This window comes from Flavobacteriales bacterium (assembly GCA_016779995.1).
GTDB lineage: Bacteria > Bacteroidota > Bacteroidia > Flavobacteriales > UBA7312 > UBA8444.
In genome coordinates this window covers 1-57671 of sequence record JADHMO010000010.1, presented here as the reverse complement: position 1 = coordinate 57671, position 57671 = coordinate 1, and the positions used below count along the sequence as shown (strand labels likewise).

General features: G+C 37.5%; 47 protein-coding genes, 2 tRNA genes and 2 riboswitches (1 of these 51 running past the window's edge). Of the genes, 23 read left to right on the top strand and 26 right to left on the bottom strand.

The window, feature by feature from the left end; genetic code table 11:
* On the bottom strand, window positions 1–3225 hold part of the coding region annotated (locus ISP71_06985) for a hypothetical protein (protein MBL6663829.1) (this coding region is incomplete at its 3' end). Its footprint begins 169 nt before the window's first position; 3225 of 3394 annotated nt are visible.
* Window positions 3226–3393: 168 nt separating this feature from the next.
* Window positions 3394–3475, bottom strand: a tRNA-Leu gene (locus ISP71_06980).
* Window positions 3476–3596: 121 nt separating this feature from the next.
* On the opposite strand from ISP71_06980, the gene ISP71_06975 reads away from it, so the two are divergent.
* Genes ISP71_06975 through ISP71_06965 form a run of 3 tightly spaced genes read left to right on the top strand, consistent with a single transcriptional unit; the run spans window position 3597 to window position 6193 of the window.
* Complete coding sequence (locus ISP71_06975) at window positions 3597–4502, top strand: flavin reductase family protein (GenBank protein ID MBL6663828.1); 906 nt, start codon at window positions 3597–3599, stop codon at window positions 4500–4502.
* Window positions 4499–4858, top strand: coding sequence for a DUF3127 domain-containing protein (locus ISP71_06970; GenBank protein ID MBL6663827.1), 360 nt, complete (start codon window positions 4499–4501; stop codon window positions 4856–4858). Before ISP71_06975 ends, ISP71_06970 begins: the two co-directional genes overlap by 4 nt.
* Before the next feature lie 3 nt (window positions 4859–4861).
* Entirely contained in the window at window positions 4862–6193 is a 1332-nt protein-coding gene (locus tag ISP71_06965) for a short-chain fatty acid transporter (protein MBL6663826.1), read from the top strand.
* Here the strand turns inward: ISP71_06965 and ISP71_06960 are convergent.
* From ISP71_06960 to ISP71_06950, 3 genes are read right to left on the bottom strand one after another with little or no spacing between them, the layout of a single operon-like run.
* The gene (locus ISP71_06960) at window positions 6190–7263 is read right to left on the bottom strand and encodes an ABC transporter permease (protein MBL6663825.1); all 1074 of its coding nucleotides are present in this window, start codon (window positions 7261–7263) and stop codon (window positions 6190–6192) included. The genes ISP71_06965 and ISP71_06960 overlap by 4 nt on opposite strands.
* Window positions 7236–8300, bottom strand: coding sequence for a glycosyltransferase (locus tag ISP71_06955; protein MBL6663824.1), 1065 nt, complete (start codon window positions 8298–8300; stop codon window positions 7236–7238). Before ISP71_06955 ends, ISP71_06960 begins: the two co-directional genes overlap by 28 nt.
* Complete coding sequence (locus ISP71_06950) at window positions 8297–9268, bottom strand: flippase-like domain-containing protein (protein ID MBL6663823.1); 972 nt, start codon at window positions 9266–9268, stop codon at window positions 8297–8299. The genes ISP71_06955 and ISP71_06950 overlap by 4 nt, the downstream gene beginning before the upstream one ends.
* A gap of 73 nt (window positions 9269–9341) precedes the next feature.
* Between ISP71_06950 and ruvC the strand changes: the two genes are divergently transcribed.
* Window positions 9342–9845, top strand: a complete 504-nt coding sequence (gene ruvC / locus ISP71_06945) for a crossover junction endodeoxyribonuclease RuvC (protein ID MBL6663822.1) — start codon at window positions 9342–9344, stop codon at window positions 9843–9845.
* Here the strand turns inward: ruvC and ISP71_06940 are convergent.
* From ISP71_06940 to ISP71_06920, 5 genes are all read right to left on the bottom strand, one after another.
* A complete protein-coding gene (locus tag ISP71_06940) occupies window positions 9842–10234 on the bottom strand; it encodes an HIT domain-containing protein (protein MBL6663821.1) in 393 nt (130 codons plus the stop codon). The genes ruvC and ISP71_06940 overlap by 4 nt on opposite strands.
* Window positions 10234–10707 carry a transcription elongation factor GreA gene (greA, locus tag ISP71_06935; GenBank protein MBL6663820.1) on the bottom strand — a complete coding sequence of 158 codons (474 nt, stop codon included), beginning with the start codon at window positions 10705–10707 and terminating at the stop codon, window positions 10234–10236. Before greA ends, ISP71_06940 begins: the two co-directional genes overlap by 1 nt.
* Before the next feature lie 79 nt (window positions 10708–10786).
* Entirely contained in the window at window positions 10787–11818 is a 1032-nt protein-coding gene (locus ISP71_06930; protein ID MBL6663819.1) for a PorV/PorQ family protein, read from the bottom strand.
* Between the two features lie 19 nt (window positions 11819–11837).
* Window positions 11838–15959 (bottom strand): hypothetical protein, encoded by a 4122-nt coding sequence (locus tag ISP71_06925; protein ID MBL6663818.1) that lies wholly within the window; start codon window positions 15957–15959, stop codon window positions 11838–11840.
* Window positions 15960–15980: 21 nt separating this feature from the next.
* On the bottom strand, window positions 15981–19643 hold the full coding sequence (locus ISP71_06920) for a carboxypeptidase-like regulatory domain-containing protein (GenBank protein ID MBL6663817.1): 3663 nt from the start codon (window positions 19641–19643) through the stop codon (window positions 15981–15983).
* 126 nt (window positions 19644–19769) lie between these two features.
* On the opposite strand from ISP71_06920, the gene ISP71_06915 reads away from it, so the two are divergent.
* Window positions 19770–20180, top strand: a complete 411-nt coding sequence (locus ISP71_06915) for a hypothetical protein (protein MBL6663816.1) — start codon at window positions 19770–19772, stop codon at window positions 20178–20180.
* Here ISP71_06915 and ISP71_06910 read toward each other — a convergent pair.
* Window positions 20177–21934 carry a T9SS type A sorting domain-containing protein gene (locus tag ISP71_06910; GenBank protein ID MBL6663815.1) on the bottom strand — a complete coding sequence of 586 codons (1758 nt, stop codon included), beginning with the start codon at window positions 21932–21934 and terminating at the stop codon, window positions 20177–20179. The genes ISP71_06915 and ISP71_06910 overlap by 4 nt on opposite strands.
* Window positions 21935–21989: 55 nt before the next feature.
* Window positions 21990–23303: an adenosylhomocysteinase gene (locus tag ISP71_06905; protein ID MBL6663814.1), complete on the bottom strand. Its 1314-nt coding sequence runs from the start codon at window positions 23301–23303 to the stop codon at window positions 21990–21992.
* A gap of 64 nt (window positions 23304–23367) precedes the next feature.
* Here ISP71_06905 and ISP71_06900 point away from each other — a divergent pair, with 64 nt between their 5' ends.
* From ISP71_06900 to ISP71_06885, 4 genes are read left to right on the top strand one after another with little or no spacing between them, the layout of a single operon-like run.
* Window positions 23368–23931 carry a 4'-phosphopantetheinyl transferase superfamily protein gene (locus tag ISP71_06900; protein ID MBL6663813.1) on the top strand — a complete coding sequence of 188 codons (564 nt, stop codon included), beginning with the start codon at window positions 23368–23370 and terminating at the stop codon, window positions 23929–23931.
* 14 nt (window positions 23932–23945) lie between these two features.
* Window positions 23946–24719, top strand: coding sequence for a geranylgeranylglyceryl/heptaprenylglyceryl phosphate synthase (locus ISP71_06895; protein ID MBL6663812.1), 774 nt, complete (start codon window positions 23946–23948; stop codon window positions 24717–24719).
* The gene (locus ISP71_06890) at window positions 24697–24957 is read left to right on the top strand and encodes a hypothetical protein (GenBank protein MBL6663811.1); all 261 of its coding nucleotides are present in this window, start codon (window positions 24697–24699) and stop codon (window positions 24955–24957) included. The genes ISP71_06895 and ISP71_06890 overlap by 23 nt, the downstream gene beginning before the upstream one ends.
* Window positions 24958–24959: 2 nt before the next feature.
* Window positions 24960–25484 carry an ATP-binding protein gene (locus ISP71_06885; protein MBL6663810.1) on the top strand — a complete coding sequence of 175 codons (525 nt, stop codon included), beginning with the start codon at window positions 24960–24962 and terminating at the stop codon, window positions 25482–25484.
* A gap of 60 nt (window positions 25485–25544) precedes the next feature.
* On the opposite strand, the gene ISP71_06880 is transcribed toward ISP71_06885, so the two are convergent.
* Both ISP71_06880 and ISP71_06875 read right to left on the bottom strand, forming a co-directional pair.
* Complete coding sequence (locus ISP71_06880) at window positions 25545–26207, bottom strand: hypothetical protein (protein MBL6663809.1); 663 nt, start codon at window positions 26205–26207, stop codon at window positions 25545–25547.
* A 4-nt stretch (window positions 26208–26211) separates the two neighbouring features.
* Entirely contained in the window at window positions 26212–26940 is a 729-nt protein-coding gene (locus ISP71_06875) for a hypothetical protein (protein ID MBL6663808.1), read from the bottom strand.
* Between the two features lie 56 nt (window positions 26941–26996).
* Window positions 26997–27087, top strand: a riboswitch (TPP riboswitch).
* Window positions 27088–27140: 53 nt separating this feature from the next.
* On the opposite strand from ISP71_06875, the gene ISP71_06870 reads away from it, so the two are divergent.
* Window positions 27141–29345 carry a TonB-dependent receptor gene (locus ISP71_06870; GenBank protein MBL6663807.1) on the top strand — a complete coding sequence of 735 codons (2205 nt, stop codon included), beginning with the start codon at window positions 27141–27143 and terminating at the stop codon, window positions 29343–29345.
* A 51-nt stretch (window positions 29346–29396) separates the two neighbouring features.
* Here the strand turns inward: ISP71_06870 and ISP71_06865 are convergent, their stop codons facing one another.
* Both ISP71_06865 and ISP71_06860 read right to left on the bottom strand, forming a co-directional pair.
* Entirely contained in the window at window positions 29397–30416 is a 1020-nt protein-coding gene (locus ISP71_06865) for a hypothetical protein (GenBank protein ID MBL6663806.1), read from the bottom strand.
* 43 nt (window positions 30417–30459) lie between these two features.
* The gene (locus tag ISP71_06860) at window positions 30460–31386 is read right to left on the bottom strand and encodes a bifunctional riboflavin kinase/FAD synthetase (GenBank protein ID MBL6663805.1); all 927 of its coding nucleotides are present in this window, start codon (window positions 31384–31386) and stop codon (window positions 30460–30462) included.
* Between the two features lie 154 nt (window positions 31387–31540).
* On the opposite strand from ISP71_06860, the gene ISP71_06855 reads away from it, so the two are divergent.
* The 8 genes from ISP71_06855 to bioB all read left to right on the top strand — a co-directional run bounded on the left by ISP71_06855 (window position 31541) and on the right by bioB (window position 39888).
* The gene (locus ISP71_06855; GenBank protein ID MBL6663804.1) at window positions 31541–33049 is read left to right on the top strand and encodes a F0F1 ATP synthase subunit beta; all 1509 of its coding nucleotides are present in this window, start codon (window positions 31541–31543) and stop codon (window positions 33047–33049) included.
* Window positions 33050–33055: 6 nt separating this feature from the next.
* Entirely contained in the window at window positions 33056–33292 is a 237-nt protein-coding gene (gene atpC / locus ISP71_06850; GenBank protein ID MBL6663803.1) for an ATP synthase F1 subunit epsilon, read from the top strand.
* Window positions 33293–33379: 87 nt separating this feature from the next.
* Window positions 33380–34567, top strand: coding sequence for a tail fiber domain-containing protein (locus ISP71_06845; GenBank protein ID MBL6663802.1), 1188 nt, complete (start codon window positions 33380–33382; stop codon window positions 34565–34567).
* Window positions 34568–34640: 73 nt separating this feature from the next.
* A complete protein-coding gene (locus ISP71_06840; GenBank protein ID MBL6663801.1) occupies window positions 34641–35702 on the top strand; it encodes an 8-amino-7-oxononanoate synthase in 1062 nt (353 codons plus the stop codon).
* Window positions 35702–36316, top strand: coding sequence for a dethiobiotin synthase (gene bioD, locus ISP71_06835; GenBank protein ID MBL6663800.1), 615 nt, complete (start codon window positions 35702–35704; stop codon window positions 36314–36316). Before ISP71_06840 ends, bioD begins: the two co-directional genes overlap by 1 nt.
* Entirely contained in the window at window positions 36313–37575 is a 1263-nt protein-coding gene (bioA, locus tag ISP71_06830) for an adenosylmethionine--8-amino-7-oxononanoate transaminase (GenBank protein ID MBL6663799.1), read from the top strand. Before bioD ends, bioA begins: the two co-directional genes overlap by 4 nt.
* Before the next feature lie 18 nt (window positions 37576–37593).
* The gene (locus ISP71_06825) at window positions 37594–38763 is read left to right on the top strand and encodes a beta-ketoacyl synthase (GenBank protein MBL6663798.1); all 1170 of its coding nucleotides are present in this window, start codon (window positions 37594–37596) and stop codon (window positions 38761–38763) included.
* A gap of 30 nt (window positions 38764–38793) precedes the next feature.
* A complete protein-coding gene (gene bioB / locus ISP71_06820) occupies window positions 38794–39888 on the top strand; it encodes a biotin synthase BioB (protein MBL6663797.1) in 1095 nt (364 codons plus the stop codon).
* Here the strand turns inward: bioB and ISP71_06815 are convergent.
* The 5 genes from ISP71_06815 to rsgA form a co-directional block, all read right to left on the bottom strand.
* A complete protein-coding gene (locus ISP71_06815) occupies window positions 39878–40291 on the bottom strand; it encodes a hypothetical protein (protein MBL6663796.1) in 414 nt (137 codons plus the stop codon). The two genes, bioB and ISP71_06815, sit on opposite strands and share 11 nt — an antisense overlap.
* A gap of 1 nt (window position 40292) precedes the next feature.
* A complete protein-coding gene (locus ISP71_06810; protein MBL6663795.1) occupies window positions 40293–40544 on the bottom strand; it encodes a hypothetical protein in 252 nt (83 codons plus the stop codon).
* A gap of 302 nt (window positions 40545–40846) precedes the next feature.
* A complete protein-coding gene (locus tag ISP71_06805; protein ID MBL6663794.1) occupies window positions 40847–41170 on the bottom strand; it encodes a nucleotide pyrophosphohydrolase in 324 nt (107 codons plus the stop codon).
* Complete coding sequence (locus tag ISP71_06800; protein ID MBL6663793.1) at window positions 41170–41622, bottom strand: D-tyrosyl-tRNA(Tyr) deacylase; 453 nt, start codon at window positions 41620–41622, stop codon at window positions 41170–41172. Before ISP71_06800 ends, ISP71_06805 begins: the two co-directional genes overlap by 1 nt.
* Window positions 41619–42551, bottom strand: coding sequence for a ribosome small subunit-dependent GTPase A (rsgA, locus tag ISP71_06795; protein ID MBL6663792.1), 933 nt, complete (start codon window positions 42549–42551; stop codon window positions 41619–41621). The genes ISP71_06800 and rsgA overlap by 4 nt, the downstream gene beginning before the upstream one ends.
* A gap of 66 nt (window positions 42552–42617) precedes the next feature.
* Here rsgA and ISP71_06790 point away from each other — a divergent pair, with 66 nt between their 5' ends.
* Together ISP71_06790 and ISP71_06785 are read left to right on the top strand one after the other, a co-directional pair.
* Window positions 42618–43193, top strand: coding sequence for a hypothetical protein (locus ISP71_06790; GenBank protein ID MBL6663791.1), 576 nt, complete (start codon window positions 42618–42620; stop codon window positions 43191–43193).
* Between the two features lie 23 nt (window positions 43194–43216).
* Window positions 43217–43912: an ATP-binding cassette domain-containing protein gene (locus ISP71_06785; GenBank protein ID MBL6663790.1), complete on the top strand. Its 696-nt coding sequence runs from the start codon at window positions 43217–43219 to the stop codon at window positions 43910–43912.
* Here the strand turns inward: ISP71_06785 and metF are convergent.
* Together metF and metH are read right to left on the bottom strand one after the other, a co-directional pair.
* Window positions 43909–44862 (bottom strand): methylenetetrahydrofolate reductase [NAD(P)H], encoded by a 954-nt coding sequence (gene metF, locus ISP71_06780; protein MBL6663789.1) that lies wholly within the window; start codon window positions 44860–44862, stop codon window positions 43909–43911. The genes ISP71_06785 and metF overlap by 4 nt on opposite strands.
* Window positions 44863–44878: 16 nt before the next feature.
* Complete coding sequence (gene metH / locus ISP71_06775; protein MBL6663788.1) at window positions 44879–48529, bottom strand: methionine synthase; 3651 nt, start codon at window positions 48527–48529, stop codon at window positions 44879–44881.
* A 56-nt stretch (window positions 48530–48585) separates the two neighbouring features.
* Window positions 48586–48688, bottom strand: a riboswitch (SAM riboswitch).
* Between the two features lie 201 nt (window positions 48689–48889).
* On the opposite strand from metH, the gene ISP71_06770 reads away from it, so the two are divergent.
* Complete coding sequence (locus ISP71_06770) at window positions 48890–50179, top strand: methionine adenosyltransferase (protein MBL6663787.1); 1290 nt, start codon at window positions 48890–48892, stop codon at window positions 50177–50179.
* 152 nt (window positions 50180–50331) lie between these two features.
* Window positions 50332–52959: a hypothetical protein gene (locus tag ISP71_06765; GenBank protein MBL6663786.1), complete on the top strand. Its 2628-nt coding sequence runs from the start codon at window positions 50332–50334 to the stop codon at window positions 52957–52959.
* Window positions 52960–53237: 278 nt separating this feature from the next.
* Here ISP71_06765 and der read toward each other — a convergent pair whose 3' ends face one another.
* Genes der through ISP71_06750 form a run of 3 tightly spaced genes read right to left on the bottom strand, consistent with a single transcriptional unit; the run spans window position 53238 to window position 57386 of the window.
* Complete coding sequence (gene der, locus ISP71_06760) at window positions 53238–54542, bottom strand: ribosome biogenesis GTPase Der (GenBank protein ID MBL6663785.1); 1305 nt, start codon at window positions 54540–54542, stop codon at window positions 53238–53240.
* Between the two features lie 2 nt (window positions 54543–54544).
* A complete protein-coding gene (gene era, locus ISP71_06755) occupies window positions 54545–55429 on the bottom strand; it encodes a GTPase Era (protein MBL6663784.1) in 885 nt (294 codons plus the stop codon).
* Between the two features lies 1 nt (window position 55430).
* Window positions 55431–57386 (bottom strand): ABC-F family ATP-binding cassette domain-containing protein, encoded by a 1956-nt coding sequence (locus tag ISP71_06750; GenBank protein ID MBL6663783.1) that lies wholly within the window; start codon window positions 57384–57386, stop codon window positions 55431–55433.
* An 89-nt stretch (window positions 57387–57475) separates the two neighbouring features.
* Here ISP71_06750 and ISP71_06745 point away from each other — a divergent pair.
* Window positions 57476–57548, top strand: a tRNA-Met gene (locus ISP71_06745).
* Window positions 57549–57671: the final 123 nt, after the last annotated feature.

The following is a 57671-nucleotide window of genomic DNA, read 5'->3' as shown; positions in this document are numbered from 1 at the left end:
TGACCACTCGTAAGTAGTCCCTGGCTCCATAAAGTAACGTGTTCTAGACGTTCCATTAAAGGGGTTGGTATTGACAGGTCCTGCCGTCATTACTGTCCACGAAGAAGTCCCCACTTCACGGTAACGAATCATATAATGTGATGGTGCAGCATTAGGCTCAGACCAATTGAACACTACCCTATTATGAATGATATCATCGACCAATAAGCCTGTTGGCGTAATGTCACAAGGGTTTTCAGCATATTGGCAAGAACCGTCATCAAAAGCAGCCTCAGGATTGTAATTTGTAGCGTTTTCATCGGTACAACCAGCTATATCAATGATCAATACATAAATTGAAAATTCAGCTTCAACAGTACAGTCTAATGTCATGTCCGTTACAGCTACAATATAATCACCAGCAGACAAGGCAAATGGATTTTGTTGAATACCATTTAAATCAAATACATTGATATCGTAATTGTTAGTTCCATTAATTCCTGTTGCAATAATATTTCCATCAGAAGCACCATAAGAGCTGACGTCCTGAGTGCTCAAGATAGAAACTTGAAGTTCACCACAATAGTTACAACTGCCATCATCTTCGATAGCTCCTGGGTTGTAATTATCTGCTAAAGGGTCAGTACAGCCCGAAGTTATTGTGGTATAGCAATCGTTACATTCGCCAAAACAAACGACAGGCAAATCAATTATTTGCCCACATTCGGCAGTAAAATAAAAATTAGGAGAATCATCGCCAGTTTCAGGATTTGTTCCTAAAGCACAATCATCTGGAGCATAACCGATTAGTCCCCAACCAGACCAAGCGTCAGCAGCTCCAGATAAAGCATGTACATATTCATATAATCCCGGCTCAGATAATTCTAATGAGCCCGAATAAATACCGTCCATATCATCGTCAGTAAGTGTTACCCCCCAAGAGCCCCAATATTGACTAGAATCTCCGAAAGTATCCCAACTACCATTTATCATTACATTATCATAATCCTCGCTAACTACACCACTTGCATCAACATTGAAGTTAATCACTGCTGGTTCTTCACAAAGCACACACGAGCCATCATCAATGGTAGCAAAAGGGTCATAATTACCTGCAGCCTCATCGGTACAGCCTAAGCCACCACCAATACACTCTGAACATTCACCAAAACAAATGGTTGGCAAATCAATGACTTGACCACATTGAGCGTCAAAATAATAATTGGGCGCATCATCACCATTTTCAGGGTTTATTCCTAAAGCACAATCATCAGGGGCAAAACCAATAATTCCCCATCCAGAATAACCATCTGCAGGGCCACTTAAGGCATGCACATATTCATAAAAGCCTGGCTCTAAGGTTAAAGAACCGGTATAAACACCGTCCATATTGTCATCTGCAAGAGTAACACCCCATGCTCCCCAATACTGATTAGAGTCGCCAAAAGCATCCCAACTTCCATTGATTAAAACATTATCATAGCCTGCAGAAATAAGGTAACTAGCATCAACACTAAAATTAATTGTAGCAAGTTCTTGACAAGCAACACATGAACCGTCATCAATTATGGCGTCAGGATTGTAATTAGAGGCTGTTTCATCTGTACAACCAAATACATTGAGAGAAGAACATTCGCCAGCAAACCAATTGACAACACCACTATTTTCAGCATAACAAGAATTGGAATAAGTCACATTATTACACCCACAAACAGGCTCGTAAATCTCAAAACAAAACGCATTGGGGTCAATGAGGTTAGGGTCTATACAAAACTCGCAAGAACCATCATCCAAGTTAGCCTCCGGATTATAATTGACCGCCGTAGCATCGGTACAACCTGAAATATTTGGAGTAATAGAAATATCGCAAGTATCGTTTGCATTTATTGTCATATTATTTTGACTCAACTGCCAATTTCCACCAAAAGACTGCTTACTCCATAACACATTAATATCTACGGTATTGACATCAGAATTCCATGTCATTGTATTACTAAATACGCCATTATTTGAAGATAATTCTCCAAGAGCATATCCAGCAGTAGAACTGTAAATAATCAAATCATCTATAGGGTCAGCATCGGCCGATTCAACTTGGATAATAATTGAGTTTGGACCATTATTGCCAATAGACAAAAATACCGATGATGCTACTTCAATATTATTCGCAAAGTGATAAATTTGAGTATCACAATATGGTGAAGCTTGAGCTTCATACTCGCAACTACCATCTTCTGTAGTCGCTTCTGCATTATAGTTAGAAGCAACAGGGTCAGTACAACCTAAAACAACTGTTGAAGTAGTAATATCGCAAGTATCGTTTACATTTATTGCAACGTTACTTTGAGACCACATCCAATTACCTCCAAAAGATTGCTTACTCCATAATATATTAATATCTACTAAACTGACATCAGAATTCCATGTCATGGTGTTAGTTAATACACCATTACTTGAACTCATTACTCCTAGTGTGTATCCACCAGTTGCACTATTGATGACTAAATCATCTACAGGATCAGCATCAGCAGATTCCACTTGAATAATAATTGAGTTTGCACCGTTGTTACCTACAGAAATAAATATAGAAGATGCGACTTCAACAGGATTCATAAAGTGATAGATTTGAGTATCACAGTAAGGAGATTCTCCATCAACTAAAAACTCACAACTACCATCATCTTCTGAAGCTGCTGGATTGTAGTTCATAGCTGATTCATCAGTACAACCTGAAATAATTGGACATGTGCCATCGGTCTCGCAAGTTTCGAAACAATGTAATAAAGTCGTGTCTGAATTGATAGCAGGTAAAATTCTATCGTTCCAGTTAGCCGCATCAGCACAAGGAAGACCAGCTATATTTTCTTTAGCGCCCCAGTCGCCGCCATTATTTGGGCTATTTAGCAAGGTGTAGTTGCCAGTTGCGCCATTGCTAATGTAAGTTACGCCTGTCCAAATGCCATCGCCATCATCATCAGATAATGGTAATGCCATAGCGTCACCAAACATACCACCGCCTATATACATACCGTTAGGGCCTACTATTATGTTAGCAGTATTTACAGAAAATGTGACATTAAAGCCTTCTGGCTCTGGATTATTAAGAGAAGGATCTATGTAGTCTAGCGAATTAATCTCATTTACAACAACAGATGCAGAAATTGGCTCAGAAAAAGTGTTAGATTCTGATTTAGATAAACCAACAAATGGCATCAAAACAATCAACAAAGTATATAGTGGTTTCATAATACAATAATTAGTAAAGTGTCAAATCTACACTTTTTAATATTAAATCAAAATTACATATGTTAATTTCTAATAAAATCAACCTTATTTTTAGAGTATTTACATAAAATAAAACTTTGGAAAGCTGGGACTAAAAAAAAAGCAACTCCAGTTGGAGTTGCTTTAGTGTGCGGATGAAGGGAGTCGAACCCCCACGCCTCGCGGCACTAGATCCTAAGTCTAGCGTGTCTACCAATTCCACCACATCCGCAGCAAAATGGATTGCAAATATATAGTTTTTAGTCAATTTTACTTAAAAAATATTTATTCTATATCCTGCCTTAATTTTACAGTCAAAATATTACTTTTGTTAAGAATCATTTTTAACCTTTATGTTACACATACAACCTAAAGATATTCCTGTTGGCGAATTACACCAATACCTTTTGGGTGCAGTTGGTCCTCGCCCTATTGCACTAGCAAGTACGCTGGATCAGTATGGTAATCCTAACCTTAGCCCCTTTAGTTTTTTCAATGTGTTTAGTGCTAACCCTCCTATTGCTATTTTTTCTCCAGCACGACGAGTACGCAACAACACGACTAAGCATACTTTGGAAAATGTGTTAGATAATAAAGAAGTCGTTATCAATGTAGTGTCTTATGACATTGTGCAACAGACTTCACTTTCAAGTACAGAATATGAATCTGGTGTCAACGAATTTATTAAATCTGGTCTGACACCACTTGCTTCTGAATTAGTAAAGCCATTTAGAGTGAAAGAATCACCTGTTCAAATGGAATGTGTCGTTAATGAGGTTATCTCATTAGGACAAGAAGGAGGAGCTGGAAATTTGGTCATTTGTGAAATCAAGATGTTGCACATCAACGATAACATACTAAACGATATGGGTGCTATTGACCCTAATAAAATTGATTTAGTAGGTCGAATGGGTGGCAATTGGTATTGCCGTTCATCACAAGATGCACTGTTTGAAGTAGAGAAGCCTATACGTAACTTAGGAATTGGTATTGATAAAATTCCATCTCGAATTAGAAACAGCTATATTCTTACAGGAAACGACTTAGGTATGTTGGGTAATATGGAATCTATACCAAGTTTAGAAGAAGTAGAAAAATATAAAGAAGAAAATTATACTATAAAAGAAATACTAAATTTTAGTGCTAAAGATGAAGAAGCCAGAGAAGCTTTGCATTATCGTGCTAAAGAATTATTAAAAAAAGGCCGCATAAGTGAGGCTTGGAAAACATTATTGATAGATAAATTAAATAGAACATGAGTTTAGCAATTACAGGAAAATTAGTCAAAGCATTAGATGTAGAAAGTGGCACAAGTAAAGCAGGAAAAGAATGGAAAAAACAATCTTTTGTTATTGATACTGGCGCACAATACAATCCAGAAGTATGTTTCAGTCTTTTTGGCGAGGATAAAATCGCTATGATAGATGGCATTCAGCCTGGTACTGAAATAGAAGTTTCTTTCAATCTTTCTTCTAGAGAGTACAATGGTAAATATTATCACAATATCGATGCTTGGAGAATCAACAGAGCAGCAGCGGCCGTTGTAGAAGACGTCGCTATGCCTCAAGCACCATTAGAAGCTTCTGACGCTGAAGAAGACGACCTACCATTCTAAAAGATGTCTGCTCGGCTAATCCGTGTATTTAAGGCTTTACTACCTGCACCGTTTACAATAGCAGTAGTACTTACTTTAGTCACTTTTGTTTTAGCCTATTTTCTAAGTCCAAATCAAGAAACACCTTTATCACTACTCAATTATTGGGAAAAAGGATTGTGGAACTCTCCCCTTTTAGTTTTTGCAGTGCAAATGATGCTGATGCTCGTGCTGGGTCATGTTTTAGCACTTACTAAAACAATAAGTCATTGGATAGATAAAGCCACACTATTTTGTAGTAATACGGCTCAGGCTGCAGCTTGGGTTACTTTACTGACTTTATTAGTTAGCTTTTTCAATTGGGGATTGGGCTTGGTGTTTGGTGCTATCTTTGCTCGAAAAGTAGGAGAACATGCCACTAAAAATAATATCCCACTGAACTATCCACTTATTGGTGCGGCTGGATATTCTGGCTTAATGGTTTGGCATGGTGGTATATCTGGTTCTGCACCTATCAAAATTGCTGAGAAAGGTCATTTTTTGGAAGAAAAGATGGGCGTTATTTCTCAATCCGAAACTATTTTTTCTAGTATGAATATTAGCATTAGTCTAGTGTTACTGATAGTCTTACCGTGTCTAATGTATCTGCTCGGTAAAAAAAGCGAGTCTAAAATCATCCAATTAAGCTCAGTACCTATTGAAGATGAACATCAAGAAATACAAGGTGCTGAACGCCTAGACCATTCTAACATTCTAGCCTATGTCTTTGGAGGTATTATAATCTTGTACTGCCTATACAAAGCCCTAATTTTACCACATCAACTGTCCCTTTCTTTTATTACTCCAAACTTCATCAATCTGTTTTTGTTGGGCTTAGGCATACTGTTGCACAAGAATTTTAATCACTTTCTAAAAGGTGTTAATCAAGCTATTGGTGGAGCGAGTGGAATCCTCATACAGTTTCCTTTATATTTTGGTATTATGAGCATTATGAATAGTTCAGGTTTAGTTGGTGTATTTTCCGATTTCTTTGTCAGTATATCCAACGCTACCACCTTCCCGATCTTTGCCTTTATAAGCGCAGGAATAGTTAATGTTTTTGTTCCTAGCGGAGGTGGTCAGTGGGGAGTGCAAGGACCCATTATTATTGAAGCCGCTAGTCAGCTCAATGTACCCTATTGGAAAGCCGTAATGGCACTAGCTTATGGCGACCAACTCACTAATATGTTACAACCGTTTTGGGCATTGCCATTGCTAGGGATTACAGGCTTAAAAGCAAAAGATATTTTACCTTACAGTTTACTTTTATTATTGGTTGGGGGCTTAATATTTGTACTTGGTCTTTTACTGTTCTAATGACGAACATCAAGAGCATCTCTTAGGGCATTACCCACCAAAACAAAAGACAACACCAAATACATAATAGCTAAACCTGGAAAAATAGCTAAGTATGATTTTCCCATTACGATATAGGCATAATGGTCTTTTATCATTGTTCCCCAAGATGGCATAGGGGGCTGTGCACCAATACCTAAAAAGCTGAGTCCCGATTCTATGAGTATAGCAGAAGCAAAATTAGCAGCCGAGATGACAATTACTGCGCCCATCACATTGGGCAATATGTGCTTAAAGATTATCCTAAAATGTCCAAAGCCTAAGGATTGAGCCGCTTCTACGTATTCTTTCTCTCTGATACTCAAGACCTCACCCCTAACTATACGAGCTACCTCCACCCACATAGTCAGTCCGACAGCTACAAAGACTTGCCAAAAGCCTTTGCCTAAGGCTAAAGAAATAGCTATAACCATCAATAAAGTAGGAATGGACCAGACAACATTGACTAACCACATTATAACGGCATCTACCTTGCCTCTAAAATAAGCCGCCATAGCTCCTAAGGTTATGCCAATCACTAAAGAGATTAAAACTGCAATAAAACCTACCGACAGACTTACTCGAGTACCACATAAAATACGACTTAGCAAATCTCTACCAAAAGAATCTGTACCAAGGATATAGTTGCGTTTTATTAGGCTATAATCCTCACTCTCTAATACTTGTTCATAATTGGTTCCAAAAGCAGTATAGTACAATATACCATTCACTTCCTTAAATTCAGAAATAGGAATTTCCTTGTAAGGATTTTCTTGACCAAAAATCATTTTTTCAAAAAAACCAATTTGCTCTACATCATCTTTAGCTAATAAAATAATATCAACTTCAAAGCCAGGTGATTGCTTGGAAAGTTCCAAGTGCATTTGGTTGGCATAAGGTGTAGAATCAGGAAAAATATGATACCCAAAAATACTTACCACAACTGCTAAAATAATAGCACACAAAGCCGTAACTCCCAAAAGGTCTTTTTTAAATTTAGACCAAGCTATTTGAGATAAACTATTCATCGTTGGTGTTTTCTTTCTTTCCATTCAAAGGAACTAAACTGTGAGCTGACTGCTACCCAAACAATATAAAAAGGATACAAAAAAGCCATAAACCAATAGTAAGATAAGTATTTTTCATAAAAGAAAAATCGAGACAAGGACTTGACAAAAAGATAGTCAACAATGAGTTTAGTGAAGAATACAACTAAAAACAAATTAAATTTAGCCGAAAACAAAAGCAATATCAGTGCTAAATTGATTAGAAAAACCACAGCACTTATCCACTGGGCAGTAGCATCTGTATAAGACGAGCTTTTGGCTGCCCAACGTTTTCTCTGGTTGAAAAAGGCTTTTAGACTTGCCTTGGGGCTTGTAAACACTATAGCTGATTGCTCCTTAACAAAGACAATTTTAGCTCTAGATTTTTTTACGTGATGCAATAGAAAAACATCATCACCAGAGGCTATGTGTCCTTTAGTATCTGCAAAAATGGATTTACGAAAAGCCATGTTAGCCCCATTGCACATAAAGGCTTTGTTTGCGCCAATTGCTCCAGCACCTGAACCAATCAAACTCATAAATTCTATAGCTTGAAACTTATCAAATACTGTATTTAAATTGGTGTAAGATACAGGGCCAGAAACTAAGTGGATACTATCATCGCTAAAGGGTGCTATCATCTGTTTCACCCAATTAGAAGACAAACGGCAATCGGCATCGGTTGTCAAAATAATATCGTATTGAGCTACGGCTACACCACTACTGATAGCCGCTTTCTTGCCTTCTTCTTTGGAACGCAATACCTTTAAAGGTAAATTGGACTGCTTGAGTATGTCATAGGAATTGTCGTCAGAAAAATCGTCAACTAATATGAACTCCAAACAGTCAGATGAATAGTCTTGTTTGGATAAGTCTTCTAACAAAAAAGGAATGTTTTCTTCTTCATTTCTTAGAGCTATAACAACAGATACCTTAGTACTGACATCGCTTTCGAAAGGCTCTAGATTATGCCAACCTTTATAAAAAAGATAAATTTGATAGGAGTAAATCAAAACAATGAAAATCAGTAGCACTTCCATCATTTTCTAAAAAATTTGAGTTGATAGACAAAGAAGACGCCAATTATTGCAGGTACTACCAAGTTAATAATCCATAATGCAAAAGACGCCGTCATTATCCCTATGGCATTTGATGACAAGAAACCAAAGAAATAAATAGCTACCGAACCACGAACACCAAGTTCCGTTAAAGCGATAGTTGGTATGATAGACATACTTAAAAAAGTGAGGGCACTCATTGTCAAAGACTGCAAAAGGTTGATTTCAATATTGACAAACCTTATAAGTAAATAGAATTGAAAAGAATACACACCATACCTAAGCATACTCAAAAACAAAACCTTTGAAATATCTTTTAATGAAAACAAAGAAAATACTGGAGCGTAAGATTTATATTTTTCTAAAAACTTCCATTTAGAAAATAGTGATGATAATTGCGAAACATTGTACAATAAATACATTATAACCGTAAGCACCACAACAGATAATACAAGCAAGATGTAAATACCGTAATCACTTTTTGTAAATAATAAATAGGTGTATTGTGAGCTAAAAAAAAGAAATGCTAAAACTCCAAATATGATGGTTGTCACTAATTGAGTGATGTTTCCAAAAATAGTAACCAAAACGGCTTTTATTCTATCGGCCTGCTGCAAACAAAATACACGACCACCAAACTCACCTACCCTATTGGGTGTGAAAATGGATACCGTTATTCCTAAAAAAACAGCTTTTAAAGCCAACCAAAAAGAAACTTTCTCCAACTTAGATACTAAAAATTGCCACTTAATAGCATCTATTGACCAATTGACAAACATTAGAAAAAAAACTACTACTAGCTCAATGTAACTCCCCTCGCTTAGAATAGATAAAAACTGAGTTTTAACTTCCGAATAACTTTCATTAGAAAAGACTTTTTGATACAAAAACCATACGGCTAAGCAAACTATACTTAGCTTTATAAAAGCACTTATTTTTTTACTACTTTGCATCGGCAACAATAATACGAAATTGAAAAGTAAAACAGACCGAATTATTTTAGGTATTGACCCCGGAACTACTATTATGGGTTATGGACTCATACACGTCAAGGGAAATAAAATGGAATTGATAACAATGGGGGTTTTACATTTATCCAAATTGAATAGCCATGCCGATAAGCTAAAACGTATTTTTGAGCGAACATTAGCATTGATAGATGAATATAAAGCCGATGAAATGGCATTAGAAGCACCTTTCTTTGGCAAAAATGTACAATCTATGCTAAAACTAGGAAGAGCCCAAGGTGTCGCTATGGCTGCTGGATTGTACAGGGATATCCCCATTTTTGAATATGCTCCTAAAAAAATAAAAATGTCTATTACTGGTCAAGGAACAGCCTCTAAAGAACAAGTTGCAGCTATGCTAAAAAGTCTATTAAAAATTGATGAAATGCCTAAGCATTTGGATGCTTCAGATGGCTTGGCGGCCGCCGTTTGTCATTATTTTCAAAATGGAAAAATTAGTGGCGATAAATCGTATTCTGGCTGGAGCTCCTTCCTCAAAGATAACCCTGATAGATTAGGCTAAAATACTTCGGCAATAGAATCAGCAATCTCTTGCATTTCTTCTTTAGCAAGAGATAATTTAGGTTTAGAAAAATTGATGTCTTGAACCCCATTAATTGGAATAAGGTGTATGTGTGCATGAGGGACTTCTAATCCAATTACAGCTACACCAATACGCTCACAAGTAATAACTTTCTTTTGTGATTTAGCTACTTTTTGGGCAAACTGCCACAAACGAGCGTATTCGTCACTTTCTATATCAAAAATGTAATCCGTTTCACGCTTAGGGATAACTAATGTATGCCCTTTTGCTAATGGGAAAATATCGAGAAATGCCAAAAACTCATCATTCTCAGCTACTTTATAACAAGGAATTTCTCCATTTACTATTTTGGTGAAGATAGATGGCATTAACGACTGATATCAACAATTTCGAATTTCATCAAACCGTTTGGAACTTGAATTTCAGCAATATCCCCTACTTCTTTACCTAACAAGCCTTTGGCTATAGGTGAGCTTACAGAAATTTTCTTGGATTTGAGGTCAGCTTCACTTTCAGGAACCAATTCGTAAGACATAGTTGCACCATTTTGGACATTTTTGATAGTTACCTTAGACATAATCAAAACCTTAGAAACATCAATTTGTGATTCATCTAATATTCTAGCTTTAGAGAATTCCGATTCCATTTTAGCAATCTTGGCCTCCAAAAGTCCTTGGGCTTCCTTAGCGGCATCGTACTCAGCATTTTCAGAAAGGTCACCTTTGTCTCGTGCTTCCGAAATTTGTCGAGCTACATTACGTCGTTCTGTTGTTTTCAGATGTTCTAACTCTTTCCTGAGTTTTTCCAATCCTTCTTCAGTATAATATACAATTTCAGACATTTTTCAATGTATTAAAAAATTCAAAAGAGAAGACTAGAAAAGCCTTCTCTCCCTACTAAATTACAAAATTTATTTTTATTTATAGATCTATACGAACACCTATGGTATTCAACAATCCAAAATGATCGGCGGCACGTAAGGAATAATCTACACCAAATGTTGTTTCACCACTTAAAGGTAATTCAACTGTAAAACCAGCCGATAAACCTGTCAAATCGGTACTACCTTCGGACAAACCATCTTCATATACATAACCTCCTCTAACAGATACTAACTCTTTGAAAGAATACTCCAGTCCAAAACGGAATTGGTCATTCTGAAATGAATTTGAAGTAAACGTACCTGCTGTTGTTAAACGGTGGTTATCTGGCAAAACCGGAACGTCATACGCTAGTCCTATGTTCAACAAGGAAGGTAATTCAAAAGCATTAGTTCTTTGTTCTAAAGTCATAGTATATTCTCCATCTGGAGCTTGACCTCTAAAGGAAATACCATCACCGTCAAAAATCATAGTCGGCCCAACATTTTTTAGTGCAATACCAAATTTTATATGATCATTCTCTCCTGTGATGTACTGAATACCTGCATCTAAGGCTATACCACTTGCTGTAACATCCGACGTACCTTCAATGATAGCTTTCATGACGAAACCACCATAAATACTGTTAGAAAAGGCTTTGGAGTAACCAACGTTTAAGTTTGTGGCAGATATACTATAAGTACCTAAACCTCCATCAGGAAGCAATTCAGTAGTAATCATAATATCAGCTAAAGAAATAGAAGATATAGCTACTGCTAACACCGATGACTCACTCATGCGTTGTGAGAAACCAAAAGAATTAATTGGCACATCAGCAATCCATGAAGAACGAGAAAATATAAGCTCTGTTTTATCCGTAAAAGCTAGACCAGCTACGTTGCCGTACAATGACTCTAAACCTCTCACTGAAGCTATATTTGAACCGCCCCAACCAGAAGACCTTGCCCAAGGGTTAATCAATAATTGACTAGCTCCTGCAGAACCAACTCGATCTGGGTTTCCAGCTGATAGATTGGTTGTAAAAGCACAAGCTAATAGCAAAACCCCAAAGTATTTTAATGATCGTATCATTTCTAATTACAATTAAATATTAAAAGGTGTCTAAGTCAATTGGACGTAACACACCGAACCATTTTAAATTTCTTTCTTTACCTATACTAGGAACACTAACATTTATAATATATGCTCCACTAGCAATAGGAATACCTTTTTGATTTTTTAAGTCCCAATCGATTGATGCAGAACCTTCACTATCTTTATTCAGTTGTTTGATTAACGAACCGTTGATGGTGTATATAGAAATAACACATTCATCCGGCAGGTTAGTAATTCTTACTCTAGTATCTAATTGACCTCCATTTTCTACACCTTCATAAGTAGAATAAGCATAGTATGGGTTAGGTACAACATTAATTAAATCCATAACCGAATCTACTTGACTTGCTTCAGTCATTACTGTAGGTGCTATCCCTTCTGTAGAAAAACGGTAATTTGGATAATTAACTTTCTTGTAAGAAACGGTCATATTTACTGGAGAGCTTTGAGTTCCTCCACTCACTTTATCTACGTAATACATATCACCTAAACTGTTGGCTTGTCTCCAATCATCATTAACCTTAACAGAGTCAGTCGCAGAAATTGAAGTAATCTCATAGGCATACAATCTATCGTAGTTATTTAAGAATTCTTTTAATGGAGTAGGTGTAGTCGTGATAGAAATATTTTCTGTAAACTCTGTGTCATCTACTTCAACCATTTCTCTATACTCTCTAGATACATCAATATTAATAGTTACGTCAGAGGATAATAAATCATAACCTTCCTTTAATAATGGAACAGATGTCCACATCATTTCTCTAAAGAAACTTAACTTAGAAGTAGCTGACTCTAAATCTATCATAGCTTGTGCACATCTATCGTATTTTGAGGAATGTACATAGATAAAGTGCTTACCACCTAAATAATAACTTCCATTTGCCCAAGTAGGTATTTGAGTTTGAACTCGAGTTGATGGGTTCCATAACATATCGTCACCGTTATCGGAACTCAGCCAAGAGTCCTCAGCAAACATAATATTTAAACGCTCACCCGTCTCCTTGTTAATAGCATAACCTGGGAACCAACCCATACCAGTTCCTGTACCATCAGGGTTACCATCTTTATCAACGGACTCATCAGAACGTGGATCAAGTTTAGCAACACCGCCTTTTGCAAAGGCTGGATTGTCTTGTGATTCTAAGACTACACATCTTGACCACTTGGACTTGTCATTTGTAATAACAACCTTGACACTTTGTAGGTTCCTCATTCTATTCCCTAATTGTGATTGAGGGAAACTATAATCTCCGCTGAAGTTTGTGTTAATAGAATAACCAGGACCATCAATGTATGGGGAGACTAATCTGTAAGGTCCCCAAGTACCATTAACAACATCTTCGAATACACCATCAGGATCACCGTCAATATCGTTAAATACAGTATTTGCAGCAGCCGAATATGAACCAGCACGTATCCAGTTTCTACCCCAGAGGTAGGTGTTATTGACTGATGTTTCTCCGTCTTCCTCATCGACATCTCTAACGCCACCTAACCAAGGATTGTAATCATCACTAAACTCTATAGAAGATGAAATTAAACGGTTGCTCTCATCGTAATTAGCAGAATTGGATACGTAATCCCAAGCAGGAGGGTTTTCTTGATTGACTTCAATAGAAAAACCAAATTCGTTGAATAACTGCTGATTACCATCACCAATAGTTGCGTCGGAAACGTAACTCTCATTGGTATTCAAATTCACTAATTCCCATTTACTTACATTCTGGTCTAAAACAATGTGTCTTGGGTCAGAAGAAGAAGCATTATAAACCTCTCCATACATCTTGAGTGCAAACTCAGACTGAGTAAGGTGTCTCGGATCTATCACTTGAATATCAACAGGTCCTAAGTTTGCTTGATAAACAGGTTCTTCAGATTCGTGATTAGCTGAAGTTAGTATTTCGCTTTCTGTTTCTTCAGTAAGAGCAAGTGCAAAGCCACCGTTACCAGCACCGTAAATTTTCTTAATCTCTACACCGTCACCAACTTCTGCATTATAGACTGTTGTAAACGGTTTGTGAGGAATACCAGTATAAACCTTAATGTTTTTACGACCTGCTTTGTATGGTTTTTGCTGACCATCAAGTTTATCTGGATTAGTTGGGTCGTAATCTTTATACTTATTATATCCGTAGGCAACAGACATAAAGTAATACGCTTGATTATTAACCAATTTTTTGTTCTGTAAGGCGAATTGATCCTCAGTTATAGAAACAGAATGTTGAATGCCTTGATTGGACGCTGCCACTTCAAGAGATGGTACATTTGCCCCAATAGAAACATCAAAATTGTAATTAATCAAATTCTCAACTGTATCTTCTAAATCACATTGATATACAAGACGAGCTAAATCAGGGTTGTCTAAATCCGTCACACTAACAGAAACAGAAGCTAACTGATACAGTTGATAGCCTTGGAATCTAAAATATGGATCCCAATCTTGACCTGGAGGTGAAATAATTAGTGGGTCAAACTCTATGTATTGTTCTAAGAAGTTATTAGAAGTTGGGCCATTTGATAAGTTTAATACCAATTCTTGGTCTAATTCAATAACTCTAACATCTGGAGCATCAGGACCATTTAATACTTGGAAACAGTTATCAAATAAGGCTTGTGCTTTATCATCGGCTAAACGAATTAACTCAACAGACGCTAAGTTATCACCTGCTGTAGCTCTTGCCCAAACTACACCAGTAGTAATTCTATTAACCGCACCAGGCTCTAGTGTAAAAGGTCCTGCAGATTGTACAAAACGTCTGTCAGCAGGGTCATTACCAGAATTCTTTTCTGTCCATCCTTCTGGCTCGTCCCAGTCGTCTGAAGTAATTAGTCCGTCTGTACCCCATCCATAAGGGTCTGTATCACCCGGGAACATAAATTTGGCAAGCGTAGAACCACCACGACCTGTACCACCATAAGTAATATCCAATCCGTCTTTCCATTTACCTAATAAATAGTTATAAACGTGCTGACCATTTTCAGGGTTACCGGTTACTGTAAAGTCATTGTTATAATATACAAAGCGAGACATAATTGCTTGCTCTCCTGGCTCATCAATGATACTATCTCTATCGTTATCAATACCATCATCAGGATCTGCTAATGGACCTTGGAAGAAATCCACACCAATAGCAGGAGGAGTTGTTCCATAACCAGTAGCTCCTTCATCGTTATCGTCACCGTTGTAGCAATATCCAAAACCACGAGCTACATCACAACCTACATAATCATCATCATACTTTCCTAAATCGGGGTCAACCCACTGACCAAAATAAGCATCGTTTAATTGAATGGTTGCTTTGTTGATAATTTTATAGTTGTAGAATGTCATGTTATTGATTTCATCATTAGTAGCAAAAGCAAAGGCTTGAGCACGAATTTCTAAACCAATAGGATCAGCACTTGTTTCGGAGTGTATATTTCCTTTATCATTGAATACCCAATATAAAGTTTGGTCACCATAAATAAGGTCATCTTCATTACAATCTAAGTCACCATCAATATCATATTTAGGATAATCTCCATCATTAGGGTTGTATTCACCATCATCATTAGCATCATAGTAAGGAGCTAAAAACTGGTAATCACCATCGATACCATTTCCAGGCCAATTGACAATACTATTAGGTATTGTATAATCAGGATAAGCAGAATTGTCATTGAACCAAGCAATGAATTCATCCACTTCTTGACGAGTAATACTAAAATGTTTGTCGTAATTCTCACAGGTCTCTGCACTGATATCACCATTTTCATCAAGGGGTCCAGTCCAAAAGTCATTTCCTGACTGTCGATAAGTCATGGCTGCTGCCTTTAATTGCTCACCAGCATCAATACCAGCAATCCATAAAGCGCCAGCAAACATGGAATGTTTGTTACTATTTTTAGGAATTTCATATCTAGCATCACTCAAGTTCCACCACATATCACCACCACCCATAATGGTAGTCCTAACGTTGTTGATATTCAAATCCGTCATAGCTTGTGAAGGTGTACAATCTGCTGCCACCCTAGCCAAGCTTGTCTGAGAATCAGAACTCGAAGTTCCTACATTTTCTTTAGCGAGTATTGTTAAAGAAGATATACTTGCTATAACGACTAATACTATTTTGTTCATGTCTATACTATTTATCTTAGACTAAAAGTTAATTTCTATTCCTAAACGTGCCATTCTTGGCAAGCTGTAATTCGATGGGTTGTTAATCTTCATCATATACATATCTCTAAATGACTGTGGGTCATTCTGAGCGTTAATATCTGTCTGAGCTGAAGCATCAGATAGGTAACCATCATCATCAGGGTTTCCTGTTGCACGGTAAACCGATCTAACATTCTTTGTATTCAAAAGGTTTTGTACCTGTAAGTAAACGTTGAACCCTAATTTCTTTTTATTATCCAATTGACCGACATCAAGGGAGAATCTTTTGTTGATTTTTGTGTTAATTCTAACTGTCCATGGATTACGTGAACCATTCAAACTTCCATCTAAAGTTGATCGTTGGTTTATTCCAAAAGCCCCATCTTGTGTAATATTAGATTGTCTAGAATAAGGGGTACCCGAACCAGCAATGATGATAAAGTTAGCACCAGCGTTAGCCAATACTTGCTTGTTGAACCAAACTGGTCCATTATAATCTTTACCACTATCAAATCTGTAGTCCATACTTAAATTGAAAGCATGTCTTTGGTCATAGCTTAAAGGAATAGTTGTTCTTAAGTTTGGTTGTCCCGTATTTACTAAGCTCAAAGCTGAAGATGATGAAGAACCTGTACCGTTTGCAAATTGCAAGGTATAGTTAGCAGACATAGATACGTTTCCACTTCTTCTCATTTCATACAAAGCAGAAAAACCTTTTACCGTACTAAAGTCAATGTTTCCGTAAGTCAAGTATGAAACTGGATAAGAGTAATTGGTCTTAACCACTTGAATCATGTCTCTTAACTCTCTGTAAAATGCAGATAGTGTTAATGATGAATTTAAATTCAGGGTTTGAGCAAATCCTAATTCAAAGTCAACTGTCTTTTCAGATTTCAAGTTAGGGTTGTTAACAAATGCATTTACCGTTTCTGCTAAATATAAGTAACTGATAGGGTTTAACCTATTTCCTGTTGGAGGTCTTTGTGTCAAGACATCGTAGTGAGCAAAGAATTGCGCCTCATCAGAAATAGGAAAAGAAAAGGAAATCCTTGGTGAAAAATCAGTTTGAGGCTCGAAATCTTTAAAGACAGGTATACTATCTTCAGAATTTACAAGATATGGTGTAATCTGACCTGTTGTTGAAGCTTGAGCCAGTATTTTTGGGTCAGTAATAGCCTCTCCATTCTCATCAAACCAATCTTGACCGTTACGATAACCAACTACCTCAGTAGGATTATCTAGATCATTGACATAAACTACATAGTCATCACCAATACCTGCTGGTCTTGTATAATCCCCACTAAGTAATGGTACATTTGAACTAGCAGTATAAGTATCATACAAGCAATATTCATCAGCTAAAACAGATTGGTTAGCGTCATAACGATCTACACGTAAACCGATACTGAAAATTAAATCATCAAAAGCAAATTTGTCTTGTATATAACCAGCAGTATAGATAGGTTCGAAAGCACCTATGTTTCTTGTGAAATCTTCCTTGTCATTTTTTTCAGAAAAGAAATCTTCAATAGATGCGGCAGAATTCAATTCATCACCTTTATAGTCATAACCATAATAAGATACTAAGCCATTTTCGTTTAGCTCATCGGCACTAAACATGTCTATAGATAATTGATCAGGGTCATACGAATCTATATCGATAAACTCATCAGGTGCTATGTTGTATTTTTCCCTCAAACTAGCATCAAAACGAGATTGAGCATTCGTATTAACTAAACGATTGTAGTACACTTGGTCGTAGGTACCCAAAGCATTGAATTGTGGGTTGGCTAAGTCTAATTCTAAAATATGGAAATTGGTTAATTGTCTAGCCAGACCCCAGAGTGAGTTTGGAGCAACAAACCAGCTTCTATCCGTTCTTTTCTCATATTCAAATCCAAATTGAATAGCGTGGTCCTTTATATCGGCCGAACCATTTGCCCGTATAGAGAATTGTTCTGCTTGTTGTTTTCCATAAGAACCGTACTGATCGCCATAGTTATAGTATAAAGAATATACATTTCTAGGGCCTTGACCGTTAAGAAGTCCTAGTTCTCCTAAATCATTAGCTGTTCTTATTACTCCTCTATTACCATTACCTCCGAAAGACAAACTTTGCAATTCGTTTTCACTAAACATATCATAGTATTGTTGAGTATAAGCTGCTAAATCAGGATTAGATGAATTGCTACCATCAAAAGTCATTAAGGTATCAATAAAGCCTCTATGAATAAATCCATTTACACCACTTGCAGTATCTTCTCCAAAGGTGTAGAATCTATCTTTATAAGTATTGAATTTACCCACGTGACCATATCTAAATAAGTCTTGTCCATGATTTGGATTTCTTCTTTCAAAATCATTTCTAGTATAATCTACAGTAATATTGTAGTAAGCATTTTTGATATTAGAAGCAGACTCCTCATCACCTTCTTGAGCACCAAAACGTTGCGTAAATCTAGCGTATGTTCTCCAAGTGTTTCTTTCTTCTTCAGAATTATTTTGCCAATTCAGTAAAGAATAAGTGTAAACAAATGGATGATCAACGGAATGACTTACTGCACCTCCTAAAGTTAGATTTGTTTTGAGTGTTGGCTTGAAGTCTAATTTAGCAGATAAATTGAATCCACTAGAGTTAGTATTCATTTTCGCTTGAACATTTTCAAAATCATCGGCTCTTAAAAAAGTAGCGTTACTCAATAAACCAATGGAAGAAGATTGTTGATTAGGTACAGCAACAAAAAGATTTTCTTTCAACTCCTCTAGTTTATCGTCTTTTATTTTCCAAACCCCTACTGCTGAAGGACTAGCATCGTCGATGTTTCTAAATTCACCAGCTAAGAAGTAACCTAAGATAGCTCTACCTTTAGAACCGTCTTCCTTAATTTCTTTATAGATTGGTCCTGACAAACCAAAACCGAGAAGACCATAATTATAATCGTCAAACATGTGAGAAGAAACAACTTCAGCACCACCGTACAATTGGTTTGATGGACCTTTTGACGTTACACTAATTATACCACCTGTAGCATCACCATACATAGCAGATAGACCACTTGACATAACCGTAATTTGCTCAATGGCACTTTGTGGTAAAGCTAAACTTCCTCTTACCTTAACACCATCGACATAATAGTCTGTTGCTTCTGAACGAGAACCCCTAACATTAACAGAAGAACCTTCATCAGATTGGTAAACACCAGCTGCCGTAGCGGCAACAGAAGTCACACTTCGAGTAGGCATAGAACGAATTTCTTCACTAGTTACCGTTTTACCTCCCAAGTTATCGGGATCTAAAAGTGGTTTTTCATCTTTAATAACTACTTCTTCAATATCAATACCCTCAGATAATTGAACATCTCTAAATGTTATTTTGTTGGAAGAAACCACAATCCCCTCTAGAGTCACTTGACCATATCCCACAAAAGATACGATTAGGTCGTAAGTACCAGGATCAAGAGGCTTAATGGTATAATTACCATCAAAATCAGTAGTAACACCTGCAACTTGGTTGCCATTTCTTTTGGCAACAACATTGGCAAAGGGTACCGTTTCTCCAGTATTTTTATCAGTAATTTTTCCTTCTAAAGAGCCCGACTGAGCGAAGATAGATGAGCTAGTAAAAATCAAGCCCACTAGAAGCAAGTATAATTTATTGAACATAGTTTTATAAAATTCTATTCATATTCTGCTTAACAAAAGTCTGTAAATATATACATTAAATAAAGATTATCTAAAAGTTAACTCAAAAAATTTGTAAACTTACATTATGAATTTAACACCCTTTTAGTGAACAAATATTTTACATTATTTTTATTGATTTCTATAGCCTCATCATGCGTAAAAGATGAGAATACTATACCTAATGTGCCAGTCAGCTTTAGAATACAAGCATCCGAATTAGGCGGTGTAGGTAGTGCCATTTATACTCAAGAGATTTATGGCATAAGAGGAATCATAATTTATCATAAAAACAGTAATGAGTATGTCGCTTATGAAAGGGCGTGTTCATACAGACCTTCGAATGATTGCGAGGTAGTTCAGTTAAATAATGAAATAAATCCAAGTTTTTTGACAGATAGCTGTTGCAATTCCAATTTTTTGCTTGATGACGGCACTCCTTTTAGCGGTCCTGCTCTACTTCCATTAAAACAATACAACACCAGTTTTGACGGCACATATATATATGTGTCCAATTAATTCAGAACGATACGCTTTGTTAATTGCTGTCCTTTAGAATACGCCTTTAACATATAAGTACCTCTTTCTAAATGTTGTATGTCAAGACGATTTTTGACGTCCCATAATTGCTGACTGAGTACTTTTCGACCTTGCATATCGAATAACTCTAAGAGGTAAAATGACTGCTCATCATCAATTTTAACATCTAAATAATTGGAAGCTGGATTAGGAAAAACTGATAGCTTATTTAGATTATAATCATAAAGAGATGCCAGACTAAAAAACACTTCATTAGAATTGTATTTACAGCCCCACTGATCAAGCAAAAGCAAACTATAAGTGCCTTCTTGCTCGGCAATGATATATGACGAGCTTTGATCTAACATCTGTTCCCCTTCATAAAACCATTGGTATTCGAAGATGGAAGACTGCATATAACTTATAGTATCCGAATTCAATTCTAGCTCAGGAGCAAAATCATCACAAACCACAATAATTTCATCTTGTGAAGGAGTAGAACAACCAAAATCATTAGTCGCTAAGACATAATAAAATCCAGAGTTGCTAGGAATGTGAGTGGTATTATTAGCGTTTGGAATAGGACTATTGATATAATACCATTGATAACTCACATCTAATGAGTCCGAATCTAAAGAAAGAATAACATTTTCTTCATCATAAGAAAAGCTAGGCTGATTTGGAGAATCATAGACATATATAGTATCGACAACATCAGCAAATGGCGTTGGCTGAACTTCCAAAATAGTATATTCCACCACCAAATCGCCATTGGTTAAGGTTGAAGAACTGGAGTATCCATCAAAACTAACAGATCCCAGATTATCATCACCCGTAAAGACACCATCTTGATCCCAGACTTGTACAGAATAGCTTTGATTAGTTAATAGTATATTGTCTAAATCCCATGAAACGGGAAAAGAATTATCGACCTGAACACTAGAAGAATAAATCTGATTACCTTCTTCATCAAACAGATAAAAATATGGGTCTGGATCGCCAAAAACGTCCTCAGCATCTTGCCCCCATCCTGAAGCATTACTGACTTGTATAGAAGTTAAGAAATAGAAAGGTTCGATTGAAGAATGAGCCGTATAATGCACTTCATAAACACCCGGCTCTGTGTACAATTGCGAACTTGGATTTTCTAAATTGGATACGTTACCATTGCCAAAATCCCACGAATAGGCAGCTAGGTCTGGGTTATTATTGATGAAATCAACGGTGAGGGGCGCACAACCTGAAAAGTTAGTCATAGCAAAACCACTATTGGCAGAAATATTGGGAAGAATGGTTAAAGGTAAACTGAAACTGATTTCCTCAGTGCCTACCGCCCAAGACAATTCGTGAGTTGCCACAACATTAACGTCAACATTAAATTCACCATATTCCAATGGTACGCCGTAAAGATTAACGCAACCGTACTGACTGATTGTAGGGTCATAATGGCAATTATTCTGAGAATTGTTGCATTCCCATGACAAACCTATTGGCAAGGATATAGAAGTGATGTGATAATCTTCAAAAGCAATTAGGTTTTCGCCAAAACCTTCTATTTCAACTAAAGTGTCAAGAGGTAAAACAAAAGTTAAGTCTTGGTTATAACTTTGATTAACATAAGCCGTAGCTAATGTATCTGGTGATAAACCATAATTAGCACCTATTGGAACAAAACTTTCATCGGGCACACATTGAGCAAAAAGCTGTACACTAAAAAAGCTGCAAATCAGAAAAAATGTAGTGGATTTTAACATATCATAATCTTGTTAGGTTTAACAAGATTATGATATATTTTTTGAATTTACAAGTTTAGTACCTGTAATAGTCTGGTTTGTAAGGACCAGCAACAGGCACACCAATATATTTTGCTTGTTCATTACTTAGCTCATCTAATTCTACGCCAATCTTAGCCAAGTGCAGACGAGCTACCTTTTCGTCAAGGTGTTTAGGTAGTGTGTAGACTTTCTTTTCATACTTATCGATGTGATTCCACAACTCCATTTGAGCAATCACTTGATTGGTGAAAGAAGCAGACATCACAAAAGATGGATGACCAGTAGCACAACCAAGATTGATTAAACGACCTTCTGCCAACAAAATAATATCGTGATTGCCAACAGTATATTTATCAACTTGAGGCTTGATGGTATCTTTAGTCTCTCCCCAGTTATCATTTAACCAAGCAACATCTATCTCATTGTCGAAGTGACCAATGTTACAGACGATGGCTTTATCTTTCATAATTTCAAAATGCTCACCTCTAACAATATCTTTGTTGCCTGTTGCAGTAACAATAATATCAGCTTCTGGCACAGCATCCATCATTTTCTTTACTTCAAAACCTTCCATAGCGGCTTGTAGAGCACATATAGGGTCAATTTCTGCTACGATTACTCTTGCTCCTGCTCCTCTCAAAGATTCAGCAGAGCCTTTACCAACATCTCCAAAACCAGCTACAACTGCTACCTTTCCTGCTATCATTACATCAGTAGCCCTACGGATTCCATCCACTAAGGATTCTCTACAACCATATTTATTGTCAAACTTAGACTTTGTTACTGAATCGTTGATATTTATAGCTGGGGTATATAAAGTACCGTTTCTTTCTCTATCAAATAACCTCAACACTCCTGTTGTTGTTTCTTCAGAAAGACCATTAATGCCTTCAGCTAATTCAGGATATCTATCAAACACCATATTTGTGAGGTCACCACCATCATCAAGAATCATATTTAGGGGCTTACCGCCTTCAAAAGCAAATAATGTTTGCTCTATACACCAGTCAAATTCTTCTTCGTTCATGCCTTTCCAAGCATACACTGGAATGTTGGCAGCTGCAATAGCTGATGCAGCATGATCTTGAGTGGAAAAAATATTACATGAAGACCAACTCACTTCAGCACCGAGCTCAATGAGTGTTTCTATTAGTACAGCCGTTTGAATAGTCATATGCAAACAACCTGCAATACGTGCGCCTTTAAGAGGTTTTTCTTGACCAAATTCTTCTCTCAAGGACATTAGGCCGGGCATCTCTGCTTCTGCCAATTTAATTTCTTTTCTACCCCATTCTGCTAGGGCAATGTCTTTCACTTTATAAGCTAATTTTTCCACTTTAGATTCCATTTGTTAAATTTTAGGGTACAAAAATACAAAATTAACTCCTCATTTGACTTATATTGCTCGTTCAATGATAGATTTTTCACTTTATAAAAAAACGTCTCAATTTCAGCTTGTTATAGAATCCATTGAGACCTTGTGCTTAAGGCATCTTTCAAGGGCTGAATACCTTCAAAAAACAAAGCGTGAGAAAGAAATTGAAGCCAAAGAATTTTTAATTCAACACCTCTATCCCAAAAGCCATTTATCATACAATAGCTATGGCGCGCCAAACCTATCTAATGGCAAAGCCGTTTCTTTGTCTCACTCTAAAGAATTGTTGGCATTCATTAGTGCAAATAAACTTGCTGCCATAGACCTTGAGCCTATTAGCCCTAAAGCCTTTGGTATCAGACATAAATTTCTCAGTCAAGAGGAACTCAATCTAGCTAAAGACGATAAAATGGCAACCTTAATGTGGTGTGCTAAAGAGTGCTTATTTAAAATACACCAAAAGGGAAAGCTGATTTTTAATGAAGATTTAAGAATTCATAACATATCAAAAAACCAACTGGAATGCTCCTTATTAGACAAACAATACAACTTAAATTACGAAAAATTTAAAGAACATTGGCTAGTGTATTATTTTGATTAGTTACATTTGCATTAATGAATATTTACAATTTCATAACATCAAATAAACAAAAAGGGAAGAAACTTTTTGCCGTTTTAATAGACCCCGACAAACAAAGTACAAATGAGTTAGTACAAGTTGTGGAAAGAGCTGTTGCCGCCAAAGTGGACTTAATTTTTGTAGGCGGTAGCTTATTGACAAATGGTAATTTTGCAACTTGCATTTCAACTATTAAGTCCAATTGTTCTATTCCAGTAGTTATTTTTCCAGGAAATTCTATGCAAGTCAATAAAGATGCTGACGGCATTTTATTCTTATCACTTATTTCTGGAAGAAATCCTGATATGCTTATTGGCAATCAAGTCATTTCTGCCCCTTTGCTCAAACACTCTAACTTAGAAGTATTATCTACTGGCTATATACTTATAGACAGTGGTAAGCCAACCACCGTTTCTTATATGAGTAATACCACACCTATCCCTCACGATAAAAACGATGTAGCTATGTGTACTGCTATGGCAGGAGAAATGCTAGGTCTCAAACTTATTTTTATGGACGGTGGTAGTGGTGCTACCAATCCTATTTCAGAATCCATGATAAATATGGTTAGCCAAGCCATTGATGCTCCCCTAATCATTGGTGGCGGTATTTGTAGTGGAGAAAAAGCCATAGCCAATTGTAAAGCTGGTGCTGACATCGTAGTCGTAGGAAATAGTATAGAAAAAAACCCTAATTTATTGGAAGAAATTGCCCAATCTATCCAACATTACAACACCATGAAAAACAATGAAATGCTCAGTAGAAATTAGCATGTACCCCCTTGATGTCAATTACATCGAACCCATTACATTTTTTATTAAACGCCTCAAAAGACACCCTTTCATTTCTTTAGAAACTAACGGTATGAGTACACAGGTATTTGGCGATTACGACAACGTCATGACAGCCATACAAAAAGAAATGAAAAATAGTTTTTTACTCGAGCAAAAGGTGGTATTTAATATGAAAGTTGTCAACGCCCATTTGCAAGAAAAACCCAGCATATAAATATGAAAAAAGTAGTGGTTATAGGCCCTGAGTGTACTGGCAAAAGCACACTTACCAAAGCCTTGGCTCAACACTTTAATTGTCCGTATCGTCAAGAGTACGCAAGAGAGTATATTGCTCAACTATCCGCCCCATACACTCCAAAAGACATACTACAAATTGCTAAAAAACAAATTGAGATAGAAGATGCTATACCCCAAAATAGCCCCTATCTTTTCTTGGATACCGACCTCATCGTCTGCAAGGTATGGAGTGAATTTAAATACGATAACTGCCACCCTTGGATTTTAGAACAAATACAAGAAAGACATTACGATTACTATCTGTTATGTGATATTGACCTCCCTTGGCAAAACGATGGCATGCGAGAACACCCCAATCACAGACAGGAATTGTTAGCCATCTATAAAAAGGAATTGAAAGCCCTCAACAAGCCATTCGCTTTAGTATCTGGAAAAAACAGAACTCAAGTGGCTATTGATATAACTAAACGATATTTTTTGAAACAAACTGAAAATCTAGTTTAAACGATTTTTGTTGAAGGAAAGGTAAAGTGTATCACTAAAAAAGAGTGTTAACTCCTATTTTCATGAATGGGTTTTATATACTTTTTTGTAAAATCGACCGCCGGTGAGTGTTACGCTTTGAGGGGGATTACCACCAAAATTTTGAGAAATCGTTTCGCTGTAATGCAAGGTGAGTTCAAATTCACCCTCTATGTGTACCAGCTCTTTGGTATTAATCAGCTTAGTAAGACGCACCCAACCACTATAATCATCCCTTGAGCAAAAGGAACGAACTCCATTATTGATTGATGCATAGTAAAAAGCAAAATTAGTGTCCAGTTCGGCGTATTGAATGGGATAGGGTCTGTGTTGGCAATAGCCCTGCACCATCTCAAAGTCGGTGTGGTTATAGACGTCTTTGAGCTGTATGTACAACCCGCCCCCCACTTCATAAGGATAAACAGAACCAACATCAATTTCCAAAGTTTGGTAAGGGTGTTCCCATTCTTCCAAACCCGCTATGGTATCTTTGTCCCTAATGTTACGAAAGCCTATACCAGATATATAACCACCCCCTCCTTTACCACTACTGGGGTGGTAACTAAAATCGGCTTCAAACAACTCATCGTCTATATAACAATACAGGTATTGGTCGCCAGAGGTATCAGGGATAGGGTCTTTCTTGCAAGAAGAAAAAAAGAAAGCAAAAAAACATAAAAATGCTAATGTAAATACTGTTTTCATAGTTTTAAAAATTAATGGGTTTTATATATTTTTTGTAAAATCGACCGCCAGTGAGTGTTACGCTTTGAGGGGGATTAGCAAAAGGAGCTCCAGAACCTCTAACTTGACTAAAATGCAAGGTGAGTTCAAATTCACCCTCTATGTGTACTAATTCTTTGGTATTAATCAGCTTAGTAAGACGCACCCAACCGCTATAAATATTACTAGTGCAAAAATAAAAACAGGTGTTTTTATAATCTCCTGACACGTCGTAAAAAGCAAAATTGGTATCCAGTTCGGCGTATTGAATGGGATAGGGTCGGGGCTGACAATAGCCCTGTACCATTTGAAAGTCGGTGTGATTATAGACGTCTTTGAGCTGTATGTACAGCCCACCCCCCACTTCATAAGGATAAACAGAAGCAACATCAATTTCCAAAGTTTGGTAAGGGTGTTCCCATTCTTCCAAACCCGCTATGGTATCTTTGTCCCTAATGTTACGAAAGCCTATACCAGATATATAACCACCCCCTCCTTTACCACTACTTGGTTGGTAGCTAAAATCGGCTTCGAACAACTCATCGTCTATATAACAATACAGGTATTGGTCGCCAGAGGTATCAGGGATAGGGTCTTTCTTGCAAGAAGAAAAAAAGAGTAGAAATATTATGAGTAAAAAAACTGGATTGACTCGGCTAATCTGTCCCCCAACTATAACTATTGGGGCAATAGGGGTGTAAATTCGTGTTTTCATAGCATTAAGATTTTGCCTTAAAATTAGCAAAAAAATAATTTAAAAACTAAATTTGTGCCGTCTTTACGGGGTGCCTTCACAGGCTGAGATTATACCCATCGAACCTGCCAAGGTAATTCTTGGAAGGGAAGGGAGTTTTACATAATTATCCACCAGCAACTCCGTGCCAGTGGTAGTGTTTAACGAAATTTATCAAAACAATGACAATCAAATCGTTTTTAAGCTGGGGCTTTTTAGCCATTAGCTTAGGGTTAAATGCCCAACAGAAAGATACACTAATTGTGTATCCGGACTTGCAAGAAGTCCACATCAATGCACTCAGAGCCACACCACAAACACCCATGTCCTACAGCAACATCGGTGCCCAACAGTTGGACGAGCAAAACCTAGGACAAGATATTCCTTATATGTTGTCGCTAACCCCATCGGTAGTTACCACTTCCGATGCTGGAGCAGGTATCGGCTACACGGGTTTTAGGGTTCGTGGTAGTGACCCTACACGTATCAATGTAACCATTGATGGTATTCCTCTCAATGACCCTGAGTCGCAAGGGGTATGGTGGGTCAATATGCCTGACTTTACCTCATCGGTAGAAGATATACAAATACAAAGGGGCGTAGGAACTTCTACTAATGGTGCTGGAGCATTTGGGGCTAGTATCAATCTAAAAACCCAATCGCTAAGAGCTAAACCCTATGCCACGACTAGCAATACCATAGGCTCATACAGTACTCTCAAAAATAATGTGGAGTTTGGCACAGGACTACTTGCCGATAAATTTACTCTCGATGGCAGGTTGTCAAGAATCAGCTCTGACGGCTACATCGACCGAGCCACATCTGATTTAAAATCTCTGTACCTATCTGGAGCTTACTACGGTACTGATGAGGTGCTAAAATTGAGCGTAATTTCTGGAAAAGAAAAAACCTATCAGGCTTGGAATGGTGTGCCTCTATCCTATTTAGATAACGATAGCTTGAGAACCTATAACTCTTACACCTATGACAATGAAACCGATAACTATTGGCAAGACCACTATATGCTGCACTACAACAAGCAATTAGCAAATAGTGGAACGTTCAATTTAGGCTTACACTTCACTCACGGTGAAGGTTATTACGAACAATATAAGAATGGGCAAGACTTTGCCGATTATGGTTTAAATAATGTCATTGTTGGTAAAGATACCCTTACTGAAACCGACCTCATTAGAAGAAAATGGCTAGACAATGATTTTTATGGGGCTGTATTTTCTTACAACAATAGAAAAGACAAATTAGACTATACTATAGGTGGTGGTTGGAATACTTACGAAGGTAGGCATTATGGTGTAGTGCGTTGGGCAGAATACGCCAGCAACAGCCAAATTGACCACATCTATTACGATAACGATGGTATAAAAACAGACTTTAACCTTTATGCTAAAGGTCATTACCAATACAGCGATGATGTAACCGTTTATGCCGATTTGCAACACCGACAAATTGACTACTCTTTTTTAGGTAAAGACGAAAATGGAGCAGAACGCAACGATACGGTCAATTTTGAGTTTTTTAACCCCAAGTTTGGAGCCTACTATCAAATTGATAATAAAAGCTCTGCCTTTGCCTCTTTTGCCATTGCCAATAGAGAACCAAATCGCTCGGATTTTGTCGAGTCATCGCCTAACTCCAGACCACTTCACGAAACCTTGTACGATACCGAAGTGGGCTATAAAATGGAAGGTTCTAATTTTGCCTTCTCGGCAACCGCTTATTACATGATTTATGAAAATCAATTGATATTAACAGGTAAAATTAATGATGTGGGAGAATATACCAGAGAAAATGTGGACTACAGCGAAAGAAAAGGTATAGAATTAGAAGCTGGTATAAAAATAAATCCGAAATGGTCTTGGTCTGCTAATGCTACTTTTAGCGAAAACACCATCGCACACTATACCGAATACGTGGACAATTGGGACACTTGGGGGCAAGAAAGTAAAAGCTACTCCAATACAACCATAGCCTTTTCACCAGATATGATATGGGCTAGTCAGCTGGACTACCAATTTAAAGACAACATAGAGGTGCAATTCATCTCTAAATATGTGGACGAGCAATTTATAGACAACACATCTAGTGATGATCGTAAGTTAGACGCCTATTTGGTTCATCACGCCAGACTAATATGGGACATAGAAAGTGAACTGTTTAAATCGGCAAGACTTAGCCTTCAAGTCAATAACCTGTTGGACGAAAAATACGTGAATAATGCTTGGGTTTATCGTTTTAAATCCGATGGCTACGACCCTCGACCTGACGACCCTTACGTTACAGCTAATAGTGAGGGAGGTTACGATATGGCAGGGTATTTCCCTCAAGCTAAACGCAACTTCCTAATAGGACTGTCCTTAGGCTTCTAAAACTAAAAGGACTTAAAATACACGCCCTTTGACATTGCTCAAAGGGCGTTTTTATTTGTAGAAAATATATTTTAAGGAAGATACCTCAGCAGCCTCCGATTTGCAACGTTCCAAATTTCCATCTTCCCAAGTCATATCTTCCCCATTTTTAGGATTATTAATGAAGTTTTTGGCATTTACTGCCCATCTTTCCCAATTGTAACGGTCTTTAAAATAAGCTCCTCTAAATGCCCAATATTTTTTACCCCTTCCTACTTTGTTGTTATGTAAATCCATGTATTTATCGCTATCTCTACTGTTGGGGTTAAATTGTTCGTAAGCCATCATTATCATTGCCGAAGCGGTACGTCCTAAATAACGTCTCAATTGCATACTCATAAAAACGTGTCTAAAAGCATCTCCTTTACAACCACCACATAATTCATCAGGAAAATAAAACTCCGATTGCTGGTATGAACGTGACATAGACTGAAAAATTCTAAACACAGAAAACTTAACCGCTAAAGTTATTGGAATAACAATAGGAATTGTAAGCCTATTATTCGTCCAAAATCGATTAGGAGCTGTAAACAAACTATCCATCTGACTTTTATTGAATTGTGCCAATGCAATATTGTCCCAAGCCGCTAAATCTTCAATTTCTTGAGCAGTAAGCTGGGTAAAATTCATATCATCTTCTACAGAAAAATAAGCTGGAATAGACTCATCTATTAAGGAAGAATCTACTTCCTGCATCAAGTCGCTATAATGAGCTAAACTTTCTGTAAATAGATTATAAGATTGCTCATAATTTTGACTTTCAATCATAGCCTCTTGAACCATACCTCTGTAGGCGGTTTGAGGAAATAATTCTATCAATCGCTTTTCTAAATACTCCTCCCTTGAATTAAACTGTAAATCTTGATTTAGTATCTCATACTCTCTATTGATAATGTATAAATGCGTTAGAGGAAATGCTGGTAAATGAGAATGAAAAACAGGCTCTAGAAGAGGCTCAATAGGAATGTCTTTTTGACAAGAGAATAATGACAATACTAGACATAGCATTGCCTGATAAGTTAGTTTTTTCATAAAGGGCTTAAAAAATTGATACCGAAGTTACAAAAATTTTAGCCTAACTCAAAATAGCTTTTGCAGTATCCTCATCTTTTTCCAACTGAATTTTTAAAGCATCAAGATTTTCAAAACTTATTTCTTCTCTTATGCGTTTTATGAAGCGAACCTCAATTTGTTCATTATAAATATCCGAATCAAAATCAAAAATATGCACTTCAATACTGTGTTTTTTGGATGTAAAACTTGGATTATTTCCAATATTCATCATGCCCTTAAAAAGTTGTCCTTTGACCTCCACATGGACAGCATAAACACCATCTTTAGGAATAAGTTTACTTTCATCGACAACCATTAGATTGGCCGTAGGAAAACCAAGTGTTCTACCAATCTGTTGCCCTTCAATGACTTGACCCTGCAAAGTATAATTATAACCCAAATAATCTGCGGCTTTGGACACATCTCCAGACAAGAGAGCTTGGCGTATTTTAGTTGAACTAATGCTCACATCATCAATCAATTGGGCAGAAATTTCTTCCACCTCAAAACCGTATAATGGAGCATATTCCTTGAGGTGTTCAAAAGAACCTTCTCGATTTCTACCAAAATGGTGGTTATAACCAATAACAAGTTTGTGGGTGTTTAGCTCATTGACTATGATATCTCTAACAAATTGCATGGAAGTAGTCCTAGAAAAAGCCTTAGTAAAAGGATGAATTATCAAATGATCTATCCCAGCCTGTTCTAACAACTTTATTTTTTCGTCCAAGGTGTTAATCAATTGCAAATTATGGTCGTCTGGAAACAAAACCATCCTCGGATGAGGCGAAAAAGTCAATAAAACAGTTTCTCCATTTTGATTGTTGGCGATTTCTTTAAGCCTATCGATAATGATTTTATGACCAAAATGAACCCCGTCAAAAGTTCCTGTTGTCAAGATAGGACGACTGACATTTTGAAAATCAGAAATGGAATGATATACCTTCAAATTTTACGTACTGTTTTGAATGTTAAAACCTTGTTCAAAAGTACTAATTAATTTATTGAATAAATCTTTGCGACAAACTAAATAATTCGTGTAAATTTGCCGGGATTTTATACGGATAAAAATACATTTTTTTAATACAATTAAGCATAACAAGATGTCACAAAACAAAGGTAAAATATCACAAATCATCGGACCTGTAGTCGATGTTACTTTTGAAAACAACGAAGCAGGTTTACCTGATATATACGACTCACTAGAGATTGTCAGAGAAAACGGAACTAAACTCGTATTGGAATGCCAACAACACGTCGGTGAAGATACGGTTCGCGCTATTTCTATGGACTCTACTGACGGTCTTAAAAGAGGCGTTGAAGTGTTAGCTACTGGCGCACCTATCAAAATGCCTGCTGGAGAGCACATCAAAGGGCGTGTATTCAACGTTATTGGCGATGCCATTGATGGTATGGACAATCTTGACAGAGAAAATGGTCTTCCTATTCACCGTGAAGCACCAAAGTTTGAAGACTTATCTACTTCTACAGAAGTATTGTACACAGGTATCAAAGTAATTGACCTTATTGAGCCTTATGCTAAAGGTGGTAAAATTGGTTTGTTTGGTGGTGCTGGTGTAGGTAAAACCGTACTTATCCAAGAGTTAATTAACAACATTGCCAAAGGTCACGGTGGTTTATCTGTATTTGCTGGTGTAGGTGAAAGAACTCGTGAAGGAAACGATTTGTTAAGAGAGATGCTAGAGTCTGGTATTATCGATTATGGTGAAGACTTTATGCACTCTATGGAAGAAGGCGGTTGGGATTTATCCAAAGTTGATGATTCTAAAATGGGTAACTCTAAAGCTTCTTTCGTATTCGGACAAATGAATGAGCCTCCTGGGGCACGTGCTCGAGTAGCACTTTCTGGACTAACATTGGCCGAGTATTTCCGTGATGGCGATGGTCAAGGTAAAGGTCGTGACGTTTTATTCTTCGTAGATAACATCTTCCGTTTTACTCAAGCAGGTTCTGAGGTATCGGCGCTATTAGGTCGTATGCCATCGGCGGTAGGTTATCAGCCCACTCTAGCTACAGAAATGGGAACGATGCAAGAGCGTATTACCTCAACGAAAAATGGTTCGATTACTTCTGTACAAGCAGTATATGTTCCTGCCGATGATTTAACTGACCCTGCTCCTGCTACTACTTTTGCCCACTTAGATGCAACTACAGTACTTTCAAGAAAGATTGCCGAGTTAGGTATCTATCCTGCGGTTGATCCACTAGATTCTACATCTAGAATTTTATCTCCAGATGTTGTGGGTGACGAGCATTACGATTGTGCTCAAAGAGTAAAAATGCTATTGCAACGTTACAAAGAGCTACAAGATATTATCGCTATCCTCGGTATGGAAGAACTTTCTGACGAAGACAAATTAGCCGTATCAAGAGCAAGACGTGTACAGCGTTTCTTATCTCAGCCATTCCACGTAGCCGAGCAGTTTACTGGACTTAAAGGAGTATTAGTAGATATCCAAGATACCATCAAAGGATTTAATATGATTATGGATGGCGAAATGGACCAATACCCTGAAGCTGCCTTCAACTTAGTTGGAACTATTGAGGAAGCTAAAGAGAAAGGAGAAAAGATGTTGGCTGAAGCGAAATAAAAAATTATGCTACTAGAAATAATAACACCTGAGAAAAAAGTTTTTCAAGGCGAAGTGAATTCAGTTCAATTGCCTGGAACTAATGGTAAATTTGAGGTATTGAATAATCACGCCCCAATTATATCTACCCTAACAAAAGGCCATGTAAGAGTTATTGACGGCAATAACAAAACCGAACTTTTTGAAATCAACGGCGGTGTTATAGAAATGCAAAATAATAAGATTATTGTTTTAGCAGAATAGCATTTCATATTACTTATAATTTAAAGAGGGCTACTAAGTATCCCTCTTTTTTTATATATTAGCTACACATTAAATTCCTATTGCCCTATGAAAAATCTACTTATTACTCCTTTAGTATTACTTTTCTTTTTCAAAGCTCAATCACAAATTTCTGATGGTTACCGACTTATTAAACTTCATAACATATCAAATGTTACAAATTTGAATGCAATTAATAACTCAACGAGTGGCAATCTAGCTTATAATCAAACTGATAAAAAAGTCTATAAATTTGACGGCACTAATTGGCTTCCTGTTGGTTCATTAATAGATAGAGATAAAGACACCTATATCATCGTTGATAATGGCATGGACAACGACATAGTAGACGTTACCATTCAAAACATCAATGCTTTCAAAATGAAACCCTCAAGACTAGAGTTTTTAAACTCTAATGGTTCTATTTCTATAGGCGAAGAAACAAGTTTAGCAAACACCTCCAATCAAGAACTTAATGTATTTATTGGATATAAGTCAGGTGCACTTAACTCTACTGGATATAGAAATACAGCTGTTGGCACGAGAGCATTAAGATATAATACTACTGGAGTAAGAAACACAGCTATTGGCAATAAAGCTATGATTGAAAACACCCAAGGATATGAAAATGTATCAGTAGGAAGCTATTCTTTATACTCAAACAGTACTGGCTATAAAAATTGTGGTTTAGGGGCAAGTAGTTTGGAAGATATCACAACTGGATATCGAAATACTGCAATTGGATATGGTACATTATATTCTGTTACTACTGGAAGTAATAATATAGGTATTGGAAATCGTGCAGATATTGGAGATAATTATAATAATAGAGTTAGAATTGGAAACAGTAATATTCAATATGGTGCTATGCAAGTTGCCTGGAGTGTATCTTCAGATTCGACATGGAAACGTGATATTAAACCCTTAAGCTATGGTTTAAATCTAATCAACAAACTTGAAGTCGTAGATTATATTAGAAAAACTAATGAAGACACTGAACCTTTGGGAAGAGAAATTGGCTTTATTGCTCAAAAACTAATTACAAACCTTCAGGATGTTGGTTATTTAGATCAAGGTTTTGTTAGAAATGAAAATGGCACATATAGTGTTAGATATAATGATTTTATTCCTTTGGCAATTAAAGGAATTCAAGAACAACAAGCACTTATCAATGAACTCAAAAATGAAAATACTGAACTTAAAAATGAACTTCAAAATTTTAAGAAACGTTTGGATAAGTTAGAAAGTAGAAAATAAGTATTCCTACAGGCTTCAAATATTAGCATTCACTAAATCACAACCTTTAATTTATGCTATATTTGAACTTGTAATGTTCGAGGAAAAATTAAAAAATAAACTCTCTGAAAGGCAAGGCAAAAATGCTTTACGTCAGCTGAAGACAAGTTCAGATTTAATCGACTTTTGTTCTAATGACTATTTGGGATATGCTAAACTACATCATCCAAATGAGCACCCCATGGGTGCTACAGGCAGTCGATTAATTAGTGGGACGAGCAATTTGCACCTACAAACAGAACAAGAAATCGCCAACTACCATAATACTGAATCGGCTCTGATATTCAATTCTGGCTACGATGCCAACCTTGGTTTTTTTTCGTGCGTTCCCCAAAAAGAAGATACCGTTATATACGACCAACTGTGCCACGCTTCTATTCGTGATGGCATACGTTTAGGATTGGCTCGTAGCTTTGCTTTCAAACACAACGACCTTAATCATCTTAAAGAAAAGATGAAACAAGCCAGTGGGCAAATTTTTGTGGTGGTAGAAAGTGTTTATTCTATGGACGGTGATTTCTCCCCTTTAGAAGAACTATCCTCTTTATGCCAGACATACCATGCTAAATTGATTGTAGATGAAGCCCACGCTTTCGGAGTTTTTGGGACTAAAGGACAAGGGCTATGTCAAGATGCCTACGCTAGAATATATACTTTTGGCAAAGCATTAGGAAGTCATGGTGCAGCCGTTGTGGGCAGTCAGATATTGATAGACTACTTGGTTAATTTTTCAAGACCATTCATTTACACTACGGCATTAGCTCCTCATTCAATAAAAAGAATAAGCTGGGCATACCAACACATTACAACTGCAAAAGAACGAATACAACTGCAAAACAACATCGCCTATTTTAAGTCGAATTGCCAAAACAAAAGACTGATAGAAAGCTCATCGGCTATACAATGTGTGCTGATTGGAGGTAATGACAAGACCAAAAAAATAGCCGAACTCTTAGCAACACAGCACCTTGATGTACGAGCTATTTTGCACCCAACGGTAGAAGAAGGCAAGGAACGTTTAAGGATATGCTTACATGCTTTCAATACTAAGGATGAAATTCTTAAACTTTGCCAAATTATTAATGACATTGAATGATGAGATACTTTGTTACAGGCATAGGTACAGAAATTGGCAAAACTATTAGTTCAGCCGTATTGGTAGAAGCTCTAGAAGCAGACTATTGGAAACCTATACAAGCTGGTGAATTGGAAAACAGTGACACACAAAAAGTGTTCAATTTAATTTCAAATACTAAAAGTCAGTTTCATCAAGAAAGTTATCGACTAAAAGCCGCTATGTCGCCACACGCAGCATCACAAAGAGAAGGTCTTGAAATACAACTGTCCAATTGTAAAGTCCCATCAACAGAAAACACACTAATCATAGAAGGAGCTGGAGGACTATTAGTGCCTTTAAATCATACCGATTGTATCATTGATTTAATTCCTCTTTTTAATGCTGAAACTATACTCATCAGCCAACATTATTTGGGAAGTATAAACCACACACTATTGAGTGTAGAAGCCTTACAAAAAAGAGGGTTAAGTATAAAAGGCATTCTATTTAATGGAGAAGAAAACAAGGATACGGAAGACATTATCTTATCCAAAACAGGACTTCCTACATTGGGACGAATACCACCAATTGAAGACATCAACAAAGACACCATTAAAGCAGTTGCTCAACACTTTAAACATTTAACTTCATGAGCATTTCATCTGACGACAAAAAGTATATATGGCATCCCTTCACACAGATGAAAACTGCCGAAAACCCCATTCCTATCGTTAGAGGGGAAGGCACATTATTGATAGATGAAAATGGCAAAACATATATCGATGCTATTTCTTCTTGGTGGGTCAACTTACACGGGCATGCCCACCCCTACATAAGCCAAAAAGTGAGCCAACAACTCGACACCATAGAGCACCTTATGTTTGCAGGTTTTACCCACCAAGCAGCCACTACTCTATGTGCTAAATTAAGTAAGCATTTACCCATCAATCAACACAAATTTTTCTTTTCTGGCGATGGTTCTTCAGCTGTAGAGATAGCCTTAAAAATGTGTATTCAGTATTGGAAAAACAAAGGAATAGAACGGCATAGAATATTAGCTCTGGAAGGGGGCTATCATGGCGAAACCTTTGGTGCAATGTCGGCAGGTGCTAAAAGTATTTTTTCTGCACCGTTTGAAGATTATCTTTTTGAAGTCGAACACCTACCCTTTCCCAATGAGGAAGAAGAAACTCTTACAGCTCTTAAAGAAAAATTAGAAGGGGGTAAAGTAGCTTGTTTTATTTTCGAACCCTTGGTACAAGGTGCGGCTGGTATGCGCATGTATTCTGCTCAAGTCCTCAACAAAATGATAGCATTATGTAAGCAATACGATGTCTTATGCATTGCCGATGAAGTTATGACTGGCTTTGGTAGGACAGGCAGCTATTTTGCTTGTAATCAACTTATCGAAACTCCCGATTTAATGTGTCTTTCTAAAAGTCTTTCAGGTGGCGCTTTACCTATTTCTCTGACTAGCTGCAGTCAGGCTATTTTTGATTCATTTTTAGGAAATGACCTTAGCACAGCTTTCCTTCACGGACATTCCTTTACTGGCAATCCTCTAGGGTGTGCTGCCGCCATAGCTAGTCTAGAATTATTAGAACGAGAAGAATGTCAAGAGCAAATAAAAAGCATTTCTAAGTCACATAATACTTTTGCTCAGCAAATTGCTATGCACCCCAAAGTGAAAAACCTCAGGCAATGTGGCACCATTTTAGCAATGGATATTGTGAGTAAAGAAAGTGGCTATTCTAGTGATGTTAAGCAATTGCTTTACCAACATTTTATTGAAGACGGCGTCTTACTTCGTCCTCTAGGCAATGTCCTATATATTATCCCTCCATACTGTATAAGCCATCAAGAATTACAAACCGTTTATAATAGCATTTTGAAAGCTTTGGAAAAGGTCTAAAAATGTATCTTTGAACCTATGCAAGATATACTCATCATTTCAAAATCCTCAGTGTCGGCACTTGGTCACGACAAGGATAGTATTTGGAAAAAATATCAGAGCAAAGAAACAGCCATTACAATGTGCTGTTTTAATGATAGAGATACGCCAACCGCTAAATTACAATCAGAAACGGAAGATGAATTGCAACATTTAAGAAAAGAAAATAACCATTATCGCCGATTAGACAAAAGCGTTCTATTGGGTATAATGGCAGGCAGACAAGCACTAAAACAAAGTGGCTGGAATAACTTTTCCAAGGTGGGGATTAATATGGGCTCATCAAGAGGTGCGACCCAACTTTTCGAAAAATACCACCGCCATTTTATAGAATCGCCCAATGATAGAATGACGCCTTTAGTATCTCCCACCACAACCTTAGGAAATATTGCCTCATGGCTAGCCTTCGATTTAGGTACTCAAGGAGCTACACTATCACACTCCATAACTTGTAGTACAGCCTTACACTCCATACTCAACGCTTGTATTTGGATAAAAAGTGGAACTACAGAACGTTTTATTGCGGGTGGTAGCGAAGCACCATTAAGTGATTTTACCATAGCTCAAATGAGAGCGTTAGGCATATATACCAAGAATATTGATAGCGAATGGCCATGCTCCCCACTAAATGATAGCTACAAGTCCAACACCATGGTATTGGGCGAAGGCTCAGCCGTCTTTTGTTTAGAGAAAAATAAAGGACAAAAATCATTAGCCAAAATAGTTGGTTTGGGCTATGCAACAGAACACATCAAACATCCAGCATCCTTATCAGCCGATGCTGATTGCATCAGAAAGAGTATGCAAATGGCTTTGGAAGACAGTCGTCTAAGCCAAGTCGATGCTATTGTAATGCACGCCCCTGGCACAACTCAAGGCGATCAAGCTGAGCTAAAAGCTATCAAAACAGTATTTGGAGAAAATAGCCCACACCTAATAAGCACAAAACACCATAGCGGTCATACTTTCGGAGCATCGGGCGGACTAAGTTTAGACTTAGCTATAGATATGCTCAATAAACAATCCCTTATTGCTTTCCCCTACCCAACGGATATAGAACAAAAAAATATAGCACCTAAAAGCATAATGGTAAATGCTGTAGGATTTGGAGGAAATGCCGTAAGTATTATAGTTCAAAAAACAGATTAAAAGCTATATTTGTTACATAAAGCAAACGATATGAATAAGAGTTGGACAACACAAGACGTTTTAGATATTTACAATAAACCCTTAATGGCCTTGATATTTGAGGCGGCACAAGTACACCGACAAAACCATAATCCTCTTGAAGTTCAGATTAGCACTTTATTATCCATTAAAACTGGCGGTTGTCCTGAAGACTGCGGCTATTGTCCTCAAGCTGCAAGATACCATACTGATATAGAAACCAACGACTTGATGAGTGTATCACAAGTCAAAGCACAGGCCTTAAGAGCAAAAGCTAACGGTTCATCACGCTTATGTATGGGTGCGGCATGGCGTAACATTCAAAATAACGAAGAGTTCGACCAAGTCCTTGAAATGGTAAAAACAGTCAATGGTTTAGAAATGGAAGTATGTTGTACATTAGGTATGATGACTGAAGAACAAGCACAACGTTTAGCTGATGCTGGGCTTTATGCTTATAACCACAACTTAGACACTTCTGAAGAACACTACAAAGAAATTATTTCTACCAGAGATTATGAAGATAGAATAAAAACGATTGAAAATGCGTCAAAGGCAGGTATTAGTGTATGCTCAGGTGGTATCGTTGGTATGGGAGAGTCAGTAGAAGATAGATGCGATATGTTAGTCACTTTGGCCAATATGAACCCTCAACCTAAGTCTGTGCCCATCAATGCATTAGTAGCAGTAGAAGGTACACCACTAGAAGACCAAGAAACCATATCTATCTGGGAAATGGTAAGAATGGTGGCTACTACTCGAATAGTGATGCCAAAAGCTGTAGTCAGACTTTCTGCAGGAAGAACCGAAATGAGTGATGAAGGTCAAGCTTTATGCTTTATGGCTGGAGCATCATCTATCTTTGCTGGAGATAAGCTATTAACTACGCCCAACCCAGATATCAATCAAGACATGAAACTCTTTGACATTTTAGGCATACAACCTAAAGAACCTTTCGTCGATGGAAAACAACCAACTACCAAAGAAAGCTACAAGAAGTGCCTTTCGACAAGAGGTAACGTCAAATGGAATAGACCCAATCATACTATTGAACGCAATGAAACGGCTAAAGAAAAAGCTATAGCCGCTAAGAAAACTACAGCTTAAACAAGTCTTCTACTGCATCGTAGGTAGATTTCAACAGTTTAGTTTCATTCAGATATTTAATGACTTTCTTTTTATCCTCTTGACTTACTAGCTCTAAGTCTATGTAAAGCAATTTGTTTTTTTCTCTAAATACATATTCTCCTTCTTCAATAAAAACGCCTTTCAATTTTGATATCTTCAGTGTTTTCGTCAAATTATTACCGCTTTTAATACAATCACCTTGTATATGCAAATAAGGAAGAAACAAAGAAATCACGATTAGAACGAGGTAAGAAAAGAGTAGTATATGAAGAAGAAAAGGCGGAGTGACAAAGAAATTAGACAGAATATAGATTACTGATAAAATCCCTAAGATAAACAACCATTTTTTCTTATGACGCTTTGAGTAGTATACTTTCAACATATTAAACATAGTTTTCTAAAGATTGTTCTCCAATAAATTGCAGCAAATTATCTTTGGTTTTATCATCTAAATACTTGAGATTTAGTCTTAAGTCATCGTTCTCTGTTAGAAAAATGACATAAGAATCATTAATAATAATATTAACGAGTTCATTTATCTTCATTTTTTTGAAGTAAAATCCATTTTGAATCAATGCTTTGTCAGTAATGACTAGTACAGGTTTATTGATATACATCAAGAAGATATATAGCATATTGACAAAAAAGAATAAAAAGACAAACGAGCGATTTATTATTATAAAAAGCAAGAGAAACAGGAAGGTCAGTAATAAAAAAGTAAATCGGTATTTATTAGAATAATATAAGTTTGTAAATGGTTTCATAATTTTAAGTTTAAGTAGTTAGTGGGTTATCTTAATTCAAGATATCGAACAATAGGAAATCATATCATCATATTGATATAAAGTATAATGAAAAGTATTGAAAGAAATAGAGGGTATTTAAAGGACTCTGTTTTTTCATGAAAAGATGTTTAATTCGGTTCAAATATAGCAAATTATTTTAATTTGGGGTTTCCTAGATGACGATTAGCATCTCTCATCGTCTTGATTTTCAGTTTATTATCAAAAGATTCTTGCAAATTCACATCGGTCTGATTGGCTATGCACAGCAACACAAAAAGAACATCGGCAAGTTCTTCACCTAAATCAGAATTATCGCTTTCTTTAAAGGATTGTTCGCCATACTTACGTGCCATAATTCGTGCCACCTCTCCCACTTCTTCAGAGAGTATTGCCATATTAGTCAGTTCATTAAAATAGCGAACACCGTATTTTTTTATCCACTCATCTACCTGTTGTTGTAATTGTTGTATTGACATTATTCTTTGTTTTTTGAATCGATTAGTAGGGTTACAGGGCCATCGTTACACAAATTAACTTGCATATTAGCTCCAAATTGGCCAGTCAGAACTTGGCTTTGGGAGTCTTCACTCAAGCGTTTTATAAAGGCTTGGTAAAGAGGTATAGCAACCTCTGGACGTGCCGCCTCAATAAATGAAGGTCTATTGCCTTTTTTAGTTTTGGCATGTAAAGTAAATTGACTGACTACCAATAATTGCCCCTTGACATCAATAACAGATTTATTCATCTGATTATTCTCATCGGCAAAAATACGGAGGTTGGCTATTTTTTTACTGAGCCATTCAACATCTTGTTCCGTATCCGAATGTTCTATACCCAATAGAATGAGTAAACCTTGTTGAATCTGACTATAAATCTGACCGTCTATACTGACTGAAGCCTCCGAAACACCTTGTATGACTACTCTCATTTTTCGTAACGGTTTATTCTAAAACTTTCTTCATCTTGCTCTAGCATATTGAGGTAGTTTTTATATCGAGAAGGTGCTATTTCACCATTTTCTAGAGCTAATTTAACAGCACATTTAGGCTCGTTGATATGCAAACAATTATTGAACTTACAATCTGATTTTAGCTTAAAAAATTCTACAAAGTAATCGCCTAGCTCATACTTATCCATTTCTATTAGCCCAAAACCTCTGACACCGGGCGTATCAATGATAGATGCTCCAAAATCGAGGTCGTGCATTTCTGAAAAAGTTGTGGTATGTTGTCCTTGTTGGTGCTGTTCAGAAATTTCTTGGGTAGTAATATTTAAATTGGGCTGAATACTGTTTAATAAGGTGGACTTGCCCACTCCTGAGTGTCCAGAAATTACATTGACTTTAGATTTCATCAATTCCTTAATATCTGAGAAGTCATCATTTAGAGTACTTTTGGATAAACAACGGTAGCCAATCTTCTCATAAATAGAACGCCTTTCTTCCAAGAGAGCTAAAGTTGCTTTATCGTATAAATCGGTTTTATTGAATAGTATAACTACGTCCACGCCATAAGCTTGAGCAGACACTAAAAAACGGTCTATAAATCCCGTCGAAGTTTGAGGACTTTGCATCGTTACGACTAAAATAGCTTGGTCTATATTAGAGGCTAGAATATGTGTTTGTTTAGAGAGATTCACCGATTTTCTGACGATGATATTTTTTCTATCAAACAATTCATCAATTAGAAAGGAATCTTCTTCTTGACTGAGCAAAACTTTATCGCCAACCACAATTGGATTGGTACTTTTTATGTCTTGCATACGAAACTTACCACGAATACGGCAATTCAATAATTCACCATCATCTGTTTTGACGATATACCAACTTCCTGTAGATTTTATAACAACCCCTTGCATTAGCACAAATATACTATCTTAATTGGTGTATTTGCATTTGCTTATATTTGAAAAAAATGAAGCCTAGTGAAAAACTACCTGAAATTACTTTTTATTATTTTCTTATTTAGTCAGTGTGAAGTTTCTAATTATGTTAAATATGGAGCCACTTCAGCCAAATTTAAAATCAGAAATGACACAGCATACGTTCATGGGATACTCGGGAAAAAAGCATACCACCGATTGGAAAACCTTATTGATAAAAACCCTCAGCTAAAGACACTAACACTACTAGATGTTCCTGGCTCTATTGATGACGATTATAACATTAAATCTTGCTATTTGATAAATGATAAAAAACTAAACACGCATTTAACTTCAAAATCTATCATAGCTTCTGGTGGTGTAGATTTTTTTCTTGCTGGACAACAAAGAAGTATTGAACAAGGTGCCAAAGTTGGTGTTCACTCGTGGAGTGATGGGTTTGAAGATGGTGCAAACATAGCTAGAGAAGATAGCTCTCACCATTTGTTTTTAGGCTTTTACAAGAGTATCAACATAGACACCTCATTTTATTGGTTCACACTACAGTCTGCTAGTGCTGATTCTATACATTGGTTGACATACGATGAAATGATTCGTTATGGAGTGATAAAAAATTAAGTCAATTGACTTATCTTCGCACTATGTCTATTCAAGTTAAAGAGGTTAGCAAGTATTATGGCCAACAAGCCGCTCTGCAATCGGTTTCTTTGGAAGTTAAGAAAGGTGAGATTGTGGGCTTTTTAGGACCTAATGGGGCTGGTAAATCTACACTAATGAAAATCATTACCACCTACTTAACTGCTGATGAGGGGCAAGTCGAGGTATGCCAAGAAAATGTGGAGGAAAACCCATTAAGCGTACGCCAAAAAGTAGGCTACTTAGCCGAGCATAACCCCTTGTATTTAGAAATGTACATTAAAGAATACTTGGGTTTTATAGCCGATTTATACGGCTGTTCTAAAGAACGTGTAAGTGATATGATAGAGCTAACTGGATTAAGTCCAGAGCAACACAAAAAAATAGGAGAATTATCTAAAGGATACCGTCAAAGAGTAGGTTTAGCAGCGGCATTGATACACGAACCTGAAGTCCTTATTTTGGATGAACCTACCACAGGATTAGACCCTAATCAGTTGGTAGAAATAAGAAACCTCATCAAAAATAGTGGTAAGAATAAAACCGTTATGTTGTCTACCCACATCATGCAGGAAGTAGAAAAAATGTGCAATAGAGTTATTATTATCAATAAAGGCAAAATTGTTGCCGACGAACAGCTCGAATCCCTCAAAGCCAAAAAGGTAGATTTAGAATCCTATTTTCAACAACTGACAGCCTAAAATAATTCTGAGGCTATCTTATACACATTGTCAGAATTGCCCATGGTATAAAAATGCAAACAAGGCACACCACTTGCCTTCAATTCTTTACACTGTTCAATAGCCCATTCTATTCCAAACTGACGCGCCTCTTTATTATCTTTACATTGGCTGATACCATCGGACAAATCGCTAGGAATATCAATGTGAAAACGTTGTGGCAAAAGCGTCAATTGTTTTTTGGTTGAGATGGGTTTAATACCTGGTATTATAGGAATATCAATCCCTATGGCTCGGCATTCTTTTACAAAGTCAAAATACTTTTTATTGTCAAAAAACAACTGAGTAACAATGTATTCGGCTCCTAAATCTACCTTTTGTTTCAAATATTGTAAATCTGATTTCATATTAGGAGCTTCAAAGTGTTTTTCTGGATAGGCAGCCACCCCAATACAAAAGTCTGTTTTATAATCTTGGGCTATTTCGGGTTCTAAAAGTATTCCCTTATTCATATTCGATACTTGTTGCAACAACTCACTGGCGTATGCATGTCCATCTTCTTCTGGCTTAAAATAAATTTCAGATTTTATGGGATCACCACGCAATACTAAGACGTTATCTATGCCCAAAAAATTCAGGTCGATTAAGGCGTTTTCGGTTTCTTCCTTGTTGAAGCCACCACAAATAATATGAGGTACGGTATCTACTTGATACTTGTTCATTATAGCAGCACAAATACCAACTGTTCCGGGTCGTTTACGAACAGCTCTTCTTTCCAACAGTCCATTGGCTTTGCTTTTATAGATATGCTCTTCTCTATGATAAGTAACATCGATAAAAGGAGGCTTGAACTCCATAAGAGGGTCAATAGCATCAAAAATAGATTGTATGCCTTGCCCCTTTAAGGGAGGTAATAACTCAAAGGAAAATAATGTCTCTTGAGCTTCTTTTAAGTGGTTGGTTATCTTCATTTTTTAATTTTTAATATTAGTAGGCTAGGTTTGGTGCTAACCATTTTTCTACTTCTTCAAGGGTTGTGCCCTTGCGTTGTGCTAAACTTTCAATTTGGTCTTTTTGTATTTTACCCAAGCCAAAGTATTTGGACTGAGGGTGCGAGAAATACAAACCACTAACCGATGCTGCTGGATACATCGCTAAACTCTCCGTCAAAGAAACGCCTATGTTATTGGTCGCATTGAGAAGTTCAAAAATGCTAACTTTTTGAGTGTGGTCAGGACAAGCAGGATAACCTGGTGCTGGGCGTATTCCTTGGTATTTTTCTTTAATCAAACTTTCATTATCCAAAGCTTCTTGATGGCTATAACCCCAAAGTTTAGTTCTAACTTGCCAATGCATGTATTCGGTACAGGCTTCTGCCAATCGGTCAGCAAGAGCCTTTAGCATAATGCTAGAGTAATCGTCGTTTTCTTGTTCAAATCGGTTTATGTGTTCTTCTATTCCTAAACCTGCTGTACAAACAAAAGCCCCTAAATAATCGGAAAGACCACTGTCTTTGGGTGCGATAAAATCTGCCAATGCAAGGTTGTTAGCTTTGACCGATTTTTGAGTTTGTTGTCGTAAAGTATGAATTTCTTTGAGCTTTTCATTTCTACTTTCGTCAGTAAACAAATGAATGTCATCATCCTTACTATTGGCAGGCCATATTCCTATTACGGCTTTGGCCTTAAGCCACTTTTCAGAAACAATGTTGTTAAGCATAGCTTGGGCATCGGCATACAATTCTTGTGCTTGTTCACCAATAAGCTCATCGTTTAACAAATCTGGAAACTTACCGTGCAATTCCCAACTTTGAAAAAATGGTGTCCAATCGATATAAGGAATTATTTCCTCTAAATGAATAGTATCAAAAACCTCAACACCTAGTTTTTTGGGCAGATATAAGTCCTCTTTGTTCCACTCTATGGCTAGTTTATTTTGTCTAGCAATATCAATAGGAAGATAGGTTTTTGCTGTTTTACGATTCAAGTAATTATCCCTTAGTTTGGTATATTCTTTACTTAAATCTTCAAAATAGTGGTCTTGGCTAACTTGATTGGCTACATTGACAGAACGAGAAGCATCTATGACGTGTACAGCCTTGTCATAATGGGGTGCTATTTTCACAGCCGTATGCACTCGTGAAGTGGTAGCACCACCTATCAATAAGGGAATATCAATCTGTTGATGTTTCATAGCTTTGGCTATTTGTACCATCTCGTCTAATGAAGGAGTAATGAGTCCACTTAGACCAATAATATCGACTTGATGTTTTTGGGCTTCTTCTAGTATTTTTTCCATAGGTACCATAACACCCAAATCAATAATGTCGTAGTTATTACAAGCTAAGACCACGCCCACAATATTTTTTCCAATGTCATGCACATCTCCTTTGACGGTAGCTAACAAGACCTTTCCTGCTTTTGTTGATTGACTATTTTCTTCTAGCATATAAGGTTCTAAAACAGCTACGGCCTTTTTCATTACTCTAGCACTTTTGACTACTTGTGGCAAAAACATTTTACCGCTACCAAACAAGTCGCCAACAACATTCATGCCGTCCATTAAGGGCCCTTCTATCACTTGCAAAGGTTTGTCCAATTGTTGTCGAGCTTCTTCAGTGTCTTCTTCTATGTATTCTATCCAACCATTGACCAAAGCGTGTTTTAAACGTTCTTCAACCGATTGCTTACGCCACTCTAAGTCATTGACTTTGTTCGCTTTCTTTTGGTCTTTGACGGTTTCGGCAAATTCTAAAAGACGCTCAGTAGCATCAGCTCGTCTATTCAATAAAACGTCTTCCACTCGTTCTAACAATTCTTTAGGAATTTCTTCATAGACTTCTATCATACCAGCATTGACAATTCCCATGTCTAGACCTGCTTTTATGGCGTGATACAAAAAGGCCGAGTGCATGGCTTCTCTGACCGTATTATTGCCTCTAAAAGAAAAAGAAATATTACTGACACCTCCACTCACTTTAGCTAGTGGCAAGTTGTCTTTAATCCATTGCGTTGCTCGTATAAAATCAAGGGCATAATTGTTGTGTTCTTCTAAGCCAGTAGCTACCGTCAAAATATTAGGGTCAAAGATGATGTCTTGAGGGGGAAAAGCAACTTTTTCTACCAATAAATGATAGGCTCTTTGGCAAATTTCAATCCTACGCTGATAATTATCGGCTTGACCATCTTCATCAAATGCCATAACAATAACTGCTGCGCCATAACGCTTCACTAATTTGGCACGTTGTATGAAAGCATCTTCGCCATCTTTCAAAGAAATAGAATTGACAATACCTTTTCCCTGTATGCATTGTAATGCCGATTCGATTATCTCCCATTTGGAAGAATCTATCATAATGGGTACTTTACAAATGTCTGGTTCAGAGGCAATAAGGTTAAGAAAATGCACCATGGCTGGTTGGCCTTCTATCAATCCATCGTCCATATTGACATCTATCACTTGAGCTCCTGCCTCGACTTGTTGACGAGCCACCGACAAAGCCGTTTCATAGTCATCGGCTTTAATGAGTTTCCTAAAACGAGGAGAACCCGTTACGTTGGTACGTTCCCCCACATTCAAAAAGTTGGTTTCCGAAGTATAAACCAAAGGCTCTAAGCCACTAAGTTTTAGGTAAGGTACTTGTTTTTTCTTTGGTCTAGGAGGATACTTTTTGACCATGTCAGCAAATGCCTGTATGTGTTCGGGCGTGGTACCACAACAGCCCCCAACAATATTAACCAAACCATCTTTGACAAAAGTTTCGAGCTGACTAGCCATAGCTTGTGGCGATTCATCATATCCTCCCATTTCGTTAGGTAGTCCAGCATTGGGATAAGCACTCACATAAAAATCAGATTGGTCTGATAAGTCTTTGATATGGGGTTTCATAGCTGATGCCCCTAAGGCACAGTTAAAGCCCACAGAAAGTAAGGGAATATGAGCAATAGAAGTTAGAAAGGCTTGAGCCGTCTGACCAGAAAGTGTTCGACCACTAGCATCGGTAATGGTGCCAGATACCATAATGGGCAATCGGTATGCCTTGCTTTCAAACACTTCTTCAATAGCAAACAAAGCCGCTTTACAATTGAGGGTATCAAAAACGGTTTCCACTAATAAAATATCAACCCCACCATCTATTAAGGCACTCACCTGTTGAGCATAGGCCACCTTTAATTCATCAAAACTTACTGCTCTAAAGGCAGGATTATTGACATCAGGAGATAAAGAGGCAGTTCGGTTAGTAGGACCAATAGCACCAGCTACAAAACGAGGTTTTTGTGGGTCTTTGGCAGTAAATTCTGTAGCCACTTCTTTGGCAATCTTAGCGGATTGAAAATTGATATCATAAACACTACCTTCCAATTGATAATCGGCTTGGGCTATGCTAGTACCACTAAACGTATTCGTTTCTATAATATCTGCACCAGCTTCAAAATATTCGGCGTGAATAGTTTTGATTATATCAGGTCTTGTCAGCGATAATAAATCGTTATTACCTTTGAGGTTACAAGGGTGGTCAATAAAACGCTGACCTCTAAAATCTGACTCTTGTAAATCATAAGGCTGTATCATAGTACCCATAGCACCATCTAATACTAAAATACGCTCTTGTAGAATGTCCTCAATGCTCTTTTTCATAAAATAAGTCTTTAACTAAGACCTATCATGAAAGATGTTGAAAATGGAATGGATTATTCTCATCTGTCTTCGACTATTCGAAGTGGGAGTTAGCACCCTGCTTGGTCAGGGTTGCTAAGACATCATCGGGCCCATTCCCTCCGTCTTTCTTGATAAGTTGGTGCAAAGGTAAGCCCAAAATAATTTATAATGCAAAAAATTAATGAAATTATTTTTCTTGAAAATATTTTTCTAATTTTGCCAACGATTTAACAAGTGGATAAATTTGGCTGATTGCAACCACTCCTAAAAAATGCTAAAACAGGAATGAATCGCATCGGCTATCTTCACTTGAATTTTTTAACATAAAGACAATTAAAGATGGCTTATTTTTTCACCTCAGAATCCGTATCAGAAGGACATCCAGACAAAGTAGCTGACCAAATATCAGATGCTCTACTGGACAATTTTTTAGCCCAAGACCAAGACTCTAAAGTGGCTTGTGAAACTCTAGTAACTACGGGTCTTACCGTACTTAGTGGAGAAGTCAAGACTTCGGCCTATGTAGATGTACAAAAGATAGCAAGACAGGTTATTCACAAGATTGGCTACAACAAATCGGAGTACCAATTTGATGCCGATAGCTGTGGTGTAATTTCTGCTATACACGAACAGTCGGCAGACATCAACCAAGGCGTAGAAGCCAACAAAGGTTTGCATGCAGAACAAGGTGCTGGTGACCAAGGTATGATGTTTGGCTATGCCACAGACGAAACCGACAACTATATGCCTTTAGCCCTAGATTTATCGCACCGTATTCTAATAGAATTGGCAGAAATTAGACGTGAAGGTAAAGAGATGACCTACCTAAGACCTGATTCTAAATCTCAGGTTACTATAGAATATAGCGACGACCACCAGCCTATTCGCATCGAGGCTATTGTAGTATCTACCCAGCACGATGAGTTCATTTTGCCAAAAGACTCGAGCCCAAGCGCAATAAAGGAAGCTGAAGACAGTATGCAAAAGCAAATAGAGAAAGATGTTAAAACCATTCTTATCCCTAGAGTAAAAGCTCAATTGGAAGAACGCCAACAACAATTGTTTGGTGACGAAAAATACCACGTTAATCCTACTGGTAAATTTGTAATTGGCGGTCCGCATGGCGATACAGGGCTAACAGGACGAAAAATTATTGTGGATACTTATGGTGGTAAAGGTGCACACGGTGGAGGTGCTTTTTCAGGAAAAGACCCTTCTAAAGTAGACCGTTCGGCAGCCTATGCTACTCGTCATATTGCTAAAAATTTAGTAGCTGCAGGATTGTGCAAACAAGTATTGGTGCAAGTGTCCTATGCTATTGGCGTAGCTAAACCCATGGGAATTTTTGTAGATACTTATGGTACTGCCCAAGTAGATTTTTCTGATGGGGAGATTGCTAAAGCTATAGAAAACATTTTTGATATGCGTCCGGCAGCTATCATAGAACGTCTAAAACTTAAAAACCCTATCTATCAAGAGACAGCAGCCTACGGACATATGGGAAGAACACCACAAACTAAAACGTTCTCTTTCAATGTAGAAGGGCAAACTAAGGAAATGACCTTAGAAACTTTCACTTGGGAAAAATTGGATTATGTGGATAAGGTGAAAGCAACTTTCGGATTGTAAAATACCCCTCTGTCTTCGACTCCGCTCAGACATCGGCTGTTTACTTAGACATCGGTATTATTCTGTTGTCTGAGCGGAGCCGAAGACAACAAAAAATATATACTATTCTGATAAATTTGTATATTTGCCACACTTAAAGAAAATATGAAACAATGAAAAAATTACTTTTCTTAGCTACGCTACTAGCTTTTACACAGATAACATACGCACAAAAAGGTTTTGGAACAAACAACCCAGACCCTAGGTCTATCATAGAACTACAATCTACCGATAAGGCTTTGTATTTACCACGATTAACTATGGCACAAATCAATGCTCAAAGCGATTGGAAAGCTGGAATGATTGTGTACAATACCGATAGCAATTGCGTCTTTTTTAGAAGCGATGCCGAATGGGATTGTGTAGGAATGGATGGCGATGCTTGGTCAGTTCACAAAGAAGATACCGTTGGCTTAGCCATAAGACACGGTGATGTGCAAGTATTCAATGAAGACTCCATTGCTTCAGGCGAGGGTAAAGAAGTAATCCCCGGTTTTGAAGCACTTAACACCAATAGTGTTAGCACATATAATAGTTCGATTGATTTTGGGGGTATCATCACTATGTTTGATAAAGATGTAGAGGAGGCAGCCAATTCTTTTCACTGCGATAAAACACCAGGAAGTACTGCCGACTGGGGCTTTGGTTACAAATTCACTAAGGCATACCACATTGTGAGTACTCGCTTTCGTGCTCAAGGAGACGATGGAAATTTCTACGAAAGAACGGGTGGTGGTAAGTTCAAACTGTATAGAGGAGGAACACTAGTCTATACTAGTGATGAAATTGCCTCTGCCGATGGGGTATCGAAGTATACACCAAATGAGTTTCCAGATGTCATTGCCGATGAAATTCGCTACATCTTTGAAGCAGGAAAAACAACCAATAGAGGAGACTACAGATTCAATGCCTGTGAATGGGAAATTTATGTCGAGGAAATAAATCCTGATGTTACCATATTTTTTGCCGATGTTGAGTTAAATAGGGTTGGAATAGGTACAAACACCCCAACAGAACGATTGCATGTAGATGGAGGAGTGAAAATAACTTCTATGGCAGTAGGGTTGGACGAGGATGAAGTTGTGTTGGTTAATTCGGAAGGCATTTTAAGAAAATCGCCAAGGTCAGAAACAGGGGACGGAGATGCTTGGTCAGTAGATAAGGAAGATACCACTAATATAGCCCAACGCTATGGCGATGTATCCGTCCTAGCCAGTTTACCGATTGGTAGTGAAGGTAAAATCATCCCAGATTTCGAAGCTTTTAGCAGTTCTAGTTTTGGTTATTTCAATGCTACCCATTCTAATGGTGCTGAATCTACCCTATTTAATGGCGCTATTGAAGGAGGCACAAACTCCTTCCACGCCACACGTGTACAGAGTTCAGACCCATGGGGTATTGAGTATACCTTATCTAAAAACTATTACATTACTAAACTTCGTTTTCGAGCCCAGTCAGATGGTACTGGATATGAACACATAGGTTCTGCTAGATTTCGCCTGTATAAATACAACGAATTAGTTTATACTAGCCCTGTCATAACATCACCAACTTCAGCCTCAGAATGGACCACCTTTGACTCCATAAACGTAGAAGCTAGCCATATAACCTATCGTTTCGGTGTTGGGAACACTACACCCGGAGGAGATGGCGTCTTCAATGCCTGTGAGTGGGAGATAATGGGAGTACAATCGGATGATGATGCTATTGATGTATTTTTTGCAGACGTATCTGCCAAAAGTGTAGGTATTGGCACCAAAACACCTTCTGCAAATTTGCACGTAGCAGGAGATGCTAAAATAACTGAAATGACAACTGGTTCAACGAGTGATGAAATGGTAGTCGTAGGAAGTGATGGACTATTAAAAAAAATGAATCTATCTCCTTGGGATTTAAGAGGAAATGCGTCTATTGCTGATACTAATTTCTTAGGAACTACCGATGCCCAAGATTTAGTTTTCAAATCCAATGATACCGAACGAATGCGTATTTATGATGGTGGTGATGTTCAATATTTTGGTCAAGAAGCTAGTCCGACTGGCACGGCACAAGAAATAGTCACTAACGACGAGGCATATAATAATGCCAATTTTGGGTTATATAATGCCACACGACAATATGGTGCTAATTCAACTTTATTTAACGACGCTACAGAAAGTGGAGCAGGTTCTTTCCACTTAAATCGCACTACAACCGATATAGATTGGGGCTTTGGCTACACCTTTAATACTAAATACTACATCACTTCAATTCGAATTCAAGCACAATCTTCTGGAACAGGAAGTTGGAATTTAAGAACTGGTGGTGGTGAATTTAGATTATATAAAGATGGAGTTCACGTGTATACTAGTGGTACTATAGCAGCTGCATCAGGGCCTTCGGCTTGGACTACTGCTGACGTACCCAATGTAGTAGCTGATGAAGTGCGATATATATTCCCTGACGGCGTAAATACTTCAAATGGAGATGCTGTTTTCAATGCTTGCGAGTTTGAAATAGAGGGACAAGCTTATTCTGAAACTACTGATGCATTATTTTATGGTAATGCAGCCTCAGGATTTGTTGGCATAGGCACTACTACACCCACAGAACGTTTAGATGTCAATGGTACAGTCAAAGCTAGTGAGCTTAACTTGACCAATTTACCTGTCTATGCCGATGATGCTGCAGCGGGTACTGGTGGGCTTAGTGCTGGTGATGTCTATCGCACTACTACGGGTGAGCTAAGGATAAAACTGTAAGACTGAACAAACATCTCTGTCCTCTGTCTACGACTCCGCTCAGACATCGGTTGTTTACTTAGACATCGGTATTATTCTGTTGTCTGAGCGGAGCCGAAGACAAAGGCTGTTTATTTAGACATCGGTACTATTCTGTTGTCTGAGCGAAGCCGAAGACAAAGGCTGTTTATTTAGACATCGGTACTATTCTTTTGTCTGAGCGAAGCTGAAGACAAAGGCTGTTTATTTAGACATCGGTATTATTCTGTTGTCTGAGCGGAGCCGAAGACAAAGGTTATCTACTTCTTCCTAAAGAAAATCTGAAGGGGAACTCCGCTGAAGTCAAAACTTTCTCTGAGCTTATTTTCTATGTAACGCTTGTACGGCTCTTTAATATACTGCGGTAAATTGGCAAAAAAGGCAAAGGTTGGAGTCTTGGTTGGCAATTGTGTGCAAAACTTAATGCGTATGTATTTGCCTTTGGTAGCTGGTGGTGGGTTTTGCTCTATAAAAGGCAACATCACATCATTCAATTTAGAAGTGCTAATACGTGCTTTTCTATCTTCAGAAACTTTAATGGCTATTTCTAGAGCTTTCAACAAACGTTGCTTGGTTAGTGCCGAAATAAACAAAATAGGCACATCGGTAAAGGGAGCTATTTTTTCTCGTATTGCCGCCTCATAGGCTTTGGTTGTATGGGTATCTTTATCCACCAAATCCCATTTATTGACTAATATAACAATGCCTTTTCTGTTTTTGTCTGCCAAATGAAAAATACTTTGGTCTTGTGATTCAAAACCTAGTGTAGCATCAATAAGCAACAAACAGACGTCTGAATATTCTATCGAACGTATGGAACGCATGACAGAATAAAACTCCAAATCTTCACTGACTTTTTTCTTCTTACGAACACCAGCCGTATCAACTAGGACAAAATCGTGTCCAAACTTAGTATAGTGGGTGTCTAATGAATCTCGTGTTGTTCCAGCAATATCAGTAACGATATTCCTTTCCTCACCCACCAGGGCATTGACAAAAGAGGACTTGCCCACATTAGGTCGTCCTACAATAGCAAATCGAGGCAAATCGCTTTCTTCCTCAGCTACAGCATCAGGCAATTTAGCTATTAATTCATCAAGCAACTCCCCTGTTCCACTACCATTGATAGAAGATATACAGAAATAATCGCCCATGCCTAAGGCATACAGTTCTACGGCTTCTTGCATAATCTGACCGTTATCCACTTTATTAGCTACAAGAAAAACAGGCTTATCGGATTTCCTTAGGTGTTTGGCTACCGTCATATCCATATCGGTAACACCTTGTTGGGCATCAACTAAAAAGAGTATGGCATTCGCTTCTTCAATAGCCAAGTCCACTTGTTTGCGTATTTCGCCCTCAAAGATATCGTCCGAACCAACAATATATCCACCCGTATCAATGACAGAAAACTCCTTGCCATTCCAATCTGTCTTGCCGTAGTGTCTATCGCGAGTGACACCACTGACCGAATCCACTATGGCTTGTCGCTTTTGTATCAGCCTATTGAAAAAGGTTGATTTCCCTACATTAGGACGTCCAACTATTGCTACTATATTTCCCATTTCTATTGGTTATTGTAGCCGAATCGCTTCAGCTGTTTATCGTCATCACGCCAATCTTTATTGACCTTGACATATAAGTCCAAAAATATCTTTTTCTGGAAAAAAGTTTCCATATCTCTACGAGCTAAGGTGCCCACTTTCTTCAAGGCTCTACCCTTATGCCCTATAATAATCCCCTTTTGTGATTCTCTAGCCACAAAAATTATCGCTCTTATTTTTATGATGTCTTCTTCATCAAAAAATTCTTCTACTTCAATTTCTACAGAATATGGAATTTCCTTTTTGTAGTATTTGAGTATTTTCTCTCTAATAGTTTCGCTAACAAAAAAGCGTTCCGACTTATCGGTTAAAGCATCTTTTTCAAAATATGGTGGCGATACAGGAAGTAAGGCTTTTATTCTTGCCATAACCAAATCTAAATTGAATTTGTTGAGAGCCGAAATAGGGTGTATCTCGGCATTAGGCAACAATTCTTTCCAAAATAAAATCTGCTCTTTGACGAAGTCTTGCTCTACCCTATCAATTTTATTTAGCAACAGTAAAATGGGTAAATCGGTGTTTTTTAAACGCTCGAAAAGTTTCTCGTCTTTAAGCCCTTTTTCTCCCGTCTCTACCATGTACAACAATATATCGGCATCTTGAAAAGCACCGTGCACAAAGTCCATCATATTTTCTTGCAACTTATAGGCTGGATTCATTACACCTGGTGTATCAGAAAATACAATTTGGTGTTGCTCGTCATTAACGATACCCAATATACGGTGTCTTGTAGTCTGTGCCTTTGATGTGATAATGGACAATCGCTCGCCTACCAAAGCATTCATCAGTGTAGATTTCCCAACATTAGGGTTGCCTATAATATTTACATATCCTGCTTTATGCTCCATATCAGATAGTGTCTCGTTTGCGTTTTAATTCTTCTAAGCGTTCAAGATTGCGCTCCCAATCGGACATGTATTGCGCCAATTGTTTTTGCTTTTCTTGATATGATTCAAAGAATCCTGCTTGCGAAGATAACTCTTTGTATCGGTCTGGCTGTGACAATTCTGCATCTAATGCTTTCAGTTCCTTTTCTAAAGACTCTACCGAACGCTCCAAATTACCTACTTTATTAGACGTTTTCTTAATGTCTTTATCCAATTGCTTACGTTCTTGATAGCTGACTTTATTCTCCGTATCCTTAGATTTTGGAGAAGATGCATTTTGCTTATTTTCTAATTCAAACTGCTTGAAGTCCATGACTTTTTTGGCGTTCAAAAATTCATTGATATCACCCAAATATTCTTTTATGCCTTTAGCTTTAAACTCATAAACTTTTTCGCTCAGCCCTTGTAAAAAATCCCTATCGTGAGAAACAATAATTAGCGTACCATCATAGTTGTTTAGAGCGTTTTTCAAAATGTCTTTGGATACCATATCCAAATGATTCGTTGGCTCATCCATTATCAATAAATTGACAGGTTCTAGCAGCAATTTGCATAGAGCCACCCTAGCTCTCTCCCCACCAGACAAGACTTTTATCTTCTTTTGTGCGGCATCACCACTGAATAAAAAAGAACCTAACATATCCCTTACTCTTGGTCGGCTATGCTCGTCGGCGGCATCTTCAACCACTTGTAAAATGGTCTTATTCTCATCTAGCAACTCAGACTGATTCTGAGCGTAATAGCCTACTTTGACTTGGTGCCCGTATTCGACTTGACCCTCAAAAGGAATACTATCTACAATTATTTTTGCTAAAGTAGTTTTACCCTCACCATTTTTTCCTACAAAAGCTATTTTTTCGCCCCTTTCTAACAATAGGTCAATGCCTTTTAAGACTTCTAATTCATCATAACTTTTAGATACCTCATTGACCTTCAATGTGACTTTTCCAGAATGTGGAGCAGGAGGAAATTTAAAATGCATACTAGCCGTTTCATCTTGCTCCACTTCTATCATCTCCATTTTATCCAACTTCTTGATTAAGCTTTGAGCAAAAGCAGCTTTACTTTTCTTGTAGCGAAACTTATCTATCAGCATCTTAGTCTGTTTAACCTCTTTGTCTTGGTTTTTCTTAGACTGTATTTGCTTTTCTTGTCGGTCTTTTCTAAGTTCTACATACTTACTGTAACTCGCCTTATAGTCATTGGCTTTACCCAAAATCAAATCAATGGTTCGGTTGGTAACAGCATCTAAAAAAGCTCTGTCGTGAGAAACTAAAACAACTGCTCCTGAGTAGTTTTTGAGCCAACTTTCTAACCAAACTATAGATTCAATGTCTAAGTGATTGGTAGGCTCATCGAGTAATAATACATCGGGCTTACTCAATAGTATTTTAGCAAGTTCTAGTCGCATACGCCAACCCCCACTAAACTCATTGGTCTGTCGAGAAAAATCATCCAATTGAAAGCCTAAACCCAATAGTACTTGACTCATTTCAGACTGTATGGTATAACCACCCAATAAGCCAAATCGCTCGTTCAATTCATTGAGGTCGGTAATGAGCTGCATATAGCCTTCGGATTCGTAGTCGGTACGCTCACTCATTTCTAGATTAATAGCGTTTATTTTTTCTTCTAGCTCTTTGATTTCTTTGAAGGCTAATTCGGCTTCCTGCTGTACCGTACGTCCTTCCTCAAAATCCAAATCTTGACGTAAATAACCCAATGTAGAATCGTTAGGAGTAGAAATGCTACCCTCATTGGGAGATTGCTCACCAGAGAGTATTCGCAATAAAGTAGACTTGCCAGCACCGTTCTTTCCGACTAATCCAATGCGGTCGCCTTTATTGACCATAAAAGAAACCTTGTCAAAAAGCTCTTGACCACCAAAATAGACCGATATGTTATTCGCCGAAATCATAAGTCTGCAAAAGTACACTTTTTAGTATCCTTATAAAATGTGGATTTTTTTAGCAAAAACATATAATTAATGTATATTTGCCCTCACATCGCGAGGTGGAGCAGTTGGTAGCTCGTCGGGCTCATAACCCGAAGGTCGTAGGTTCGAGTCCTGCCCTCGCTACTAAAAACAAAATCGGTTTTTTAACCTAGAAAAGTGCGTTTAATCACGCACTTTTTTTATGTCAAAAATTAACCGTTTTTTGGAATGCGTACAAAGAAACGTACAAAAAGAAATTTCAGCCTT

Excerpts from the sequence above, each read along its gene's own strand:
- ISP71_06975 (MBL6663828.1), top strand. The coding sequence starts at position 3,597 with ATGTTACACATACAACCTAAAGATATTCCTGTTGGCGAATTACACCAA.
- ISP71_06970 (MBL6663827.1), top strand. The coding sequence starts at position 4,499 with ATGAGTTTAGCAATTACAGGAAAATTAGTCAAAGCATTAGATGTAGAA.
- ISP71_06965 (MBL6663826.1), top strand. The coding sequence starts at position 4,862 with ATGTCTGCTCGGCTAATCCGTGTATTTAAGGCTTTACTACCTGCACCG.
- ISP71_06960 (MBL6663825.1), bottom strand. The coding sequence starts at position 7,263 with ATGGAAAGAAAGAAAACACCAACGATGAATAGTTTATCTCAAATAGCT.
- ISP71_06955 (MBL6663824.1), bottom strand. The coding sequence starts at position 8,300 with ATGATGGAAGTGCTACTGATTTTCATTGTTTTGATTTACTCCTATCAA.
- ISP71_06950 (MBL6663823.1), bottom strand. The coding sequence starts at position 9,268 with ATGCAAAGTAGTAAAAAAATAAGTGCTTTTATAAAGCTAAGTATAGTT.
- ruvC (MBL6663822.1), top strand. The coding sequence starts at position 9,342 with ATGGGTTATGGACTCATACACGTCAAGGGAAATAAAATGGAATTGATA.
- ISP71_06940 (MBL6663821.1), bottom strand. The coding sequence starts at position 10,234 with ATGCCATCTATCTTCACCAAAATAGTAAATGGAGAAATTCCTTGTTAT.
- greA (MBL6663820.1), bottom strand. The coding sequence starts at position 10,707 with ATGTCTGAAATTGTATATTATACTGAAGAAGGATTGGAAAAACTCAGG.
- ISP71_06930 (MBL6663819.1), bottom strand. The coding sequence starts at position 11,818 with ATGATACGATCATTAAAATACTTTGGGGTTTTGCTATTAGCTTGTGCT.
- ISP71_06925 (MBL6663818.1), bottom strand. The coding sequence starts at position 15,959 with ATGAACAAAATAGTATTAGTCGTTATAGCAAGTATATCTTCTTTAACA.
- ISP71_06920 (MBL6663817.1), bottom strand. The coding sequence starts at position 19,643 with ATGTTCAATAAATTATACTTGCTTCTAGTGGGCTTGATTTTTACTAGC.
- ISP71_06910 (MBL6663815.1), bottom strand. The coding sequence starts at position 21,934 with ATGTTAAAATCCACTACATTTTTTCTGATTTGCAGCTTTTTTAGTGTA.
- ISP71_06905 (MBL6663814.1), bottom strand. The coding sequence starts at position 23,303 with ATGGAATCTAAAGTGGAAAAATTAGCTTATAAAGTGAAAGACATTGCC.
- ISP71_06900 (MBL6663813.1), top strand. The coding sequence starts at position 23,368 with ATGATAGATTTTTCACTTTATAAAAAAACGTCTCAATTTCAGCTTGTT.
- ISP71_06895 (MBL6663812.1), top strand. The coding sequence starts at position 23,946 with ATGAATATTTACAATTTCATAACATCAAATAAACAAAAAGGGAAGAAA.
- ISP71_06890 (MBL6663811.1), top strand. The coding sequence starts at position 24,697 with ATGAAATGCTCAGTAGAAATTAGCATGTACCCCCTTGATGTCAATTAC.
- ISP71_06885 (MBL6663810.1), top strand. The coding sequence starts at position 24,960 with ATGAAAAAAGTAGTGGTTATAGGCCCTGAGTGTACTGGCAAAAGCACA.
- ISP71_06880 (MBL6663809.1), bottom strand. The coding sequence starts at position 26,207 with ATGAAAACAGTATTTACATTAGCATTTTTATGTTTTTTTGCTTTCTTT.
- ISP71_06875 (MBL6663808.1), bottom strand. The coding sequence starts at position 26,940 with ATGAAAACACGAATTTACACCCCTATTGCCCCAATAGTTATAGTTGGG.
- ISP71_06870 (MBL6663807.1), top strand. The coding sequence starts at position 27,141 with ATGACAATCAAATCGTTTTTAAGCTGGGGCTTTTTAGCCATTAGCTTA.
- ISP71_06865 (MBL6663806.1), bottom strand. The coding sequence starts at position 30,416 with ATGAAAAAACTAACTTATCAGGCAATGCTATGTCTAGTATTGTCATTA.
- ISP71_06855 (MBL6663804.1), top strand. The coding sequence starts at position 31,541 with ATGTCACAAAACAAAGGTAAAATATCACAAATCATCGGACCTGTAGTC.
- atpC (MBL6663803.1), top strand. The coding sequence starts at position 33,056 with ATGCTACTAGAAATAATAACACCTGAGAAAAAAGTTTTTCAAGGCGAA.
- ISP71_06845 (MBL6663802.1), top strand. The coding sequence starts at position 33,380 with ATGAAAAATCTACTTATTACTCCTTTAGTATTACTTTTCTTTTTCAAA.
- ISP71_06840 (MBL6663801.1), top strand. The coding sequence starts at position 34,641 with ATGTTCGAGGAAAAATTAAAAAATAAACTCTCTGAAAGGCAAGGCAAA.
- bioD (MBL6663800.1), top strand. The coding sequence starts at position 35,702 with ATGAGATACTTTGTTACAGGCATAGGTACAGAAATTGGCAAAACTATT.
- bioA (MBL6663799.1), top strand. The coding sequence starts at position 36,313 with ATGAGCATTTCATCTGACGACAAAAAGTATATATGGCATCCCTTCACA.
- ISP71_06825 (MBL6663798.1), top strand. The coding sequence starts at position 37,594 with ATGCAAGATATACTCATCATTTCAAAATCCTCAGTGTCGGCACTTGGT.
- bioB (MBL6663797.1), top strand. The coding sequence starts at position 38,794 with ATGAATAAGAGTTGGACAACACAAGACGTTTTAGATATTTACAATAAA.
- ISP71_06815 (MBL6663796.1), bottom strand. The coding sequence starts at position 40,291 with ATGTTGAAAGTATACTACTCAAAGCGTCATAAGAAAAAATGGTTGTTT.
- ISP71_06810 (MBL6663795.1), bottom strand. The coding sequence starts at position 40,544 with ATGCTATATATCTTCTTGATGTATATCAATAAACCTGTACTAGTCATT.
- ISP71_06805 (MBL6663794.1), bottom strand. The coding sequence starts at position 41,170 with ATGTCAATACAACAATTACAACAACAGGTAGATGAGTGGATAAAAAAA.
- ISP71_06800 (MBL6663793.1), bottom strand. The coding sequence starts at position 41,622 with ATGAGAGTAGTCATACAAGGTGTTTCGGAGGCTTCAGTCAGTATAGAC.
- rsgA (MBL6663792.1), bottom strand. The coding sequence starts at position 42,551 with ATGCAAGGGGTTGTTATAAAATCTACAGGAAGTTGGTATATCGTCAAA.
- ISP71_06785 (MBL6663790.1), top strand. The coding sequence starts at position 43,217 with ATGTCTATTCAAGTTAAAGAGGTTAGCAAGTATTATGGCCAACAAGCC.
- metF (MBL6663789.1), bottom strand. The coding sequence starts at position 44,862 with ATGAAGATAACCAACCACTTAAAAGAAGCTCAAGAGACATTATTTTCC.
- metH (MBL6663788.1), bottom strand. The coding sequence starts at position 48,529 with ATGAAAAAGAGCATTGAGGACATTCTACAAGAGCGTATTTTAGTATTA.
- ISP71_06770 (MBL6663787.1), top strand. The coding sequence starts at position 48,890 with ATGGCTTATTTTTTCACCTCAGAATCCGTATCAGAAGGACATCCAGAC.
- ISP71_06765 (MBL6663786.1), top strand. The coding sequence starts at position 50,332 with ATGAAAAAATTACTTTTCTTAGCTACGCTACTAGCTTTTACACAGATA.
- der (MBL6663785.1), bottom strand. The coding sequence starts at position 54,542 with ATGGGAAATATAGTAGCAATAGTTGGACGTCCTAATGTAGGGAAATCA.
- era (MBL6663784.1), bottom strand. The coding sequence starts at position 55,429 with ATGGAGCATAAAGCAGGATATGTAAATATTATAGGCAACCCTAATGTT.
- ISP71_06750 (MBL6663783.1), bottom strand. The coding sequence starts at position 57,386 with ATGATTTCGGCGAATAACATATCGGTCTATTTTGGTGGTCAAGAGCTT.